The 57,671-nt window shown below is 38.0% G+C and carries 54 protein-coding genes, 4 tRNA genes and 1 riboswitch (2 of these 59 running past the window's edge); of the genes, 25 read left to right on the forward strand and 33 right to left on the reverse strand.

Features of this window, described 5'->3' with window-relative positions:
• A protein-coding gene (gene guaB, locus ACTG7X_RS06420) for an IMP dehydrogenase (protein ID WP_439257698.1) crosses the window boundary here: on the reverse strand, positions 1 to 109 show its beginning. It extends 1,355 nt beyond the left edge of the window; the window shows 109 of its 1,464 coding nt (coding positions 1-109); its start codon is at positions 107 to 109; its stop codon lies off the left edge, out of view.
• A 130-nt stretch (positions 110 to 239) separates the two neighbouring features.
• Between guaB and birA the strand changes: the two genes are divergently transcribed.
• Entirely contained in the window at positions 240 to 1,175 is a 936-nt protein-coding gene (birA, locus tag ACTG7X_RS06425; RefSeq protein WP_439257699.1) for a bifunctional biotin--[acetyl-CoA-carboxylase] ligase/biotin operon repressor BirA, read from the forward strand.
• 15 nt (positions 1,176 to 1,190) lie between these two features.
• Here birA and ACTG7X_RS06430 read toward each other — a convergent pair.
• The 14 genes from ACTG7X_RS06430 to ACTG7X_RS06495 all read right to left on the reverse strand — a co-directional run bounded on the left by ACTG7X_RS06430 (position 1,191) and on the right by ACTG7X_RS06495 (position 11,218).
• Positions 1,191 to 1,265 (reverse strand) — tRNA-Gln (locus tag ACTG7X_RS06430).
• A gap of 45 nt (positions 1,266 to 1,310) precedes the next feature.
• Positions 1,311 to 1,385: transfer RNA gene (locus tag ACTG7X_RS06435), tRNA-Gln, on the reverse strand.
• Between the two features lie 27 nt (positions 1,386 to 1,412).
• Positions 1,413 to 1,495 (reverse strand) — tRNA-Leu (locus ACTG7X_RS06440).
• A gap of 21 nt (positions 1,496 to 1,516) precedes the next feature.
• Positions 1,517 to 1,593: transfer RNA gene (locus ACTG7X_RS06445), tRNA-Met, on the reverse strand.
• A 139-nt stretch (positions 1,594 to 1,732) separates the two neighbouring features.
• The gene (locus ACTG7X_RS06450; protein ID WP_439257700.1) at positions 1,733 to 2,953 is read right to left on the reverse strand and encodes an ROK family protein; all 1,221 of its coding nucleotides are present in this window, start codon (positions 2,951 to 2,953) and stop codon (positions 1,733 to 1,735) included.
• Between the two features lie 72 nt (positions 2,954 to 3,025).
• The gene (recC, locus tag ACTG7X_RS06455; protein ID WP_439257701.1) at positions 3,026 to 6,421 is read right to left on the reverse strand and encodes an exodeoxyribonuclease V subunit gamma; all 3,396 of its coding nucleotides are present in this window, start codon (positions 6,419 to 6,421) and stop codon (positions 3,026 to 3,028) included.
• 33 nt (positions 6,422 to 6,454) lie between these two features.
• Positions 6,455 to 6,751: a DUF5374 domain-containing protein gene (locus tag ACTG7X_RS06460; protein ID WP_439257702.1), complete on the reverse strand. Its 297-nt coding sequence runs from the start codon at positions 6,749 to 6,751 to the stop codon at positions 6,455 to 6,457.
• Complete coding sequence (locus ACTG7X_RS06465) at positions 6,735 to 7,421, reverse strand: DUF2572 family protein (protein ID WP_439257703.1); 687 nt, start codon at positions 7,419 to 7,421, stop codon at positions 6,735 to 6,737. The genes ACTG7X_RS06460 and ACTG7X_RS06465 overlap by 17 nt, the downstream gene beginning before the upstream one ends.
• 6 nt (positions 7,422 to 7,427) lie before the next feature.
• On the reverse strand, positions 7,428 to 8,159 hold the full coding sequence (locus tag ACTG7X_RS06470; protein ID WP_439257704.1) for a hypothetical protein: 732 nt from the start codon (positions 8,157 to 8,159) through the stop codon (positions 7,428 to 7,430).
• Positions 8,156 to 8,680 carry a prepilin-type N-terminal cleavage/methylation domain-containing protein gene (locus ACTG7X_RS06475; RefSeq protein ID WP_439257705.1) on the reverse strand — a complete coding sequence of 175 codons (525 nt, stop codon included), beginning with the start codon at positions 8,678 to 8,680 and terminating at the stop codon, positions 8,156 to 8,158. The genes ACTG7X_RS06470 and ACTG7X_RS06475 overlap by 4 nt, the downstream gene beginning before the upstream one ends.
• A 373-nt stretch (positions 8,681 to 9,053) precedes the next feature.
• Positions 9,054 to 9,350, reverse strand: a complete 297-nt coding sequence (locus ACTG7X_RS06480; protein WP_439257706.1) for a HigA family addiction module antitoxin — start codon at positions 9,348 to 9,350, stop codon at positions 9,054 to 9,056.
• Between the two features lie 9 nt (positions 9,351 to 9,359).
• Complete coding sequence (locus ACTG7X_RS06485; RefSeq protein WP_439257707.1) at positions 9,360 to 9,638, reverse strand: type II toxin-antitoxin system RelE/ParE family toxin; 279 nt, start codon at positions 9,636 to 9,638, stop codon at positions 9,360 to 9,362.
• A 66-nt stretch (positions 9,639 to 9,704) separates the two neighbouring features.
• Positions 9,705 to 10,505 carry an SEL1-like repeat protein gene (locus ACTG7X_RS06490; RefSeq protein WP_439257708.1) on the reverse strand — a complete coding sequence of 267 codons (801 nt, stop codon included), beginning with the start codon at positions 10,503 to 10,505 and terminating at the stop codon, positions 9,705 to 9,707.
• A 104-nt stretch (positions 10,506 to 10,609) separates the two neighbouring features.
• Positions 10,610 to 11,218, reverse strand: a complete 609-nt coding sequence (locus tag ACTG7X_RS06495) for a hypothetical protein (RefSeq protein WP_439257709.1) — start codon at positions 11,216 to 11,218, stop codon at positions 10,610 to 10,612.
• Positions 11,219 to 11,468: 250 nt separating this feature from the next.
• A riboswitch (PreQ1 riboswitch) is annotated at positions 11,469 to 11,512 on the forward strand.
• A gap of 3 nt (positions 11,513 to 11,515) precedes the next feature.
• Here ACTG7X_RS06495 and queC point away from each other — a divergent pair.
• Genes queC through ACTG7X_RS06510 form a run of 3 tightly spaced genes read left to right on the forward strand, consistent with a single transcriptional unit; the run spans position 11,516 to position 13,255 of the window.
• Positions 11,516 to 12,205, forward strand: coding sequence for a 7-cyano-7-deazaguanine synthase QueC (queC, locus tag ACTG7X_RS06500; RefSeq protein ID WP_439257710.1), 690 nt, complete (start codon positions 11,516 to 11,518; stop codon positions 12,203 to 12,205).
• A complete protein-coding gene (gene queD / locus ACTG7X_RS06505) occupies positions 12,198 to 12,617 on the forward strand; it encodes a 6-carboxytetrahydropterin synthase QueD (RefSeq protein WP_439257711.1) in 420 nt (139 codons plus the stop codon). Before queC ends, queD begins: the two co-directional genes overlap by 8 nt.
• A 5-nt stretch (positions 12,618 to 12,622) precedes the next feature.
• Positions 12,623 to 13,255: a 7-carboxy-7-deazaguanine synthase QueE gene (locus tag ACTG7X_RS06510; RefSeq protein WP_439257712.1), complete on the forward strand. Its 633-nt coding sequence runs from the start codon at positions 12,623 to 12,625 to the stop codon at positions 13,253 to 13,255.
• Between the two features lie 42 nt (positions 13,256 to 13,297).
• On the opposite strand, the gene ACTG7X_RS06515 is transcribed toward ACTG7X_RS06510, so the two are convergent.
• The 6 genes from ACTG7X_RS06515 to pdxA form a co-directional block, all read right to left on the reverse strand.
• Positions 13,298 to 14,578, reverse strand: a complete 1,281-nt coding sequence (locus ACTG7X_RS06515) for a TRAP transporter large permease (RefSeq protein WP_439257713.1) — start codon at positions 14,576 to 14,578, stop codon at positions 13,298 to 13,300.
• Positions 14,575 to 15,120: a TRAP transporter small permease gene (locus ACTG7X_RS06520; RefSeq protein WP_439257714.1), complete on the reverse strand. Its 546-nt coding sequence runs from the start codon at positions 15,118 to 15,120 to the stop codon at positions 14,575 to 14,577. The genes ACTG7X_RS06515 and ACTG7X_RS06520 overlap by 4 nt, the downstream gene beginning before the upstream one ends.
• Positions 15,121 to 15,140: 20 nt before the next feature.
• Positions 15,141 to 16,139 (reverse strand): TRAP transporter substrate-binding protein, encoded by a 999-nt coding sequence (locus ACTG7X_RS06525; protein ID WP_439257715.1) that lies wholly within the window; start codon positions 16,137 to 16,139, stop codon positions 15,141 to 15,143.
• A 207-nt stretch (positions 16,140 to 16,346) separates the two neighbouring features.
• Positions 16,347 to 17,372: a 2-keto-3-deoxygluconate permease gene (locus ACTG7X_RS06530; protein WP_439257716.1), complete on the reverse strand. Its 1,026-nt coding sequence runs from the start codon at positions 17,370 to 17,372 to the stop codon at positions 16,347 to 16,349.
• Between the two features lie 84 nt (positions 17,373 to 17,456).
• On the reverse strand, positions 17,457 to 18,806 hold the full coding sequence (locus ACTG7X_RS06535; RefSeq protein ID WP_439257717.1) for a four-carbon acid sugar kinase family protein: 1,350 nt from the start codon (positions 18,804 to 18,806) through the stop codon (positions 17,457 to 17,459).
• A gap of 17 nt (positions 18,807 to 18,823) precedes the next feature.
• The gene (gene pdxA, locus ACTG7X_RS06540; protein WP_439257718.1) at positions 18,824 to 19,846 is read right to left on the reverse strand and encodes a 4-hydroxythreonine-4-phosphate dehydrogenase PdxA; all 1,023 of its coding nucleotides are present in this window, start codon (positions 19,844 to 19,846) and stop codon (positions 18,824 to 18,826) included.
• 243 nt (positions 19,847 to 20,089) lie between these two features.
• On the opposite strand from pdxA, the gene ACTG7X_RS06545 reads away from it, so the two are divergent.
• The 14 genes from ACTG7X_RS06545 to ACTG7X_RS06610 all read left to right on the forward strand — a co-directional run bounded on the left by ACTG7X_RS06545 (position 20,090) and on the right by ACTG7X_RS06610 (position 33,877).
• Positions 20,090 to 20,848: a DeoR/GlpR family DNA-binding transcription regulator gene (locus ACTG7X_RS06545; protein ID WP_439257719.1), complete on the forward strand. Its 759-nt coding sequence runs from the start codon at positions 20,090 to 20,092 to the stop codon at positions 20,846 to 20,848.
• Positions 20,849 to 21,106: 258 nt separating this feature from the next.
• The gene (locus ACTG7X_RS06550) at positions 21,107 to 22,123 is read left to right on the forward strand and encodes a 4-hydroxythreonine-4-phosphate dehydrogenase PdxA (protein ID WP_439257720.1); all 1,017 of its coding nucleotides are present in this window, start codon (positions 21,107 to 21,109) and stop codon (positions 22,121 to 22,123) included.
• A 16-nt stretch (positions 22,124 to 22,139) separates the two neighbouring features.
• Positions 22,140 to 23,144: a dihydroxyacetone kinase subunit DhaK gene (locus tag ACTG7X_RS06555; RefSeq protein WP_439257721.1), complete on the forward strand. Its 1,005-nt coding sequence runs from the start codon at positions 22,140 to 22,142 to the stop codon at positions 23,142 to 23,144.
• A 1-nt stretch (position 23,145) separates the two neighbouring features.
• Positions 23,146 to 23,772 carry a dihydroxyacetone kinase subunit DhaL gene (gene dhaL, locus ACTG7X_RS06560; RefSeq protein ID WP_439257722.1) on the forward strand — a complete coding sequence of 209 codons (627 nt, stop codon included), beginning with the start codon at positions 23,146 to 23,148 and terminating at the stop codon, positions 23,770 to 23,772.
• 67 nt (positions 23,773 to 23,839) lie between these two features.
• Positions 23,840 to 25,108, forward strand: a complete 1,269-nt coding sequence (locus ACTG7X_RS06565; protein ID WP_439257723.1) for an MFS transporter — start codon at positions 23,840 to 23,842, stop codon at positions 25,106 to 25,108.
• A 10-nt stretch (positions 25,109 to 25,118) separates the two neighbouring features.
• Complete coding sequence (locus ACTG7X_RS06570) at positions 25,119 to 26,039, forward strand: amidohydrolase family protein (RefSeq protein ID WP_439257724.1); 921 nt, start codon at positions 25,119 to 25,121, stop codon at positions 26,037 to 26,039.
• A 12-nt stretch (positions 26,040 to 26,051) separates the two neighbouring features.
• Positions 26,052 to 26,891 (forward strand): sugar phosphate isomerase/epimerase family protein, encoded by an 840-nt coding sequence (locus ACTG7X_RS06575; RefSeq protein ID WP_439257725.1) that lies wholly within the window; start codon positions 26,052 to 26,054, stop codon positions 26,889 to 26,891.
• 18 nt (positions 26,892 to 26,909) lie between these two features.
• Entirely contained in the window at positions 26,910 to 28,202 is a 1,293-nt protein-coding gene (locus tag ACTG7X_RS06580; protein ID WP_439257726.1) for an MFS transporter, read from the forward strand.
• A 9-nt stretch (positions 28,203 to 28,211) separates the two neighbouring features.
• Positions 28,212 to 29,117 carry a sugar phosphate isomerase/epimerase family protein gene (locus tag ACTG7X_RS06585; RefSeq protein WP_439257727.1) on the forward strand — a complete coding sequence of 302 codons (906 nt, stop codon included), beginning with the start codon at positions 28,212 to 28,214 and terminating at the stop codon, positions 29,115 to 29,117.
• 11 nt (positions 29,118 to 29,128) lie between these two features.
• Positions 29,129 to 30,073, forward strand: coding sequence for a 2-hydroxyacid dehydrogenase (locus ACTG7X_RS06590; protein ID WP_439257728.1), 945 nt, complete (start codon positions 29,129 to 29,131; stop codon positions 30,071 to 30,073).
• 70 nt (positions 30,074 to 30,143) lie between these two features.
• Positions 30,144 to 31,127, forward strand: a complete 984-nt coding sequence (locus ACTG7X_RS06595; RefSeq protein ID WP_439257729.1) for a TRAP transporter substrate-binding protein — start codon at positions 30,144 to 30,146, stop codon at positions 31,125 to 31,127.
• A gap of 38 nt (positions 31,128 to 31,165) precedes the next feature.
• The gene (locus tag ACTG7X_RS06600) at positions 31,166 to 31,642 is read left to right on the forward strand and encodes a TRAP transporter small permease (RefSeq protein WP_439257730.1); all 477 of its coding nucleotides are present in this window, start codon (positions 31,166 to 31,168) and stop codon (positions 31,640 to 31,642) included.
• On the forward strand, positions 31,642 to 32,934 hold the full coding sequence (locus ACTG7X_RS06605; protein ID WP_439257731.1) for a TRAP transporter large permease: 1,293 nt from the start codon (positions 31,642 to 31,644) through the stop codon (positions 32,932 to 32,934). The genes ACTG7X_RS06600 and ACTG7X_RS06605 overlap by 1 nt, the downstream gene beginning before the upstream one ends.
• A 10-nt stretch (positions 32,935 to 32,944) precedes the next feature.
• Entirely contained in the window at positions 32,945 to 33,877 is a 933-nt protein-coding gene (locus tag ACTG7X_RS06610; protein WP_439257732.1) for a cyclase family protein, read from the forward strand.
• A gap of 58 nt (positions 33,878 to 33,935) precedes the next feature.
• On the opposite strand, the gene ACTG7X_RS06615 is transcribed toward ACTG7X_RS06610, so the two are convergent.
• From ACTG7X_RS06615 to ung, 9 genes are all read right to left on the reverse strand, one after another.
• A complete protein-coding gene (locus ACTG7X_RS06615; protein ID WP_439257733.1) occupies positions 33,936 to 34,943 on the reverse strand; it encodes a nucleotidyl transferase AbiEii/AbiGii toxin family protein in 1,008 nt (335 codons plus the stop codon).
• 14 nt (positions 34,944 to 34,957) lie between these two features.
• On the reverse strand, positions 34,958 to 35,557 hold the full coding sequence (locus ACTG7X_RS06620; RefSeq protein WP_439257734.1) for a DUF6088 family protein: 600 nt from the start codon (positions 35,555 to 35,557) through the stop codon (positions 34,958 to 34,960).
• 133 nt (positions 35,558 to 35,690) lie between these two features.
• A complete protein-coding gene (tpiA, locus tag ACTG7X_RS06625) occupies positions 35,691 to 36,491 on the reverse strand; it encodes a triose-phosphate isomerase (protein WP_439257735.1) in 801 nt (266 codons plus the stop codon).
• 37 nt (positions 36,492 to 36,528) lie between these two features.
• On the reverse strand, positions 36,529 to 36,981 hold the full coding sequence (gene rpiB, locus ACTG7X_RS06630) for a ribose 5-phosphate isomerase B (protein ID WP_439257736.1): 453 nt from the start codon (positions 36,979 to 36,981) through the stop codon (positions 36,529 to 36,531).
• A gap of 42 nt (positions 36,982 to 37,023) precedes the next feature.
• Positions 37,024 to 37,971 (reverse strand): sugar-binding transcriptional regulator, encoded by a 948-nt coding sequence (locus ACTG7X_RS06635; protein WP_439257737.1) that lies wholly within the window; start codon positions 37,969 to 37,971, stop codon positions 37,024 to 37,026.
• A gap of 310 nt (positions 37,972 to 38,281) precedes the next feature.
• Positions 38,282 to 39,247, reverse strand: coding sequence for a 6-phosphofructokinase (pfkA, locus tag ACTG7X_RS06640; protein ID WP_439257738.1), 966 nt, complete (start codon positions 39,245 to 39,247; stop codon positions 38,282 to 38,284).
• A gap of 128 nt (positions 39,248 to 39,375) precedes the next feature.
• Complete coding sequence (locus tag ACTG7X_RS06645; RefSeq protein ID WP_439257739.1) at positions 39,376 to 40,062, reverse strand: 6-phosphofructokinase; 687 nt, start codon at positions 40,060 to 40,062, stop codon at positions 39,376 to 39,378.
• A gap of 4 nt (positions 40,063 to 40,066) precedes the next feature.
• Positions 40,067 to 40,843 (reverse strand): peroxide stress protein YaaA, encoded by a 777-nt coding sequence (yaaA, locus tag ACTG7X_RS06650; RefSeq protein WP_439257740.1) that lies wholly within the window; start codon positions 40,841 to 40,843, stop codon positions 40,067 to 40,069.
• Positions 40,844 to 40,851: 8 nt separating this feature from the next.
• Positions 40,852 to 41,520: a uracil-DNA glycosylase gene (gene ung, locus ACTG7X_RS06655; RefSeq protein WP_439257741.1), complete on the reverse strand. Its 669-nt coding sequence runs from the start codon at positions 41,518 to 41,520 to the stop codon at positions 40,852 to 40,854.
• A 138-nt stretch (positions 41,521 to 41,658) separates the two neighbouring features.
• Here ung and ACTG7X_RS06660 point away from each other — a divergent pair, with 138 nt between their 5' ends.
• The 4 genes from ACTG7X_RS06660 to ACTG7X_RS06675 all read left to right on the forward strand — a co-directional run bounded on the left by ACTG7X_RS06660 (position 41,659) and on the right by ACTG7X_RS06675 (position 45,320).
• Complete coding sequence (locus ACTG7X_RS06660; RefSeq protein WP_439257742.1) at positions 41,659 to 43,482, forward strand: AMP-dependent synthetase/ligase; 1,824 nt, start codon at positions 41,659 to 41,661, stop codon at positions 43,480 to 43,482.
• Between the two features lie 128 nt (positions 43,483 to 43,610).
• Positions 43,611 to 44,714 (forward strand): transglutaminase-like domain-containing protein, encoded by a 1,104-nt coding sequence (locus ACTG7X_RS06665; RefSeq protein WP_439257743.1) that lies wholly within the window; start codon positions 43,611 to 43,613, stop codon positions 44,712 to 44,714.
• Entirely contained in the window at positions 44,689 to 45,051 is a 363-nt protein-coding gene (locus ACTG7X_RS06670) for a hypothetical protein (RefSeq protein WP_439257744.1), read from the forward strand. Before ACTG7X_RS06665 ends, ACTG7X_RS06670 begins: the two co-directional genes overlap by 26 nt.
• The gene (locus ACTG7X_RS06675; RefSeq protein ID WP_439257745.1) at positions 45,048 to 45,320 is read left to right on the forward strand and encodes a heavy-metal-associated domain-containing protein; all 273 of its coding nucleotides are present in this window, start codon (positions 45,048 to 45,050) and stop codon (positions 45,318 to 45,320) included. Before ACTG7X_RS06670 ends, ACTG7X_RS06675 begins: the two co-directional genes overlap by 4 nt.
• Before the next feature lie 29 nt (positions 45,321 to 45,349).
• On the opposite strand, the gene ACTG7X_RS06680 is transcribed toward ACTG7X_RS06675, so the two are convergent.
• From ACTG7X_RS06680 to ACTG7X_RS06690, 3 genes are read right to left on the reverse strand one after another with little or no spacing between them, the layout of a single operon-like run.
• The gene (locus ACTG7X_RS06680) at positions 45,350 to 46,372 is read right to left on the reverse strand and encodes an ABC transporter substrate-binding protein (protein ID WP_439257746.1); all 1,023 of its coding nucleotides are present in this window, start codon (positions 46,370 to 46,372) and stop codon (positions 45,350 to 45,352) included.
• A gap of 11 nt (positions 46,373 to 46,383) precedes the next feature.
• On the reverse strand, positions 46,384 to 47,172 hold the full coding sequence (locus ACTG7X_RS06685) for an ABC transporter ATP-binding protein (protein WP_439257747.1): 789 nt from the start codon (positions 47,170 to 47,172) through the stop codon (positions 46,384 to 46,386).
• Between the two features lie 13 nt (positions 47,173 to 47,185).
• Positions 47,186 to 48,169 (reverse strand): FecCD family ABC transporter permease, encoded by a 984-nt coding sequence (locus tag ACTG7X_RS06690; protein ID WP_439257748.1) that lies wholly within the window; start codon positions 48,167 to 48,169, stop codon positions 47,186 to 47,188.
• 151 nt (positions 48,170 to 48,320) lie between these two features.
• Between ACTG7X_RS06690 and ACTG7X_RS06695 the strand changes: the two genes are divergently transcribed.
• The 3 genes from ACTG7X_RS06695 to leuS form a co-directional block, all read left to right on the forward strand.
• Positions 48,321 to 50,627, forward strand: a complete 2,307-nt coding sequence (locus ACTG7X_RS06695; RefSeq protein WP_439257749.1) for a FepA family TonB-dependent siderophore receptor — start codon at positions 48,321 to 48,323, stop codon at positions 50,625 to 50,627.
• Positions 50,628 to 50,984: 357 nt separating this feature from the next.
• Positions 50,985 to 55,310, forward strand: coding sequence for an autotransporter domain-containing protein (locus ACTG7X_RS06700; RefSeq protein WP_439257750.1), 4,326 nt, complete (start codon positions 50,985 to 50,987; stop codon positions 55,308 to 55,310).
• Between the two features lie 412 nt (positions 55,311 to 55,722).
• Positions 55,723 to 57,671 carry the 5' portion of a leucine--tRNA ligase gene (gene leuS, locus ACTG7X_RS06705; RefSeq protein ID WP_439257751.1) on the forward strand. 634 nt of this gene lie beyond the right edge of the window, so the window shows 1,949 of its 2,583 coding nt (coding positions 1-1,949); its start codon is at positions 55,723 to 55,725; its stop codon lies off the right edge, out of view.

Genomic DNA, 57,671 nt, shown 5'->3' on the forward strand with positions numbered 1-57,671 from the left:
TTTTGGTTAATTGGGTGGACAAATCAGCGGTGTTGGGTAACACGGTGGAATGTGCGGGGACGAGTAAAACGTCATCAAAAGTTAAGGCTTCTTGCTTAATTCGTAACATTGCAATATTCTCTCTTTTAAGTGTATGCTATAAAATATTGCGAACGCATTATACAGATTTAACCTTATTTTGTGAACGAATTTTTGTGAAAAATCTGGCTTTTTTTAACGCAGGATTAAAAAGGAAATCTATGTACGATTTATTAGAAAAACTGGCCGACGGTCAAGCCTATTCTTTTGAAAATTTAACCGCACTTTTCGGTTGTGATGACGAGGCATTATTAGCTCAAATTCAGCAATTACAACAGCAAGGGATTCATCTTGATACCACCTTTGGCGAAGTAAAATTATTGCCCCAAACCGCTTTATTAAACCCTGAAAAATTACGCCAGAATTTGCCTTATCAAGTGTTTTACCGTCCTGTTATTCATTCCACTAACCAATTTCTGTTAGAAAATATCAAACGCTTAAACAAAGGCGATATTTGCACTGCAGAATGTCAAACCGCAGGGCGAGGGCGACGGGGGCGGCAATGGATTTCGCCTTTTGCAAGCCAATTAATGTTGAGTTTTATTTGGCAAGTGGACGCCAGAAAACCCCTTGATGGCTTGAGTTCTGTGGTCGCCATGGCGATAAATCATGCGTTAATCAAATTAGGCGGTGCAGACATTATGCTGAAATGGCCCAATGATATTTTGTTAAAAGGCCGAAAATTAGCCGGCATTTTAATTGAAATTGCACATACCGAGAATGGTCAACTTAATTTGGTGGTGGGGATTGGGTTAAACGTGGATATTCCCAAAGATAACCAACAAATTGACCAACGTTGGGCGAATTTAACCGAAATTTTGCCTAAAATAGACCGCACTTCGTTGTTAATTGCGTTGATCCAACAGATTTATCAAGCACTAGACACCTTTGAGCAAACAGGCATAGATACCGAGTTTCAGCAAAAATGGCAAGAGGTTGATGCTTATTTTGGTGAAACCGTCAATATTATCACAGAGAAACAAGTAATTTCAGGCGTAGAACAAGGCATTGATGAACGTGGTTATTTAAAATTATTCACTGATAATGGTGAATTATTGACCTTTAATGGTGGAGAAGTGTCGTTGCGGAGAAAGTAAAAAACATTAGAAATATGGCTGGGGTACTAGGATTCGAACCTAGGGATGCTGAGATCAAAACCCAGTGCCTTACCGCTTGGCGATACCCCAATTAAATTATCTTAAACAGATAGTGATTTGCTTTTTTGAATAGTATGGCTGGGGTACTAGGATTCGAACCTAGGGATGCTGAGATCAAAACCCAGTGCCTTACCGCTTGGCGATACCCCACCTACTAAAAGAGTTGCAAACTGAAAATGGTGCGGAAGGAGGGACTTGAACCCACACGCACAGGCGCCAGAACCTAAATCTGGTGCGTCTACCAATTTCGCCACTTCCGCAATATATTGACCACTTTAAAATGGTGGCTACAGCGAGATTCGAACTTGCGACCCCAACATTATGAGTGTTGTGCTCTAACCGACTGAGCTATGTAGCCATATTTTGCGTCACCGTAATCAGCGTTGCGGTGCGTATTATGCTTATTTCACGCTAACTCGTCAACACTTTTTTCCTGATAATCACAAAATTGGCGTTCGTTCGAATACAGATTAAACAAATCACCCTAAAATACGGCCTTACTCCTCCAAAAGATGTTGCAATAAACGGCCGTCTAACAATGCCCGTTTTACCAACGCAAATGCGCCGATCACATCTTCATGATGTAATGCTGACACCACTAACGGCGTATTTTTCACAAAAGCGGGCAACGCATGGCTTTCAAGCGTCCGATGAATGGCGGCAAATAATGTATTTTTTGCCTGCGTAATTTCCCCCGAAATCACGATTTTTTCAGGGTTAAACATATTCACCGACATGGCCAACACTCGGCCAATTTGCACGCCCACATGTTCAATTAACTCGGTCGCCACTGCGTCATGCTTATTACTGGCTTTGCAAATCGCCTCAATATCATGGCTTTCTAATGAGAGCCATTTACTTTGATAACCATCTTCTAGCATTTGTTGCATTTTATTTTCAATGGCCTCATTGCTGACCACGGTTTCCAAACAGCCCACATTGCCACACAAACAGCGTTTTCCCAACGGATCCACCTGAATATGGCCAATTTCACCCACGTTATTGCGGTAGCCTTGAAAGACTTCGTGATTAATCACTATACCCGCTCCCACGCCACGATGAATGCGTAATAACAGGGAATCATAACAATCTTTGGTCACACCAAAATAATGTTCTGCTAAGGCCAAACTGCGCACATCTTGCCCGATATAACTCGGTAAATGAAAGCGTTCTTCGAGTCGTTGCACCAAATCCCAAGGTTCTGCAAGCGCAAAGTGCGGTAAATTTTCAATCAGATTATTTTGGCCATTCACAAATCCCGCGACCGTCACGCCAATGGCAATCAACTCACTAGATTTCGCTTGATTATCGGCAATAAATTTGTCTAATTGCTCAAATAAGAAATTTTCTAAATGACTCAAATCCGGCAGGTCAGGCAAATCAAAATGCTGATATTTCAGCAACTTGGCCGACAAATCCATGATAGCCAGTACAATTTCTTCTCGCCCCAAATGAATCAGTAACGTCCGAAAGGCTTTCTGTTCTGCCACAATCGAGGTAGCACGACGGCCCCCTGTGGATTCTTGCTGTTCCACTTCTTTAATTAATCCTCGAGCCAATAATGCCCGAGTAATTTTAGTGACGCTCGCCGGTGCCAACTGGCTTAATTCCGAAATTTTAATTCGTGAAATCGGTGCTTGTTGGTCGATTAATTTATACACCACCGCACTATTCATCTGTTTAACCAAATCCACATTCACAATTTGATTAATTCGCATCCGACATTCCTTATTTTACGCTATAAAATTTGTATTATTTTACCTGAAAAAATCGCAAAAATTAACCGCAGTTTACAGAGATTTTGTGGAATCCAACATATCCCTAAACCATTTTTCCGTATTTTCGCTGATTTTTTCCAGATACTTGTTTAAGTCTACGGTTTGTTTCAAAATACGCTGCCAATAAATATCACCAGTCTTATATTTATCACCCTTTGCCATGGTTTGAATGAATTGGCACTTCGCACTCTCTGTCTCTTTTTTTAAATAACCGCTAATGCCATCACTGACCGCCAATACCACATTCTTTTCACTGTTCAGATACTCAGCGATATAGATTTGTAACAACTCATGAGAGTCAAATTCTGGCTCGACTGAAAAAGTTTTTCCGACTAGTTTATTATTGTTATCTTTCGCATAAAAAATAGCCGGTAACACAGACTCATCTCCTGAATAAACTTGCAACATTAACCAATTCAGCCAATTCTCAATCGTATAGCTGTCCTTGTGTTTGCCCGCTCGCCATTGAATGCGTTGCAAACCGTTTTCAGTGCTAAATAACCGATCAATATAACCACTTAATTGCACCGGTTGTCCTTCAATATTAAAGGTAAAATCAATGTAACGGCTTTCCATTAATTTGCCTTGATAAGCGGCAATCACCGCACGAAATTGTTCCACATCCGAGCGTAGTTGTTGCTGATAAATCTGAGCAAATTCACCACGAGGTAACATGCCTTTTACCCTTAACTCTGCAAAATATTTTTCAATATCAAGCTGTTCGTTCATTAACAAATCTTGTTGAATGTTATAGGTGTCCAAACCGTCTAAGGTAAAATATTCCGTATCGCTAATCTGCTCATCTTTATCACGATAATACACGCCAAGCCGTTGTTCAAAGAAAAACTGTACGGGATTTTTCACAAATTTAATTAATTGCTCACAATCAATCTTGACAGGCGTCACAGCGACTTCAGTTGAAGAAGATGTGGCTTGCACAAAATCTACTGGCGATTGGTTCGCATTGGCAATATTCGCCCATTCTTTGGCAAAAGTGCGGTGATTTTCACTGAAGTTTTTTGCGCTCCAAGCGGTCATGGCGTGATATTGCACCAGCGCTTTTTCCTCGCTTTGAGGTTGGCAATCGCTATCTAGATTATCATACAAATAATCCAATAATTGATTGACTAACACAGATGGCTCCAAGGGTGAATTATCAATAATCGACTGCCCAACATAGCTAATATAGAGCTGTTGTTGTGCCGATAACAACGCTTCCAAAAACAAATAACGATCATCATCACGGCGGAAACGGTCCCCTTTTTGACGGTGATATTGCATTAAATCAAAACTGTTTGGCGTTGAGCTACGTGGATAATCACGCTCATTCATGCCCAATAAACAGATGATTTTGAAAGGAATCGCACGCATTGGCAATAAGGTGCAAAAGTTTACACTACCGGTCAGAAATTTCGCCCCAGTTTCTGACGCATTGAGTTTCTCCGTTAAGACCTCGGCAATCACTTCAGCCGTCAATGCCTGATCAACATGCAAATCTTGTAATAATTGGCTCACTTGCTCAATACTCGCCTCAATATGCTGATACATTTCCTGAGTATGCGATTCTGGCATAAAGAAATCCGTTAACAACGCGGTTAATTCCCGCTGCCAATCTCGCATAGAATGAGGTTGTGACAACACATAATGCCAATGGCTTAATTGCGCAATAAAGGCATTCAAGGCTCCCACTAAACGGCTTTTCAAGCCATAACTGTTATCAAAGCCCAGTTGGTCTTGTTGCCAAATGCCATTTTCTTCACGCATGGCAAAGCCTAACAACATGTTCTCCAAACCGGCCTGCCAAGCGTTAAAATTCGGCCCTTGTTCAGTCGATTTCTCCAACCCAAAACGAATACCGCTATCTTTTACCCAATGGCGCACGTTCTCTAGTTCATCAAGGGCTATGCCAAATCGTTGACGAATTGCAGGAATATCCAACAGGGCCAGCACTTCTTCTGCACCAAATTGGCTTTCTTTTAAACGTAATAAATACAAGAACGTCGCCAATAGCACATCACTTTCAGACAGGGTTTGATCAGAAATCGAAAACGGAATATAACGGTTATCTTCCCCCCAAAGGCCCTGTTTATCCTGACTTTTACGTTGATATTGACCAAATACCGCCTGAATATAAGGCGCGTAACGATCAATATCCGCCACCATCACCACAATATCCTTTGGTGTGAGTTGGCTATCTCGTTGAAAACACTCTAATAAATAATCGTGCAGTACTTCTACTTCACGCATTGGGCTATGGCAAGCATGAAAGGAAATAGAATTATCCTGTGGATCAATATGTAACGCTTTTGGTTCACTGGGTGCCAACTGCAAAATTTTACGTTTTACTTGGGTTAATAAATGATTATCCCCCGTTAATTCTGTATTGGCTTGAATTTCTTGGCTGTCTAATTGGCTTAACAAATAGAAAAAATCTCGGCCTAATTTACCCCAAGTGGCCAATAACGGGTGACCAATAGATAAATGTTCATCTTCAGCGGTTAATTCTTGTTTATTGGCAAAATAATCTTCCAGTTGCGTGTCGTTAAACAAGGAAATCGCTTGCCCACTCTGCTGTTTGGTTAAGGTTTTCAACGCACGTTTTTGGGCAAAGGTGGGATCTACAATATCGCCCCAATAATATTGGCTCGGGTTATTAAAGAACAGATGTACATCACAATGTTCAGCCATGGCAGCTAAGGTGTCTAAATAGGTTTTCGGCAAAGCAGAAATACCAAAGATAAACAAGCGTTTGGGTAAATTTTTATAGCTCGATAATTGCAAATATTGCTTGTGTAAATTGGCTCGATGTTGCACTGGGTGATCATCAGCGGAAATCTCGCCAATCAAGGCACGCCATAATTGCCCTTGCCATGCCACATCTTGCATAATTTGCTGTTTAAACCGTTCGTCCGCCTGTTTTTGTTGACTTAAAATTTCTTGCACAATGATCTCAGGCTGTTGCTGTTCCCAAGCAGCGATCCAGTGTGGACGGTAGACTAAATATTGGTCAAAAAGATCCGCGATTTTACGCGCTAATTGATAGAGTTTTTGTTGTTCCGAATGCACAGAATAATGTAAATAATGCAAAATCGGCTGAAAATCCGTTTGCTTAATTAAAGTCATTAAGCGCCACGTCATCACCTCTTTACTAAATTGGCTTTGTTCCGCTACATTCGGTAAATTATCCACATATTGTTGCCAAATAAAACTGGCCGGCATAGGAAATTTAAAATTGGCCGCAATACCTTGTTTCTCTGCTAACTGCAGTTGTAACCATTGCGCCATACCGGGGCTTTGCACCAAAATAGTTTCCGCTTCAAAGGGATCATCCAAGGGATCTCGCTTAATTAATTCACATAAAATATCTTTTTGCACGTCAAGATCGTTAGAATGATAAATTTTAAACATAATAGCCCCATGGGTGAGAATGAATTTCCTCCATTATAAACTAATTTCACCTAAAATATACCGCACTTTCACCTGTTTTCCCGTACAAAAAATGCTAAAAGTCAGTTGGTTTTGTTGCACTTGGTTTTCACAAGGCAAGCCGAGAAATTGCCGTTGTTGCTGATTTTCCGCAATTTGGATGGCCTGATAACGTTGATAAATTTCATTGGCGGTTTTCCGTTGGTGACTCGTCCATTGATTAATTGCCAGAAAAATGCCACTAAATAAGCTAAGCGCCACGAGTAAGGTCACTAAACTCATGCCTCGCTGAAATTTAGGGAATAAAATCATACCATGTTTTCTCCACCTGTTGCCATTGACTGAAACCTTGCACAATGTCCGTGACCACCGCTTTTTTATAGGTTAAGGTCACCGAATCCTCTTTGCTAAATGCCCCTTGTGTAATCACCGCACCCGTGATTTTCCCCTTACCCACAATATGCAACGCTCCCGTGGCAATCACCACCCCATTAATGTTGCTGCTAAGCTCCCATTCCGTATTTGCTTGATCAAACCAAAATAACGCATTACTTTTATCGCTCGGAAAATCCTTAACGCTTTGTATCGCATTGGCTTGGAATAATGTAAACGCCGAGGGATCCACAAATTCCTCAAATTGCCCCTCATTCAAATTTTTAGTTGGCGATTTCTTAAATAAGGCTTGTCGCTGACACCAGATAAATTGCTGATGTTCTTCACTATTTTCAGATGTCACCGCCACACTCGCCATATTTCCCGCTACACTTAACGCCAAGGTATCACACAAATGTCCTTGCTGTTGCTGAAATTGTTGTTGTAAACGACCATGTTGCTGAACGTAACGGTGCCGTTGCATTGCCATGGAAGAATGTAAGCGGAAATATTCATCATCAAACCATAAGGCCACCAATAACAAACTTGAAAGTAAAATAAGCAAACTCATGGTCACAAAACCGCGGTGTTTTTTAGCTAAATTTTGCATTCCACATTACTCCTTTGCCCATGGTTGATTCAACAACGGAATCACCACCGAACTTTCATACTGAATCTCTGGATATTGCTTTAATCGTCCAACCAAAGAAAGACTTAACCCCTTGTATTGCTTGCTATTATCTAACCAGTCAAGAGACAATGCCGTCACTTCATAACTGTCCTCATCCAATACTTTGGTCCAACCTAAATCCTGACAGGCTTGTTGTTGCAAATAACTCTGGCATTCGGCTTTTTTACACTTCGTATTGGCTTTATTGCCATAAGTACGGCTTTCTAAAATCAAGCCGTTTTGACGATAGCCTAATAACTCACGCCCCACTTCCGAAGTGGCATTTTGTTCATTCTTCGCACATTGTTTTGCTGTCGACCCTAAACAACCATTCGCATCCAAATCATAAAAAAATAAAACACAATTATTTTTCACCGCACTTTCGCCCGACATAGGATAAATCCCCACACTGGTTCCCATTTCATCCAGTTCAAATAAAGAAAAATTTTCCTGTGTCACTTTCGAGGACAACGCACGAAAACCCGCTCGCCGTAAATCTTTTGCCATGGTTTGCAAGGCCCGTTGTAATTCGGTTTGTAGTTGTAATCGCCTTAACATCTGTTGATTCTGCCGTTGTGAATCGGTATAAAATTGTACGATAACCCACAATAACAATGATGATAACGTCAAGCTGATCATTAACCCCAACAGAGTTTGTCCTGAATAAAATCGTCTCATTCTTCTGCACCTCCGCTGCAAGCATTCTCCGCTTGATTCATTTTAAAGCGAACTCGTCCTAGATTGGAAAAGGAAAACAAGGTTCGAGATTGCGTATTTTGCAACATAAAACAGCCCGAATCTGACGAATTTCTGGTACCATTAAAACTAATTAATTTTTGTGGATAATAGGCTTTCGCCACAATCATGGTCTGTTGTGGAATAAGCGGTGAATAAAATTGGGCGGATAAATTTTCTGGGCAAAAATGTGGCTGAAAACAATCACAAATTGTGTCTGACTTGATTTGCGCCGTCACACACCAACGTTGCTGACTGCTATCTCGATTCAGAACGAGATACCAAATTTGATTCGAATTTTCCACACGGGCTTGAATTTGACGTAAAAACAAATATAACCGCTGTTGCTCTTTCGCTAAAATCCGTTGATTATCCCCTTGCCAAGCGGGCAAACTCACCAACGCCAATATGCTAATAATCAACAACGTGATCATCATTTCCAACAAAGTAAACCCATTTTTCATCACATCTTCTCTTTTTTTTTACCGCACTTTAAAAAGAAAATAGATGGGGTGCAAGAAAAGCGATCGTTTTTTGGAATGGAGATCACAAAATGAGGGGAAATGGAGTGACTGACAGAGCATTGATTAGGGTCTGTTGACCTTTTGGTGCTTTTACTGACGAAAAAGTGATTGAATTTCTTGTTTTATAAATTTGGCTTCAAAACCTAATTACGCAACTTTTTGATTTCTTCAATAGGCAAACCGACAGATTTAGAAAAACTGCCTCATCTAGAAAATTAGGTAATTTGTTGAGTTTCATCATATTTTTCAGCTCAAACACCCATTTTTCTAGCACGCTTGTTAATTGTTCACTGGTTTTATTAAAGAAAAGCCATTACATAGCCAAAGCAAACAGACTAATACGCTCCAATTCAGGCTCAATCACTAACCGAGTTTGTTCCAAATCATAATGATTTTGCAGATTAATCCACGACTGCGGATCAACACCGAAAAACGTACCCAAACGCAACGCCGTATCGGGCGTAATAGCTCGTTTTCCTTTCACAATTTCATTAATCCGCCGAGCAGGCACGCCAATGGCTTTTGCCAAAGCATATTGACTAATCTCAAGGGGTTTTAACCAATCTTCTAATAAAATTTCACCAGGGTGAACTAGGGCGACTTCTCTCATTATTCTTCCTTAATGATAATCTACTATTTCCACACTATGAACGTGTCCATTTTGCCAAACAAAACAAATTCGCCATTGATCGTTAATCCGAATACTATATTGTCCTTGTCTATCACCTTTTAGGGCTTCTAAACGATTGGCAGGTGGAATACGCAAAAAGGCTAAATCCGTTGCCGCATTGAGTTGTTGTAATTTACGCAATGCCACACGTTCAATTTGAATAAAACGTTTTACTCGCTTACCTTCAAATAAGGCTTGCGTATCCTTGCAACGAAATTCCGTAATCATTTTATTCTCTCATTTAACCTTTTGCGTTAATAGTAACGCTATGCGTTATTAATAGCAAGTGTATTTTTAATACCCCTGCTCATTCAACATACGATAATTATCACAACCACCTTGATTACCATTATCACAAGCCTTGCCAACCCATTCTTTGGCTAGTTGTTTATTCTGTCTTACGCCTTGTCCATTATAATAATGTGCACCAAGGTTATATTGTGCATTTGCATACCCCTGATCCGCTGCCTTTTGATACCAATATACCGCTTGTTTATAATCTTGTTTAACACCATCTCCTTTTTCATACATTGAAGCAAGATTATATTGTGCTTCTACCCCCCCTTGCTCCGCTGCTTTTTGATACCAATATGCTGCTTGTTTATAATCTTGTTTAACACCTTTTCCATTATCATATATTAAAGCAAGATTATATTGTGCATTTGCATACCCTTTCTCCGCTGCCTTTTGATACCAATATGCCGCTTGTTTATAATCTTGTTTAACACCTTTTCCATTATCATATATTACAGCAAGATTATATTGTGCTATTACATCCCCTTGTTCCGCTGCCTTTTGATACCAATACACCGCTTGTTTGTAGTCTTGTTTGACACCTTTTCCATTATCATACAGTAAACCAAGATTATATTGTGCACTTGCATACCCTTGCTCCGCTACCTTTTGAAACCAATATGCCGCTTGTTTATAATCTTGTTTAACACCTTCGCCATTATAATAAGCATTACCAAGATTAAATTGTGCTTTTACATCCCCTTGTTCCGCTTTTACTGTTAAATCATCAATTTCATTGGCATAAATCAATGTAGAAAATGATACGCCAATTAATGTTGCTAATAATAGTTTCTTGAACATAGTTAATTCCTGATTAAATTATTAGAAATATTCTTCTGCTTTGTCTTTAAGAATTTTTAATGTATTGAGTTGTCAAACCAACTGCAACACCTTTTCATTGCGTCTCATTTTGTTTCTCCTATAAACCCAGCATAATTAAAGCCTAATGGTTCTATTTGTATTATTTCTAAAGATAATTTATCTTGCATTTGAGCTTGAGTATCTAAAAAATAAGCTTGTTTATCGCTTGGATTATTTAGATCATATTTAAATAACCAACTACCCACTCGGTAGGGAGTCTTATCCTGCTGAATTGAAGAGAATGTTTGCTGTTTAAATTTCTCATATTCTTGTCGCATTTTTTCATAACTTAAAAGAATACCTGTTGGATTAATCAATTTTTGTGATAATGCCTGTTGAATTTTTTCAGTAATATTAAAAAAGAGTAAAGAATTTGCTTCATTGTAAAATTGCTTTAAATTTTTAGGTGTGAGCATCTTATGGAACTGAGAAAATAAAATACCTTTCTCATTTTCTGAAATCGATTGTTCATTTACATAACTCATACATTGATCTAACCAATTTTCAATCTGTTGAATCACTTTTTGACCATATTCATATTGCAACAGCTCAACAATTGTCGCGTGACTTTGTTCAGATAAAATAGATAAGCCTTGGTTGTGACTGGTTCTGATTTTTTCAGTAATTTGTTGAATTTTATTGTCTAAATTCATTGTTTGTCCTTATCCTATAATCTAGGAATACGTTAAAATAAAATTCACCGATTAAGGTGCATTATGCTCTAAAGCACAATTTAATTTGATCGTTTTCCATTCTAACATTGTTTTTTTTTTGCACAATGTGCTACATTTTATCTTGCTAAAATCATTTGCGACCACGTTATGCTCGTGCGATTTAGTGAAGAGAAATATGGGACAAATATCCAAATCTCTGCTAAAATGCACCGCACTTTTACATTAAGAAACAATCGTGGTTCGCAAACTCCCACGCTAAAAAACTAAGGACTTACAATGCAACTTTTCAATCCGAATCACGACCGCAAGGCGGTGGTGATTTTTTCAGGTGGACAGGATTCCACCACCTGCTTACTTCAAGCGATTCAACAATATGGCAAAAATAACGTGGAAACCGTTACCTTTAAATATGGACAACGTCACGCCATTGAATTAGATAAAGCCCAATGGATTTGCCACGATCTTGGGGTGAAACAAACCCTGATCGATATGGAAAGCACCCAGATTTTCTCGGCGAATGCGATGATGAGCAACACGGAAATTAAAATGGGCGAAAACGGCGTGCCGAATACCTTGGTAGATGGTCGCAATGCGTTATTTTTACTCTATGCTGCCATTTATGCCAAAGGGCAAGGGATTACCGATATTATCACGGGTGTATGCGAAACGGATTTTAGTGGCTACCCTGATTGCCGTGATGTGTTTATTAAATCAATGAACGTCACCTTAAATTTGGCGATGGATTATCGTTTCCGTATTATCACCCCGTTGATGTACTTAACCAAAGCCCAAACTTGGCAGTTGGCAGATGAACTTGGCTGTTTAGATTATGTGCAACAACATAGCCACACGTGCTATTTAGGTGTTGATGGCGGTTGCGGAGAATGCCCAAGTTGCTTGTTACGCAATAAAGGGCTAAACGAATATTTAATGTTAAAACAACAAAGTGCGGTGAGAAATGTTTAAAGTTTCAAAAGAATTCAGTTTTGATATGGCACATATTTTGGACGGTCATGACGGTAAGTGCCAAAATTTGCATGGGCATACTTATAAATTACAGGTAGAAGTGAGCGGTGATTTAGTCGCTGACGGAGCGAAAAAAGGCATGGTGATCGACTTCACTGATGTGAAAACTGTGGTCAAACGTGCTATTTTAGATCCCATGGATCATGCCTTTATTTATGACACCACTAGCCAAAGAGAATGTAAAATTGCCAACTTACTCAATGAGTTAAATTCAAAGACTTTTGGTATTCCTGTTCGCACCACCGCAGAAGAAATGGCACGTTTTATGTTTAATCGTTTGAAAACAGAATTGCCAATCTCTGCTATTCGCTTGTGGGAAACGCCGACTTCATTTTGTGAATATCGAGAATAATCGCAGTGCATTTAATTAATGAACCCAAATTTCCCATTGTCGAAATCTTTGAAAGCCTACAAGGGGAAGGGGCCAATACAGGCATGCCGAGTATTTTTGTGCGTTTTGGCAAATGTAATCTGGCTTGCCCTTGGTGCGACACCAATTACAATGAATTTGAGCAATGGACATTAAGCCAAATCTTGCAAAAAGTGCGGTCATTTTCTGCCAAGAATATTATCATTACTGGTGGCGAACCCACAATTCAGGCGGGGATCGCACTATTATTAGACCGTCTCAAAGCAGACGGTTATTTTCTCGCCATTGAAACCAATGGCTTAAAAGAAATTCCGTCTCAAATTGACTATATTGCTACCAGTCCGAAAGCCATGTATGCGAAAAAATACCAAAATCGCTGCATTGAATTTGCTCACGAAGTACGCATTGTGGTGGATGAAAAGGACGACAATGTACAAGATTTCTGTCAGTTAATTGAAAGCAAAATCCAAGCGGATAATTATTATTTATCCCCTTGCGAAATTGATGGCAAAATGAATTTACTCGAAACCATTACGTTTTTAGGCAAGCTCAATCAACGCCCGAATAAGCCGAAATGGCAGTTGAGTATTCAGACGCATAAATTGATTGGGATTGAGTAAAAAGTGGCACAGTAAATGATATACTATGCCACCGAATTTGAATTAACCTAACCAGCTAAGCACTCCAACTGTTAAAGAAGGAATATAAGTAACCGAAAATAAAGTAATCAGCAGTACCATTATAAATAATCCATTATCCTTAGTGACACTCCAAATATCTCTTTTCGCAATAGATGAAGCCGTGATTAATACGCTAGCTACTGGGGGAGTTTGTTGACCAACTGCAATATTTAAAGTCAATATTATACCAAATTGAATAGGATCTATACCTAACTGAGAAATTAATGGCATAACAATCGGAACGACTAAAATAATTGCAGCTGCACCATGCAAAAACATACCAATGATAAATAACATAATATTTAGCATCATCAATACTACATATTTATTATCTGATACGCTTAATATCGCTGAAGCCATTTGTTGCGGAACCTGCTGTTCAGTTAGAAAAAGTCCCAGAGCAGCGGAAGTAGATACTAACAACATGACGACAGCTGTTCCATTTACACTTTCTACAATAGCTTTACGTAAAGATGACAAATTAAGTTCTTTATAGATAAAAAGCCCTATGATTAATGCCAACAATACAGCTAAACCAGCGGCTTCAGTTGCAGTTGCAAAGCCAGAAATAATACTACCTAAAATAACAACTGGTAACGTTAATGCCCAAATGGCTTGCTTAAAAGTTTTCCATATATTACGTAAACTAAAAGACTCTTCTCGTGGTAAATTATATTTCACTGCATAGTAATAGCAAAGAATAAACATCCCCAAAGAAGCTATTCCACCAGCAGCTAAACCAGCAATAAATAATTTAGAAATGGAAACATCTGCCATCGCACCATAAATAATCATCGGTAAAGATGGTGGAATAATCACTGCCAAAGATGCAGATGAAGATGTTACTGCTGCTGCAAGCGTTCCTTTATATCCTCGTTTTTTCATAGCTGGAATTAAAATTGATCCAAGTGCGGCCACATCAGCCACTGAAGATCCCGAAATTTCAGCAAAGATCATCGAAACCCCAACAGTAACCATGGATAATCCACCACGAACAAAACCAATTAAAGCATTAACAAAGTTTATTAAACGAACGGAAATACCACCACTATTCATCAATGCTCCTGCTAAAACAAACAGTGGAATTGCAAGCAAAGAAAAATTTGATGCACCATCAAAAACAGATAATGCTACATTATAAACAGAATCAAAACTACTAGTAGCCCACATACCTAACAAGGATACGACACCAATAGCCACGGCAATGGGAACATTAATCATCACTAGTAGAACTAAGCCTAATAATACTAAGAAAGATATCATGGTTTTTCCCCCGATGCTGTTTGCATATTGTTACGAATAGCTTGCTCTATTTCTTCATCATCCATGGTCTTACCTTGTAATAAGCTTTTCCAAGCATTACTCATAGAGAGTATCTCTGCCAAAATAAACAATATGCAGCCTATAGGTAATGCTGATTGAGCTACGGCTAATGGTATAAAGTCTAAACTAGTTAGAGTTTCATCCCCAAAAACACTTAATAGATAAAAACCAGCCCAAGCTAATATAGTAAAAAAGGCAATAATCAATGTTTCACTAACAATGAAAGCTAGTTTTTTCCACATCAATGGCATTTTTGCGACTAAATTACCAAATCCCATATGACTACGATTTAATGCACATAATGCAGCACCATAAAAAGTTAACCACGCTAACAAAATGGCAGAAACCTCATCATACCAATGTAACGATATCCCCATAAATCGAGAAAATATAGAGATAATAATAATTACAGTTAAAATACTCAGAATAGTCGATGCAATAATGGTCAGGATATTTTTAACTATGAGAAATAACCTTTTCATAAACAGGTTCTCCATTCATATTATGGTTTAATGGCTTGCTGTGTTTTTTCTAATAAAATCTTACCATTAGGAACATTAGAAATAAAATCATCATAAATAGGCTTGCTCGCTTCTACAAAGGCAGGGATATCTGCCACATTTACTTGCATGCCAGCCTCAATGAGCTTTGTTTCTAGTTCTTTATCTAACCTTGTTGCTTCTTGATAACTCCACTCTTGCGATTGTTTTGCCTGCTCTTCAATAATACGCTTAACTTCATCAGGTAATTTCTTATACGATTTAACGCCAACGGTCAAAAACGCAGGAGAATATACATGATTTGTAATAGTTAAATATTTTTGTACTTCTTGTAATTTTGCTGCATAAATATTTGTGAGTGGATTTTCTTGGCCATCAATGACGCCAGTTCTAAGCCCAATAAACACATCTCCAAAAGGAATTGGTGTCGGATTAGCTCCCCATTGTTTGAACATATTCAATCTCCATGAACTGCTAGGCGTTCGAATTTTCAGTCCTTTTAAATCCTCAGGTTTATAAATAGGACGAGTATTATTTGTTATACTACGAAAGCCATTTTCCCATAATCCAATAACTTTATAGCCTTTTTTCTCTATTTCAGGCTCTATTAAAGGATAAAAAACTTCAGTTTCAATACGATTAAGGTGGGATCTTTCCGTAATTAAGAAAGGTAACTCAAAAATAGCCATTTCAGGAATGTTTGTTGAGAGTGTTGAAGATAACAAGGCTATATCAATAGTTCCTATCTTCAACTTTTGTTGCGTATCTTTATCCGAACCTAATTGACCTGCACCAAAAAATTTTAATGTATAGTCTAGGTCTTTCTCTGCTAGTTTTTTATTGCCTTCATCCACAAAATGTTTTGTTGTGTCATATTGCAAGGAACCTAAACTAGCCGTCGTCGAAATAATCAGGTCTTTTGCTTTCGCAAATGAAGAAATGCCTAAAGATAAAGAAAGTGCGGTAAAAATAACCGCAGTTTTGCTTGAAAATATTTTCATATGTCAAATCTCCTTGTTATATGGAAGTGAGTAAGGTAAGAATCTTGAAGATCAAAATAACAACAGAAAAACATATGTTCAATATAATTTTTTCAAAAATGTGATCTTAGTCACATTTATTTTTATAATAAGTGTTTTTTATATATAAATAAGGGGCATCATGCCATGTATGCCCCATTTCGTGTAATGGTATGTAAATATATCTTATTAAGCAACCTGCTGACCAGCCCAACCTTCTTCAGAGTAAATTCCCAATTTTTTCTTACGCATTTGTCTATCAAAAAATGCGACAATAAATGGAACAAGGAATAATGTAATAATTGAAGCTGTTGCACATTGTGCGGTGGCTAATGGAACATAAGGACTAAAAGTCGGATCTGCATCTGCCACAGCCGCTGGAGTCATGGCAGAATTTAAAGCGGTTGTACCAACTGCAGCCCCCATTGCATTGCGTTCTTTTTTCGGTAATAAGATATTAAAAATATAGAAAAGAATCACCGCAGTTACTGTTGAAATTAATCCCAATACAATACCCGATGCACCAGCTAATAAGATCGTATCTATATTAGTGCTTGAACCAATGGCAATCGTCATAATAAAAGTGACTATCGGCGTGGCTTTTTGACAGAGCTGTCTGAACGTACTGTCTAAATTCCCCCAAATAAATCCAACTAACAATGGAATAATGGTAGCAACTAACGCCATAAATGGAATATTAGCGAGTCCGCTTGCACCTAGTGCAACAAGTGTAAAAAATGGTCCATCATTGAGCGATAGAATAGATATTGCTCCAGAATCTGTTGCATTACCAAATTGTGAAGAAAGCGAAATATATAATGAACCATTGGAATTGGTTAAAGCCGCAATTAGGACGACAGGTGTAATACCCCAAATGCCATCTGGGCCTAATAAATAGCCAACAGCCAATCCAACGCCCAATCCTAAAAAGAATTTGATTGATGTTAATACCACTCCTTTATACAAAGGCATACCAACTTGACGTACATTAATCGTTGAACCACAAAGAATCAGGAATAGCCCCATCATTGCGGGTTGACCATTCTTAAATAACCCAGTGGTGAATCCGCCAATTTCAAAAAATTCAGGAAAAAACGTTTTCACTGCAACAGCTAATAATAAAGGAATAATGACCAATCCACCGGGGATTTTCATCATTTTATTCATTAAACCAAGATCTATGTGACCTTCTTCATTTCGTTTAAACATAGGCATAATATTTACCTCATTTGTGAATTGATTGAATACAGAGAATAACTGCTATTCTCTATACATCGTTTATTTTGATCGTCATATTCATCATTCTCGGTAAGCTTCTAAAAATAATCGATCAACTATTTTACATGCTGTTTGATCATCTCCAGTTAAACCTCCTTTACCAATAATAGGTACGCCAGTATAGTTACCCACTAATCTGCCAACATCCGCTTGCGGAATAACGTAATCAATCACATCTATTGCTGCTACGCCCAATTGATTACATACATTTACCATAGTGTCACCACCCGTAGCATATATGCCAGCCACATTATCCACCCCAATTTGCTCGAAAATATCAGAAACAATCATGCCCAAACCTGCATTAATTCTCTCCGCACTTTCACCGTGAATAAAACCATGCAATTTGTCTTGTTCTTCCAAATTAAGCAAAGGACCATGTAGTGCCGTTTCCAACAAAATAGCTCTTGGACGTTCCTTGCGTTGCATAAATTTCTTCACTTGATTGACCACTCTTTTTGCCTCCTTATCGGCCATTTCACCACCTTCAATAAGTAATAGGGGATCTACGCTAATACATTCATGGCGTTTATCCTGACAAAGTACTTCCATTTGTCGTTTAGTAACAGGCGTTGCACTACCTGCAATCACAAAAGCCGTCTTTTGTTCTTGATGAGAAGAAATTTTAGGAATATTCGCTTGTTCTTTATGAATAATGCCACGGTAAAAGCCCAATGCTGCAGTAAATGGACCTGGATCAACGGCTAAAATATGATATTTATCTAATAACAGACAAGCCTGAGCAATGTTAGCAACATCTTCTAGTGTAATCGCATCCACAATAATAATTTGATTACCTGCAGAAATTTGTTCTTCAATACGCTGTTTGATTGACTCAACTCCTTGTAAAACAGAATGAAGCTCAACTAATCCCACTTGACGATGCGTTTGTGTTTTCAACAATTCTGGAATATAACTTTCTTTTACTGGGGTTCGGACATCTTGTGCTACAGGTGTTTTAGTGAGTGCAACACCATCAATCACAGAATACCCTCCCACCACGATGCGTTTAGATTGTGGCATTGCAGGGACAACAATCGCAATCGTATTAGACTCCAATTGATCCAACATGGCATCAATTTCTGTGCCAATCCCACCTCGTAATGTTGTATCAATACGCTTAGTGAAATATTGAACGCCCATCTCTTTTAATACAGATGTGGCATGTCTAACATGATAATAGGCTTCTTCTCTATATAAAGGTCGGCTACTTGTACTGATCAGCAAAGACTCAGACTGATTCTCTGCATTTAATTTTTTTGCAGCCTCCGTATTAAAGAATACGGTTGTCTTAGAGCCAGAACGAGCGAGTAACACGCCTGTCGTCGTAGCACCAGTAAGATCATCTGCAACAACACCGATAATAGGCATAAGCCACCTCCCAATACTTAATGTTTAGAACCAATATATTTTGTGGTGTACTCTGCAAGCACTTTGGTTGATTCAATCATGCTGATACCATTCGCAAGATTTTTGCCTGCAATATCAAAAGCAGTGCCATGATCCACTGAACTACGCATAAATGGTAAGCCGAAAGTAATCGTGACCGATTTCTCAAAATCAAGGGTTTTACAAGCAATATGCCCTTGGTCGTGATAAAGCGACAGAATCGCATCGTATTTTCCTGATTTACCAATATGGAATACTGAGTCAGCTGGAACTGGCCCTGTTGCATTAATTCCCATGGCTTTCGCCTCTTCCACCGCAGGAATTAAATGATCAATTTCTTCACGTCCAAATAAACCATTATCTCCACCATGTGGATTTAACGCAGCAACGGCAATTAATGGATTTTCAATGCCAATATTTCGTAACTCTTTGTCAATTTGAATCACGCAATCCAATACATTTTGTTTATTCGCATATCGGCAAGCATCTACCACTGACATATGACGACTCACAAAGAACACTCTTAACTTATGGCAATTAAACATGGTTAATCCATAATCAGAATGGGTTTCGTTTTGATAAATTTCAGTATGACCAGGTTCTTTTACACCAACCAATTTAATGGCTCTTTTGTGGATAGGTGCGGTTGATACAGCATCAATTTTCTTAGCCAAACCAAGCTCAATAGATTTCATCACCCAATCATAAGACATTTGCCCAGCTAAAGCCTGAACTTCGCCCCATTTAATTGAATCAGTGTCATAATCTCTCGTTTCCAATACATCAATCGTACCGAGTTGATATAAGGCTTCTTCGGGATCATTAATTTTTCTAAATTGGGGACTCACGCCTCTTATCTCAGCCGCTCTTTTTAAAATCGCCACACTACCAATTACAAATGGTTGGCAAATATGGTAAATCTCCTCGTTCAACATCGTATCTATCACGATTTCAGGGCCAATCCCTGCTGGATCACCTAAGGTCAATGCAATAATTGGTTTTTTAGTTTGAATCGTCATCATAAAATCCTCTTTTTACTTCATTCTCATTTTTATTTAACTTTCGTTTCGTTTCGTTTTTAACCAAACGATAATTAAATATTATCGGGAATAAACTATTCTTCAAGCATGAAATATCAAATATGCGATCTAGATCACGAAAAAAATCCATATTCGAACAAAAAACAGCCATTAATAAATAATTTCTTTGATTTTTGTACGAAAAAAATAGAAAATGACATAAACTAAATAACACGAAGGAAACATATGGATCGTAAAAATGTCATTTTGGAGCTGCTGGAACAAAAAGGTAGTCTGAATAATCAAGAACTAAGCAAACTGTTAAATTGCTCTAGCGTGACTATTCGCAATATTGTTCGAGAATTAGAAAAACAAGGCTTACTTGTCAGAACACATGGCGAGATCCATAAAGTTAAAAACACGATTTCGATTGCAATTCCTGCAGGGAATATTCTCAAAGATCAAGAAAGTAAACTAAAAATAGCCGAGCAAGCCTACCAATATATTGAAGAAAGAGATACGATTATATTAGATGACTCTTCAAATAGTTATTATCTAGCCAAAGTGCTCAAACAGCATAATCATAAATATTTAATTGTTATTACTAATTCCCTTGTCATCGCCGCTGAGCTATCTGAATGTCCTTCTATTGATGTGTTTATGATGGGGGGAATAATCACCAATAATCCCCCAGCTTGTACGGATAATTTTGCCTGCCAGATGTTAAAAAGTTTTAAAGCCACCAAAGCCTTTATTGGTGTACATGGGATCGACCCAAATATGGGCGTTACCTCTATCGGCAATGCCCAAATGCAATTCAAAAAGTTGATTTTTGAATCTTCATCACAGGTTTATGTCTTAGCTTGTGGCAATAAATTCGGCACAGGATACGTTTTAGTGTCAGCAAAAATTGAAGAAATAAACCGAATTATCACAGATCGTAGCATAAATCCTGAATACCTTACCCAGTTAGAAAATCGAGTATTGATCGATATCGTTGATTAAGTTTTCTATCTAAATTAATTCACCCTTAACGTATATTTAATATACAAGGGTGAACAAAAGCACTCCACTTTTTACTCCAAATAAACCAATTTCTAGCATTTTTTTATCTTTTTTTTCATATTTGTGACGTAGATCACAGTATAACTTAATCTTTTTTTGTAGAATACAAACATCAAAAGTTCACATATTGTTCTTTTGTTATATATTTAAATAATATTATCACTTTCGTTTATTGAAACAATTCATGAGGATGTAATTATGCAAAAACCAACCGTTGCGATGGTATTAGGCGATCCAGCAGGCGTAGGGCCTGAACTGGTTGCTAAATTGCTCACCCAAACAGCACAAAGAGAAAAAGCCAATATTTTATTAATCGCTGATAGAGATGAATTACAAAAAGGTTTGAGCATTGCTCAAGTGAGTTTTGACTATGATGAAATTTCAGAACAAGAATTGCCTTCTTATTCATTTAAACTCGGTAAACCTGCATTGATTCATCATAAATGCTCTCACCCAGCCCCTTTTGAGTATGGTAAAGCAACCGAACAAAGTGGTGTGTATATTTTAGAAACACTTAAAAAAGCCGTTACTTTTGCACAAGCTGGTTATGTGCAATCCATCTGCTTTGCACCACTGAATAAGCAAGCCATGCATTTAGGCGGATTAAAATACCGAGATGAATTACATTGGTTCGCTGACCAAACAAATTTTCATGATTTCGTTTGTGAACTCAATGTCGTGGATGGAATTTGGGCAAGCCGTGTGACTTCGCATATTCCATTTAAAGATATTGTGCCAAATCTTTCTGTTGAAAGCGTTGTTGATTGTATTTGTTTATTACATAAATCACTCACACAAGCAGGCGTGGAAAATCCTAAAATTGCCGTACAAGCATTAAATCCACATGGTGGTGAAGGTGGTGTATTTGGCGATGAAGAAATTAAAATTATCAAACCAGCTGTCGAAAAAGCACGTCAAGAGTATGGTTTTGATCTCTATGGTCCATTCCCTGGGGATACAACCATGCGAGAAGTCCAACGTTTAAAAATTGATGGTGTGGTATCAATGTATCATGATCAATTTTCAACCGCATTAAAATTATTAGGGTTTGAACGAGGCGTAACGGTTCAAGGGGGAATCCCAATTCCAATTACCACAGCAAACCATGGAACAGCTTATGATTTATACGGTAAAAATGTGGCTATTCCAAGTGCATTTGAAGAAGCATTTAATATTGCCGTTCGCATGGGAACTGGTGTGTTAAATACGAAGTAAAAAAGAGAGGTAGATGATGAGTAGAACACCTAAAAAATTATTGAATAATCCAAATGATGTGCCAGCTGAACAACTTGAAGGGCTATTATATGCTTGCCATGGAAACTTAATTAAAGTTGAAGGATACAGTGGCGTTTATCGTAAGGATATTGGTGAAAATCAGGTAGTTGTCATAACGGGTGGTGGCAGTGGTCACGAACCGATGTTTGCAGGTTATGTGGGTAAAGGACTCGCTGATGCTGCTGCTCTCGGCGAAGTTTTTGCCTCACCTTCACCTGATATTATTATTGAAACGACTAAAGCATCACATAAAAATCAAGGCGTATTGTTTGTTTACGGAAATTATGCTGGCGACAATATGAACTTTGATATTGCTGCAGAACTTCTTGAAGAAGAAGGTATTCACGTAAAAACAGTACGAGTCACTGACGATATTTCAGCTGCTCCACTCTCAAAAATGAGTGATCGTCGAGGCGTAGCTGGCGATATGTATGTACTTAAAATTGCAGGGGCGGCAGTTGAGTCAGGCTATGACTTAGATGCCGTACATACAGTCACTGCAAAAGCCAATTTTAATACTCGTACTATGGGTGTCGCATTAGGTGCTTGCTCTATTCCTCAAACAGGTAAATTCAATTTTGAACTCGCTGATGATGAGTTAGAACTTGGCATGGGTATTCATGGCGAACCTGGGGTTAGACGCCAAAAAATGTCAAGTGCGGATGAAATTAACGAAGAAATTGTTAATCGACTCTGTGAAGATATTGAATTAAAAGCTGGCGATCGGGTTTGTGTCACTATCAATAACTTAGGGGCATCAACCTACACCGAACTTTTAATTGCCAACCGAAAAGTACATCAAGAACTCGCCAAACGTAATATTCAAATTTACGACACATTAATCGGCAGTTATTGCACCTCGCAGGAAATGGCTGGCTATTCCGTCACTATTTTCCGTTTAGATGATGAATTGCAAAAACTCTACGATATGAATTGTGATAGCTTTGTATGGAGAAAATAAAATGAATGTAACAGAAACAAAAGCATTATTGTTATATACCGCAGAAAAAATGGTTGATAGCGAGCCTATGTTGACCGAATTAGATCTAAAAATCGGTGACGGTGATCATGGATTAGGGATGCAACGGGGGTTTGCTGCAGTACGAGATTTACTGAAAGGTGAAACTTATCAACCAAAAGACGTAGGTGAATTGTTCTTAACCGCTGGGACAAAAATGATGTCTAGCATGGGCGGTGCATCTGGTGCCATCTTTGGTACATTGTTCCGTGCTGGAGGTAAAGCCATCGCAGGACAAGACACATTCAATGCAGCTGTGTTATCACAATTTTTAGTCGCTGGATCTGCTGGCGTATTTGCTCGTGGCGGTGCAAAACCTGGTGATAAAACAATGATGGATGCCTTAGTCGCCGCAGAAAAACAATCGCTATTAGTACAAAATGAGAGTTTGGAAAATGCCTTATTAAGCATTACCAAAGCTGCTGAAGAAGGAGCAGAAAGTACTCGTAACCAAGTTGCTGTATTTGGTCGGGCAAAAAGTTTAGGCGAACGTTCTTTGGGTTATGTTGATCCAGGTGCGGTATCCATGTCCTTAATCCTTAAATATATGGCTGAATTTGTCACTCATTAGTTCTGTATAACAGAAAGGCATAAGGCTGATACACATCAACTTATGCCTTTCAACAAAAGGAGACGTTATGACTCAACAAAAAGCATCAAATATCCGTTGGTTTGTATTCGGTATTATTTTTCTACTGGGTGTTGTCAACTTAATTGATCGAATTTCTCTTTCCATTGCAATGCCAACCATTGCACAAGAATTTGATCTATCGCCTGAATTACAAGGTGTTATTTTGAGTAGTTTTTTCTGGGCATACGCACTCTTGCAAATTCCCGGTGGATTACTCATTGATAAATATGGCCCTCGTAAAATGATTACGGGCTCAACTGTGTTATGGGGAATTTTCCAAGCTGTCGCCGCACTTTCTACTGGCGGTCTATCCTTGCTTTTAACTCGTTTTATGCTTGGAGCCTCTGAAGCACCATTATTCCCATCAGGTGCAAAATTAAATGCAACTTGGTTATCACCACAAGAACGTGGGCGTGGTGCAGTTATTATGGATTGTGGTGGCCCACTAGGTGCAGCATTAGGTGGCATTATTATTGCTTACATGATTGCAAGCATTGGTTCATGGCGAATTGTATTTGCTATCGCAGGCATCGCTACTATTTTACTCGGTTTCGTTTCATGGAAATTTCTGCGAGATACACCGCATGAACATCAATCTGTTAATGCCGAAGAACTTAAATTAATTGATGCTACACATTCTAAAGATCAAATTTCTTTAGATGTTTCATCCAGTTCAACAAAAATTGGATTTGATTATTTTTCTCTTATTTCTATTCTCTTTGGTCGTGCAGCTTGGGCAATGATGTTCTTTGGTTTGCTTACTTGGGGACCAAGTTATTTAGCACAAGCTCGTGGATTTGATATTAAAGGCATTGGCAATGCTACATTTATTATCTTTTTATGTGGAACATTAGGCTCATTATGTGGCGGTTTTATTTCAGATAATCTAGTGAAAAAAGGAATCTCTCAACGTTTCGCATTAAAAAGTGTTTTGACAATTTCAGGAATCAGTACACTCATTGCATTTTCATTATTACCAAGTATGAATGATCCTATTGTCGCTATTGCAACCCTTTCTGTTGCAGCCTTTTTCCTGATGTGGGGAAGTTTATATTGGAGTTTCCCAGCATTGTTAGCCCCGAAAGACAAGGTAGGGACTGTTGGCGGAATTATGAACATGGCAGGAAGTATCGGAGGAATTGTTGTACCTATTTTAGTCGGTGTGATCTTAGGGCAATCTCAAAATTACGATAACGTATTGCTATTTTTCTCAGGATGCTCTGTCATTTATATTCTAGGCACATTAAGTATAAAACTCAGTAAACAAGATAAATAAGGTAAATATTATGGAAACTAAATTATATGATGGTCCAATGATCGATGCTCATCAACATTTTTGGCAACCACAAATTAACCTGCATCCATGGTTAGAACCAGATGTATTAATCCCTTTTCGATACGGAGATTATACGGCGATTAAAAAAGAATATTTACCACCTGATTATTTAAAAGATGCAACATCGAAGCATAATGTCGTCGCCACTGTTTATATTGATGCAGAATGGGATCCTAAAGATCCTTTAGGTGAAACGAGCTATATCCATACGATTGCAGATAAATTTAATATGCCCAATGCAGTGGTTGCTCAGGCGTGGTTACATCATGATGATATTGAAGATGTATTAAAGGCTCAATCCCAATATCCTTTAGTGAGAAGTGTCAGACATAAACCTGCAGGAGCTTTAACGCCACAAGAAGCATTATCTGGTGTGAAAACGTTAATGAGTGACGATAAATGGCGGCAAGGTTATGAATTATTGTCCAAATTTAATCTCAATTTTGATTTACAAACACCTTGGTGGAATTTACACGAAGCAAAGGAATTGGCTATTGATTTCCCTGATACGCTTATCATTCTAAACCACACAGGTTTGCCATCTGATCGTTCAAAAGAAGGATTACAATCTTGGCATAAAGCGATGTCACTTTTGGCTGATATTCCAAATATTGTCGTGAAAATTTCAGGTATTGGATTACCGAATAAACCTTGGAATATTGAAGATAATCATTGGATTATTCAAGAAACCATCAATATCTTTGGTGTAGAACGAACTATGTTTGCCAGTAATTTCCCTGTTGATAGTTTATGTGGTGATTTAGACACTATTTTTACTGGATTCAAGGAAACGGTAAAGCATTATAGTGATGATCAACAATATCAACTATTTTTTGCTAATGCGAAAAAATATTACAAGATTAATCTCTGAAAAGGAATATATATGAGCTCTCTTAAATTATCTGTAAATACCTCCATATATGATGGATATGACATAGAAACAACCCTTTCCTCAATTAAGAAGTGCGGTTTTAATTTCTTTGAATTAGCATATAATCAAGGCTATGTTGGTAATTTAACCCAACAACTTTTTTCTCAACAACATGCCGATGAAATTAATCAATTAAAAAATAAATATCAACTAGATACTTATGCTTTAGGCTGTACAATGGATTTAAGTGTAGAAAATTTCTATGAAATTTTTTCACCACGAATTTATTTTGCACACGCTATCGGTGCAAAATTTCTGAACGTTTGTACTTGTAAGGCAGAAAATAAAGCTGAATTGATTAAAAATCTAAAATCTATTCAACCAATATTGTCTGAAACAGGATGTATTTTGTGCCTAGAAAATGGCGGAGATAAAAACTTTAATGCTTTTATCACCCTTGAGGATGGTCTAGACATTTTACAGCAATTAGATGATGAACATTATTCTATTAATTTTGATGCTGGTAATATGGTTACTTATGATAAAAGTCTTGACGTAATAACACAATCTATATCCGCAATAGAACACTCAAAACATTTCCATTTAAAAGATGTAAAGGTAATCAATGATCAATTTCATTTTCCGGCTATTACTGGAGAAGGATTAATTAGTTATGACAAAATTATACCTCAATTAATCAAACAAGATATTCCATGTGGTATTGAGATCCCATTAAGAATGTACAGAAAAGCCGATGCTACTCCAATTAGACAAGAGGAACCTATAGACCTAAATATAATTGAAAACACTTTATTATCATCTAGACAATATATTCAACAACATTTGATTTAATTTTGACGAGGTGTCACTATGAAAAGCACAAGTTATCAACAAAAACCAACAGCATTTAGATGGGTTATTTTTACAGTAATGTTTTTCTTATTAGCTGTAAATTTAATGGATAGAATCACATTATCTATTGGTATGCCTTATATTAAAGAAGAATTTAATTTATCTCCTACTATGCAAGGTTTAATTTTAAGTAGTTTCTTTTGGTCTTATGCATTACTACAAGTTCCGGGTGGTTGGTTATTAGATAAATATGGGCCAAGAAAAGTTATTACAGGGGCATTACTTGGTTGGGGATTCTTCCAAGCTATTATAGGATTTGCTAGCAGTGGCATGCATATGATCTTAGCTAGAATAGGTTTAGGAGCTGCTGAGAGTCCCGTTTCTCCAAGTGGCGCAAAACTTAGCTCAACATGGTTAACTTCCCAAGAAAGAGGACGGGGAGCCGTAATTATGGATTCTGGTAGTCCACTAGGTGTTGCAGTAGGAGGCGTTCTTGTTGCCAATTTAATTCTTTGGTTTGATTCTTGGAGACTCGCTTTCATCATTGTCGGTATATTTACAATGTCTCTTGGTTTTCTCGCTTGGCTCATTTTACGTGATAAACCATCACAACATAGTAGAGTTAATCAAGCAGAATGTGATTATATTGAACAAGGTAATAGCGTTTCTTTGAATGATACACCTGAAAGCAAAACTCAAGGATTAGGGATATCTTGGTTCATGATGTGGGCTATTATGATTGGTAGAGCATCTTGGGGAATGGTATATTGGGGCTTACTTACATGGGGACCAAATTATTTAGCTCAAGCACAAGGATTAGATTTAAAAGCTATTGGTAATTCTACTTTCCTTATTTTTATTCTAGGAACTGCTGGTTGCTTATTTAGTGGATTCTTTGTTGACTTCTTGGTTAAAAAAGGGATTAGCCATAATATTGCATTAAAAAGTTTATTATCGCTTTCTGGTATTGTAGGTTTATGTGTATTTATGATGTTGCCATCAATTACTGATCCAGATTCTGCAGTTTGGCTATTAGGAATTGCGGCATTCTTTATGATGTTTGGCAGCTTGTATTGGAGTTTCCCTGCTATATTAGCACCAAAAGATAGAGTGGGATTAGTCGGTGGATTTATGAATATGGCTAATAGTTGTGCTGGTATTCTAGTGCCAATTCTAGTCGGAGTAATTCTAGAATATACAGGCAGTTTTTCTGGTGTGCTAACTTATTTCGGTATTTGTGCAGGTTTTTATATTTTAGGTACATTGTGTATTAATTTTAATAAAGCACCTATATTATCTCCGACAAAATAAGGAACTTATATGACTAATAAAATTATCCCATCTCTTTTAATACCTGAAATATTCTTCCCTATGATGGGAAATGAAAAGAATATCTTAGATATTGTACATAAAATTTCAGATATTGGATTCTATCAATGTATTGAATTGGGGATCTTATTTGATAAAGATATTATAAATAAAGTAAGAAATATTGCTGAAAATAATCATCTTAAAATTACCCAATGGATGACATTTGAATTATTAAAGCATAACTTAAATTTAGCGAGTTTAGATAAAGAGCAAAGAAAAAAATCTGTCTCCAGAGCCAAAGAATTAGTTCATATTGCAGGAACACAAGGCACTACTAAACTTTCTTTGGTCAGTGGACCTAAACCAGAAAGTCATCTACAAAATGAAGCAAAGAAATACTTGTCTGAGTCTTTGATTGAGCTAAGTCAAGAATTGACACAATACAATGGACTTATTTTACAAATTGAACCCTTGGATTGCTTTGCACACAAAAAACAACTCATTGGATTAACCAACGATACTGTGGATTGGATTACATCTTTCCGCAAGGAATGTCCTAATCTATATATCGCATGGGATAGTGCTCACGTTTGTTTAAATCAAGAAGATTTAACACAATCGTTGATAACTGCAGCACCACTAATTTCTCAATTACATCTTTCCAATGCAGTATTAGATCCTAATTCTCCTAAATATGGCGATTTTCACATGAAAATAGGAAAACCTGGTTTCTTAGATCATAAATCAGCTATATCTATTTTAAAAACGGCAAGAGAATTGAATATACCAAATAGATTTGATGAATTGTCCGTTGCTGTAGAAGTTAGGGGAAATGAAAATGATGACCTATGGAAAAATGAATTGGAATGTAGAAAATTTTTGAAAAACATATTTATAGAACTTGAAGTATTGTAAATGAGGTTATTATGAAAAAATCTATTTTAAGAGTAGAAAAAGTACCTGATATGGTTGTTGAAATGCTAGTTCATGATTATAACATATATTCTTATACAGACATAAGTGAACTAGAGTTCAATAAAATTTCAAATGAAATAGAAATTATTTTGGCAAGTGGTGAATCTAAGGTTACGGCTTCACTCATGGAAAAGCTCCCAAATTTAAAACTCATATCAGTATTTGGGGTTGGTTATGATGGTGTTGATATTGAAACAGCTAAACAAAAAAATATAAACGTCAGTCATACCCCCAATGTATTAACTGATGATGTGGCAGATTTAGGCATGGCTCTGTTATTAGCTACATCAAGAAAAATCATTGGTGCTCAACGTTTTATTGAGCAAGGATATTGGGGAAAAACTAGCTATCCTTTAACAACCAAAGTTTCTGGAGGGAAACTTGGCATAGCAGGATTTGGTCGAGTAGGTCAAGCTGTCGCTAAAAGAGCTGAGGCTTTTAATATGCAAATTTCCTATTTTGATCGTAGCCCCATATCCAATATTTCTTTCAAATACTATTCTGATCTCGCTGAACTAGCAAAAGATAATGAATTCCTTATAGTCTGTTTAACTGGCGGAAAGAGTACTAATCATTTAATTAATAGACAAATCTTACACGCACTAGGAAAGCAAGGTATTTTGATTAATATTGCTAGGGGGGGTGTTGTCAATGAAAAAGATTTAGTTAATGCGATTAATAATAATGAAATTGCTGGAGCTGGTCTAGATGTCTTTGAAAATGAACCTGATATTCCTAAAGATTTACTCTATAAGGATAATGTTGTTCTTAGTCCACATTTAGGAAGCGCTACTTATGCTACTCGAAAAGAAATGAGTACCCTAGTAGTAAAAAATATTAATTCTTTCTTGTCTGGAAAAGGACTAATAACACCTATTCCAGAATTAGCAATATAAATCATATACATAATTTAAGTAATAAAATGTGTAAAAATTTATTAAAAATCAACTATAAAGAGGTGATCTTATGAAAAAACTAAATACCATTTCTGCAACTATCTTATTTACAACCACAGTATTTTCAGCTTCAGTATTTGCTGCTGGACAACATACCCTTGCACTTAGTCATTATGGTTCACCTAGTGATACCATCACTAAGGCAACGGAATTAATGGCCAAAAGAGCCAATGAATTATCTAATGGACGAATTACAATCAAATTACACCCGAATAGTGAATTAGGCAGTTCAGATACACAAATTGATGGCACGAGAATGGGAACGATTGATATTGTTGTCGTTGGAAACCCATACTATACAACATTTAATGAGGAACTCAATTTACTTGATCTGCCATTTTTATTTAGAGATGAAGAACATGTAGAAAAAGTATTAAGTGGTGAAATTGGAAGTGAACTATTGAAATCACTAGAAAAATCTAATTTGAAAGGACTCGCTTTTTATGAAATTGGCTTTAGAGACATCACAAATAGCAAAAAAGCCATAAAATCTGTATCGGATTTATCTCATTTAAAATTAAGAACTACACCAAATCCAGCACACATTGCAGCATTTAAAGAATGGGGAGCGAATCCTACACCGATGCCATTTAATGAAGTTTACTTTTCTTTAAAAACCGGTGTAATTGATGGACAAGAAAATCCAGTTCACCATATTTATAATAATAATTTACAAGAGGTTCAAAAATATCTGTCTTTAACACACCATGCTTATACTGCTGCACCAATGTCTATGAATTTAGATAGTTTCAATGCATTAGATAAAGAAGATCAAGATATTTTATTGCAAGCTGCAAAAGAAGGGGCAGATTTAGAGAAAAAACTTAACCTAGAAGAAAATCAAGTTTATTTAAATAAACTAAAAGAACAGGGTATGGAAGTAGAAGAATCTCCAGATACTGCATCATTCCAAGCAGGGGCTAAACTCACTTGGGATGATTACGCAAAAAAATTCGGTAATCAATACATTCAAAAAATCATTGATACCAAATAAAAAATTAAGTAATGATGTTCATTAAGGAGGCAAACAAAATGGTTGAAAAATATGATGAGTTTATAAAAAAGACATTTCTATCATTAGGATGCCTCTTTTTTATCATTATTGTCGTCATGACATTTATACAAGTTATAACAAGATATGTGATAAACATATCTTTTCCATGGGCAGAGGAATTTTTACGTTTTTGTTATACATGGATGATATTATTTGGAATATTAACAACGGCTCAAATACAGGTTCCATTATTAAGAATTATGATTTTTGAAAGATTCAAATACGGCTGGTTATTATCATCATTGCTATATATTGTTATGTTAATTTCTTTATTTTTATTAATAAAGGGCGGAATAAAAGTTTATTCAATGAATTTAAATAGCTATTATTCAGCATTTAAGATTTCAAAATCTTGGGTTTATGTGCCATTCATTCTGTGTTTATCGTTAGAGATTGTCAGAATTATACTTGATTTTGTCCATTTAGCTAAAACTCGTCAAGTGAGGGAATTATAATGTCATTTATCGTACTACTTGGAATAATGTTTATTCTCACCGTTTTTGGATTACCGCTATTTTATAGTATTATCTTTGCATCAATTGTGACATTATTTTGTTTTCTACCTAATATTCCTGTCACAATTGTCGCCCAACAAGTTATGCAAGGATTAGATACAAATGCCCTGCAAGCATTAGCCTTTTTCTTCCTAGCTGGAGAATTAATGAGCGTTGGTGGCATAACAACAAGGATCATTCGATTTGTTAGCTCATTAATAGGACGCTGGAAAGGGTCTCTTGCTTATATTAATATTTTTTCTAGTTTATTTTTTGGTTCAATTAGTGGCTCTGCCGTCGCTTCAACAGCAGCAATTGGTAGCTCACTCATACCAGAAATGAAAAAGCAAGGCTATCCTGCACCCTTTGCAGGTGCATTAACACAATCTGCCTCTATTATTGGCCCGATTATTCCACCGAGTGTCCCCATGATTGTGTTTGCTGCATTAGCTGGATCTGGAGTGTCTGTGGGTAAAATGTTCATGTCAGGCATCATTCCGGGTGTCATGATTGCATTAGTATTAATTTTGACAACATTCGTTCTCAGTAAACTTTATAAATACGGCAATAAATCTACGCCTTTCAATTGGACGGAAGTGAAAGAAAGTGCAAAAGATGCACTTTGGGCGATATTTTGTCCTGTTATCATATTGTACGGTATTATTTCTGGTATTTTTACCGCTACTGAGGCGGGAGCCGTATCCGTTGTCTATGCGTATTTAGTCGGCACATTTGTTTATAAAGAACTCAGTTTCGAATTATTGAAAAAGTCACTTATTTCATCTCTAAAAGGCACAATTACAGTGATGTTAATTGTTGGGGCTTCTTCAATCTTTGCTTGGCTAATTGCACGTTTACAAATTAGCCATCAAGTAGCTGATTGGGTATCATCTATTTGTAATAGTCCTTTACAAGCACTTATTCTGATTAACATTATCGTATTGTTTATCGGAATGGTAATGGATCCAACTGCTGCACTTACAATATTAGTGCCTGTATTTATGCCTATCGTTGCACAATTTAATATAGATCCAATACATTTTGGTTTAGTCATTATTTTAAACTTAATGATTGGATTAGTGACACCACCTGTGGGATATTTGATATTTCTATCCGCTAATATCGCTGAATGTGAACCGATGAAAGTACTAAAAAGCAGTTTACCATTTTTATGTGCATTATTTGCCTTGTTAGCATTGCTGATATCTGTACCTGAATTTAGTACATTCTTACCAAATTTATTATTTAAATAAGGAGTCGAAAATGAATAAATGGATCGATCTTTCAATGCCTATTTCTCGTAATCATATACGTTGGAATCCTACAATAGAAAAAAAAGGTAACTTTGATGATGGTGATTTATTTGAAGCTACACAGTTACAAGTATCTTGCCACGCTTTCACCCATATGGATGCCTTAAGTCACATCAAAAAAGATGCATATAATATTTTAGATATTCCTATTGAAACTTATATGGGGGAATTTTATGTCTTAGACTTATCAGAAGTAATTGGAGATAATTTTGCTATTACCCCTGAAGTGCTTTCCTCTATTTGGCCTGAAAGCAAAGAAGTAGAAAAAATAATTTTCAAAACTTGCTGGGATCTTCATTATAGTTACAATTCAAAAGAATTTTGGGGAAATGCTCCGTATATTACGTTTGAGGGAGCTGAATACTTAGCCAATAAAAATCTCAAAATTATAGCTTTTGATTTTCCGCAAGATTACCCTATCCGAGGTTGGCTAACTGGAACAATGGAAAAACCATTAACAAAACATGTGACACATCATCATTTACTCATGAAAGGCGTAACATTAGTAGAATATATATGTAATACAAAAAATATTACATCCCCTACAGTTGATGCATTAATGATTCCAATAGCCATTGAAAATACTGATGGTTCACCTTGCCGAGTATTAATTAAAAATCACATTCAACATGATGAATTTCAGAGCATAGCAGAAGAACTTATCAAAAATTTAGGGGGACAAGAAAATATTAGTGCATTAACGCATTGTGCAACTCGTATTCGAGTTGTATTAAAAAATGATAGATTAATGAATAAAAAATCAATTGAAAAAATTAATAAAGTGAAGGGGCTATTTTCTATTACGGATCAATATCAGATTATTTTTGGAACAACTGTTGTAGATAAGGTTTATAATAAAATCAAAGAACTCTCTCTTATTTAATTATTATAATGCTAGCCGAAAAACTCTTTCTAGGCTAGCATTATATATTCTCATATTATTAACTCTTGAATGAGTTAATTTCAGACTCTATTTCTTTTATCCTTTCCATCATAGAATGGAAATCATATTTTTTATCATCATAAATCATACCTGAATTGCACATTTCATTATAGTCTTTTTCTAATTCAATAAAATGGTTATCATTAGGTGCTAATACGAATTTACAATCTAAACAATCATCATAATGTGCATAACTAGAATTAAAAAAGATTGACTTAAGATTTACAACATCTAGTAATAATTCTTGATTAAATAATGCTTGCTTTCCAATCCCTTTATCATATAGTTTTACCAAATCATACCAATGACGAGATAATCGTTCTGCATTTTGTTTTACTCCTCGATGACATGCAACATGGATCAATGTCGCTTTTTCCCAGAAAGTGCGTTGCGGAGACAATACTATAACATTAGCCTCAGGTAATGAAATGTTAAGCCCATCTTCCATAATATACGGTTTAACAATATGTTTCTCATTTGGATCAATAATATTTCTTCCACCTAATTCAATTAAAACAGATTCTTTAATATACTGATTTGACACACCAATAATAGATGGATAATTTATCCAAATTTTCTCTCCTGATTCATCTACTTTTATATCTACTGGTATCGAATATTCTTGTAGTTTATATTTTAATTCTGGAATAATAATATTATCACGATATGACTTCACTTCATTTTTCAATTTGTCACTAAAGTATTTTATTTTAGTTTTGCTCATATCAGGGCTAAAAGAACTAGAAATATCAAAATAACGATAATCTAATGTAATATCAATATCTTCCGAAAAACGATCGATTATACCAAAAATCTTGGATAAAGATGTTCCACCTTTAAACGCCATAGGATGCTTATTCGGAATATTAAAAATGATATCTAATATTAAACAAAGCCATATATCTTTTTCTAAAACATAATCTCTCATAGCTAGCTTACTACTATAATGTTGAATTATTTCAAACTGCTCTTCATTATTTAATGAGAAATAAGATTCAAATTGCATAAGTTTCCCTTTAACTAAACTAATAACTCAGCTGAACTAATAGTTTTATGTATCCATGATGCCAAATTTGCATTTTTCAGCATAATATACTCTTCTTCGCTAAGATAATTTTGGATTATCTTAATCATATTTGGCGTAACTATCTCTTTTCCTAAATACCATAAAGCTGAAATAACTAATCCCACTTGTGTACCTGCATACTGTAATTTTCTCTGGTTTGATGTATGTACCAGTTTTACTTGTTGATTAGCAATAATTATATTCCTTGTTGCTCCATTCGTGTAAAAGATGGTTTGCACCGGCATTTGTGTACTCAACTTTAATCGTCTAGCTGCCTCAGCACCATGAACCTGAAGAGTCTCTCCATTTTGTTGCGAAATGAGGTTAAGTACACTTTCAATATCAATAGGAACGTTACCTACAAATCTATTCTTCTTTGGACGAAAAAAAATGCCACGTGCAGCCCTGTTTATTTCATTATTTTTTACCATTCTTGATAAAGCTTTATCAACCACAGATCTTTCTCCAAACTCTAAAAAATCTTTTGATGAAAAAAGAACACCTAATTCAGTTTTGCCTATTTTTTCTCTAATATGTTGATTTATTGATAACATATACAACCTTAAGTCATAAAAACACTAATATTTTCTGACATTGTATCACTAAGAAGAAAAAGAACAACAAAAAAATAGCATCGACTTTAGGCGATGCTATTCAATATGTTAGCCCAAAGTTTCTATTATCTAGTTATACTGCTTCCTGTTTAGCTCTTAGCGCCTGAGAAATTAATCTAACAAAATTATCAGCCTGCCATGCACTACGACCAGTAAACAGTCCATCAATGTTGGGTTGTAGAATCAGATCATTTGCATTGTCAGGATTGACACTTCCACCATATAATGTAGGGATTTTTGAACTATCTTCACCAAATAATTCAAACAAACATTGTTTAATGACTTGGTGTTTCTCATTCGCATATTGGCTACTTGCTGGAATACCATTAACACCTATAGCCCACACTGGTTCATAAGCAATCCATAAATGAGATAATTGCTGTTTTTCAACATTATGTAGACCTATTTTTAGCTGTGTTCTCAATACTTCATCAGAAATACCATAATTTTTTTGTTCCAACGTTTCGCCAATACAGAGCAAGGTAGTAAAACCATGTTTTAGAGCAGACAAGACTTTTTGATTTTCTTCTGAATCTGTTTCTCTAAAAACATGACGTCGTTCTGAATGCCCAATCATCACAAGTTTTACGCCAAGTTCTTTCAACATCAAAGGTGAAATATCACCTGTGAATTGTCCATTGTCATGAGAATTCATATTTTGAGCACCAATTCGAATAACAAGTGGTTTGTTATCTTGCTCAATAACATTCACAGCATCTTTCAAGCTTGTATAAGAAGGAATAACAAATAATTCTACATCAAAAGGTGACTCAATTTGGTTTGCTAAACGAGATAATTCAGCTAAATAATTTACAGTCTCCCCATTTCCTTTATACATTTTCAAATTTGTACCAAAATAGACTTTTTTCTTCATAGCACTTCCCTACCGGACTTATTTAGTGGAATTCTCACTAATGTTTACTATATTTTGCGTCAATTTCTTTCATTTTTTCCAATTTAGGCGTTGAACCACCGCCAGCAAAATCACACGCAATCCATGTCTTAAGTAAACTTTTAGCTAGTTCTACACCAATGACTCGCTCACCAAAGCAAATAATTTGGGCGTCATTGCTTTTTCTAGAACGTTCAGCTGAAAAAACATCATGACAAACAGCCGCTCTAACGCCTGGTATTTTATTAGCGGTAATACACATGCCTATCCCCGTACCGCAAGTTAAAATAGCTCTGTCATATTTTCCCTCGGCAACAGCTAAAGCAACTTTCTCCGCAACATTGGGATAAAGCGTTTTATCTCCAGCTCCTGCACCAAAATCATCACATTCAATACCTAGTTCTTGTAAGTATTTAATTAACTCTACTTTTAAGTTATAAGCAGCGTCATCACAACCAATTGCAAATTTCATAATTCACCTCTTAGATAAAATAGTCTGACTAGACTATATAATTTATAATTTTGCTAAATTAAGTACCGTATTGATATTTGTTGCACTAGTGGCAATAATATCAATAATGCCTGATCTTAAGGCACCTAAAATAGCCATAGTTTTACTGTTCTCTGCAGCAATCCCAATAACGCAAGGGATCGCTTTTAAATCCTCTAAACTTAACCCTATAACTCGATTACTCATCGTTGTTTCAACAATTTCCCCCTGTATATTGAAAAAACCATAACCAGCAATATCTCCGATTACTCCTTGATTAATTCTCGCATTAGTTACTTCTAAAGGAGTAAACCAGCCTAACTGCACCATATAACTATTTTCAGACATGTCGCCCAATCCAACTAAAGCAATATCGGCTTTACGAGCTCTATCTAATGTTTCCTTGATCACGCCATTACGCATAAAAATATCACATATTTCTTTACTTTCTAGATAAGCAGGAGAATAAAGCGTCTCATTTGTTCCACTAAATTTATTTGCTAAAGTACGGCAAATATAATCAGCATCGACTGGTTCTCCCGTACGTTGCACACCACCAATACCACAAATAAATTTACAATTTTTATCGGGGTAAACACCAATATGTTCACCCACTGCTGCCACATTACGTCCTTGCCCGACAGCGACCGTCATACCATCTTTAAGGGTACTTACCAAATAATTACTAACTAAGGAAGCTACTTGCTTACGTTGCTTTTGTTCATTAGGTTCATCAACTGCTATCAATGCACGTTTAATGCCAAATTGTTCAATTAATCTTCTTTCTAATTGTGAAGTAAAAACAGGATGATACTTAACGGTTATCTCCACTATTCCTTCTTGTCTAGCTTTCTTCAATAAGCGACCAACTTTAATTCTTGAAATATTAAACCGGCTTGCTATTTCTTCTTGGGTTAAATTATGTTCATAATAGGCTATAGATATTTCAGTAAGTAAATCATTTTCTTCCATACAAAGGATACTCTCTAATTTTAAATAGTTTATATATCAAGACTTATTTAAAAAATAACATTACATATGTTCATTATAGTAACTTTTGTTAAACAATCAATAAAATTAACGAAAAAATGTGATAAAAATCAAAAAATATAAAAAATAATTAAATTGTATGATAAGAAAACTATCAACATCATGTAGATATCAATAAAGACAGGGGCAGTGATTATAAAAAAGTGATTGATCAAGTTAACAATCAATCACTTATGAAAATGGAATTCTATTTTCCTATTTTTTGTAGAAATAAAACATCAATAACATTTAATTAGAATAACTTCTTAGACATATCCAACAATTCTGCTTTAAATGGGCGACGCATATTATCAATCGCATCAATAATATCATGATGCACTAATTTTTCATTTTGAATTCCTACACAACGACCTTTTTCTCCTTTTAACAAGAGTTCAACTGCATACACTCCCATACGAGATGCCAAGACTCTGTCAAAGGCCGAAGGCGTTCCGCCACGTTGAATATGACCTAATACAGTAGCTCGCGTTTCGTTCCCCACACGAGCTTCAATATCTTTGGCTAATTGATGTACATCTGTGACTAATTCGGTAATCACGATCAAAGCGTGGTTTTTACCATTAGCAAAACTGTTTTCAATTTGCTGAATTAATTCTTCTTTGTTAAAACCAATTTCTGCTGCAATGGCATATTCACAACCGCCAGCAATGGCTGCCGATAAGGTTAAATCACTACAATGACGCCCCATGATTTCCACAATAGAAATACGATGATGTGAGCTTGATGTATCACGCAAACGGTCAATACAAACCACTGCAGTTTCTAATGCGGTTTGATAACCAATGGTGTAATCGGTACCCGGAATATCATTATCAATGGTACCCGGTAAACCGATACAAGGGAAACCATGTTCTTCGGTTAATAATTTCGCACCGGTATATGAACCGTCCCCGCCAATCACCACTAAAGCATCAATACCATGTGAACGTAAAATCTCCGCACACTCGGCACGTACGGCTGGATCTTTAAATTCTGGGAAACGTGCAGAACCTAAAAAAGTACCGCCTTTATTAATAATATCTGATACGCTATAACGATTTAATTGTTTTATTTTATTTTGGTGTAAACCACGATATCCATCATAAATACCATAAACATCTAAACCTTCAGTTAATGCTGAACGCACCACCGCACGAATGGCGGCATTCATACCTGGTGCATCACCACCACTGGTTAATACTGCAATTTTTTTAATCATGTCTGTTACCTTTTATTAAATATAAAAATCCGATAAATTTTTGCGTGCTAAGATTACACTATTCCCTTATTTGGCTCTAGTAAAATTTCATCATTTTCACACAAAATTTGATCTAGTTAAAATTCTGTTTACTTTTGAACGGAGGATATTTGTGGTAATTCACAATGCCAATGCCATGTTAATTGATGTAACCTTGCTAACTCTTTATCTATCGCATATTTTTTCAAATAGCCCACCAACTTTTCTTTTCCCATATTGGCCAATTTACGTGACTGCGGTACTTTTAAAGAATATTGATATTGCACGAAACCACAGCCCGCCACATCCGATGCACGAGCCACTTCTAATTGCCAATTAGGCTGCTGTTCATTTGGAGCATAGATCACAAAGGCGTACATTGTGCCGTTTTCCACCGTAAAATTAAAATGCTCTACCCCATTGGTTTTATACACGTTTTCTCGCAACTGAATCCGTTCTTGTAAAGATACATTTTGTACATTACGATCATGTAATAATTCAATCGCAGTTTTCCAATTTTTACCGTTTTCTTTCTTCATAAAATACACATAATGCGCCATACTTCCTAGATCTTGACTGGATTTCAACGCATAGTTTTTATGATGATAGGTAATATTTTGCGGTACATTTAATTGAACTTGTGGCGTAGGTTCCGTCGGTTGCTGAGTGACACAGCCAGATAGCCACAAAACAGCCAAAAGTGCGGTGACAACATTCCGATAGGCATTTTGAACGCCACTTGTGGCGTGGGCAAAGCCCCGAACCATCCTTTCAAGGATGGTAAGTAATTTTTTCATTATTTTACTCACTTAAATCTCGTTTAAACACCCATTCTTGCTCACTGGATGTGGTTTCATCAAACCAATAACCGCCTAAATCAAAGGCTTTTAATTGCTCGGCTTGGGTTAAGCGATTTTGAATCATATAGCGACACATTAAGCCACGTGCTTTTTTCGCATAGAAACTAATGACTTTATATTTGCCATTTTTTAAATCTAAAAAGACAGGTTTAATGATGTTTGCTTGAAGTAAATCCGTTTTCACTGATTTAAAATATTCATCTGATGCCAAATTAATCAACACATTATCACCTTGTTGCTCCAGAGATTGCTGTAATGCCTCGGTAATCACATTTCCCCAGAATTGATACAAATCCTTGCCTTGTGGATTTTGCAACTTGGTACCCATTTCTAATCGGTAAGGTTGCATTAAATCTAACGGCCGCAACAAGCCATAAAGCCCTGACAACATACGCAAATGTTGTTGAGCAAATTGAATATCATCTTTACTTAAACTTTCTACTGCCAAGCCAGTATAAACATCCCCTTTAAAGGCATAAATGGCAGCTCGAGCATTTTGTTCATTATGTGCCACTTGCCATTCGGCAAAACGTGCGGCATTTAATCCAGCCAATTTATCACTAATTGACATTAACGAACCGATTTGAGCCGGCGTAAGTTGACGGCAAAGTTGAATTAATTGTTCACTATATTGGGTTAACTGCGGTTGAGAAAATTCAAATTTTTCCACCGCACTTTCATAATCTAATGTTTTCGCTGGCGAGATAATGGCTAGCATGTTATTCCTTAAATATTGTCTAAACGCCAATCAATTTCAGCGATCTGATGTTGGCGTAAATAATCATTGGCTTGGCGAAAATGCCCACAGCCGAAAAAGCCACGATACACCGATAACGGCGACGGATGGGGAGCGGTTAATACACAATGTTTGTGGCGATCAATAAACCGTCCTTTTTTCTTCGCATGACTGCCCCACAACAAAAACACCACATGCTCACGATGTTGATTTAAGGCGGAAATCACCCGATCAGTAAAGGTTTCCCAACCAAAATTCGCATGAGAATGCGGAAGTCCTTGCTCGACAGTTAACACGGTGTTTAATAATAACACACCTTGCGTCGCCCATGCTAGCAATGAGCCATGATTTGGCATGTGAAAATCGAGATATTCTTGTTGCAATTCTTTGTAAATATTGACTAAAGACGGCGGCGGAGCAACCGGTGGCTTCACCGAAAAAGCTAAACCATGGGCTTGATTCGGCCCATGATAAGGATCTTGCCCTAAAATCACCACTTTCACTTGTTCAAATTCAGTCAATTTAAAGGCATTAAAAATCTCGCTTTGGGGCGGATAAATGATTTTCCCCACCTGTCTTGCTTGATGAACTTGTTGCAAAATATGCTGAAAATAAGGGGCTTGTTTCTCTTCTCCGATCACATCATGCCATGTTTTCATGATTTTCTTCCTATAATCCTTCTCATTTCGCCACAAGTATAGCGATTTTCTAACATTTTCACTAGATTTTATTCTCACAAATCGTTATATTAGCGAACACTTGTACGCTAAACAAAACGATATCACAGGATTTTAATCATGAGCTTGGATTTTCACTTTATCAACCGTATTCGCCACCAAGCAAAAACGCTCGCCAAACAGACTGCACTGCGTTATAAACAACAAGAGCAATGGGTCGATATGAATTGGGCGGATTTCCAATCTCACATTGATGAACTGAGTCTCGCTTTATTGGCCAATGGCGTACAGGTGCAAGATAAGATCGGCATTTTCGCTCACAATATGCCAAACTGGACCATCACCGATATTGCGTCCTTGCAAATTCGTGCGGTTACTGTACCGATTTATGCCACCAACACCGCTAATCAAGCGGCGTTTATTATCAATAACGCCGACATGAAAATCCTGTTTGTTGGTGGACAAGAACAATATGACCAGCTTCTTGACGTATTAGATCAATGCCCACAATTAGAAAAAATTGTGGCCATGACACCCGATATTGCCTTGCATTACTGCGAAAAGGCCTATCATTGGTCTGATTTTGTGCAACTCGGTTCAGAACAATACCAGCCTGAATTGGATCAACGCCTTGCAGACAAATCTCTTGATGATCTCTTTACCCTAATTTACACTTCTGGTACCACCGGCGAACCAAAAGGCGTAATGTTAGATTATGCGAACTTAGCCCATCAATTACAAGCTCACGACAAATTACTCAACGTGACCGAACAAGATGTATCGCTGTCTTTCTTGCCGTTCTCGCATATTTTTGAACGTGCTTGGGTCGCCTATATTCTCCATTGTGGTGCGGTCAATGCTTATTTGGAAGACACCAACCAAGTTCGCCAAGCCTTAAGCGAAGTTCGCCCAACGATTATGTGTGCCGTGCCACGTTTTTATGAGAAAATTTACACCGCAGTTTGGGACAAAGTACAGCAAGCCCCCTTTTATCGCCGAGCCTTATTTAACTGGGCCTTGAAAGTGGGAGAACGTTATTTTCATGCGAAAGGATCAGACCACAAACCGTCTTTTTTATTGCAAAAACAATATGCGTTAGCGGATAAAATCGTGTTCAGCAAACTCCGCCAACTTCTCGGCGGACGCATTCGCATGATGCCTTGTGGTGGAGCCAAATTGGAACCGAGTATCGGTTTATTTTTCCACAGTATCGGCTTAAACGTCAAACTCGGCTATGGTATGACTGAAACCACCGCCACCGTTTCCTGTTGGGATGATGTGAAATTCAACCCCCATTCTATCGGCACTTTAATGCCTGATGCGGAAGTCAAAATCGGGGAAGATAACGAAATTTTGGTGCGTGGTGGCATGGTCATGCGTGGCTATTACAAAAAGCCCGAAGAAACTGCCCAAGCCTTTACTGCAGACGGTTTCTTAAAAACCGGTGACGCCGGTGAATTTGATGCGGACGGCAATTTATACATTACCGACCGTATTAAAGAACTGATGAAAACCTCCAACGGCAAATATATTGCCCCGCAAATGATCGAAGGAAAAATCGGCAAAGACAAATTTGTGGAACAAATTGCGATCATTGCGGACGCTAAAAAATACGTTTCCGCCTTAATCGTGCCATGTTTTGAAAGTTTAGAAGACTACGCCAAACAGCTCAATATTAAATACCAAGATCGCTTAGAATTAGTCAAAAATTCTGAAATTATTCAAATGTTTGAAAAACGCATTAACGATCTACAAAAAGAATTGGCTCATTTCGAGCAGATCAAAAAATTCACCTTATTACCGCAAGCATTCACCACCAAAATGGAAGAAATCACCCCAACGCTCAAACTGCGTCGTAAAATTATTTTACAACGCTATCGTGAACAGATTGAGTCCATGTATAAGGGAAAAGCGGAGAAATCGGAGAAAAGCGACAAAGAATAATCAAAAGTGCGGTGTAAATTTTTATTTTTTTCTTGCTCTATTTCAGGTATGCTTACAGCCAGTTCATTCTGCTTGCAGCCCTGAACTTAAACGTGACAAGTTTTGTTTGTTTATCTAACAGGAAATCTATGAAAAAATTACTTTTAACCACCGCACTTTTAAGCAGTGCATTCTTCGCTCAAGCACAAAGCGTACCCAATCCTAACACTACCACACATACCTATGAAATGACCCAAACCTATCAGGTGAATGTACCGCAAGGTTCTAAAGGCGAAACCAATTTGTGGGTGCCGTTGCCGTTTAATTCTGATTATCAAAACGTACTATCGATTGAGTTTGAAGGTAATTTCAAGCAAGCCTATATTACCGAAAATAACCAATATGGTGCCAAAACCCTGTATGCGAATTGGGACGAAAAGGCAGAAAAACGAGATTTAACCGTTAAATTATTGGTGCAGACGCAAGATCGTGAACCCATGGTTCAAGGCTTATTAAAAGACTATCAAGCCCCTGAAAAAATTGAATATTCGGTGGATGTGCAACAATATTTAAAACCGACGCAACATATTAAAATTGATGGTGTGGTGAAAGCATTTGCCGATAAAATTGTCGGTCAAGAAACCAATCCATTAAAACAAGCAAAATTAATTCATGATTGGATTGTGAATAATATGGAACGTGATAATTCGGTACTCGGTTGCGGTGACGGCGATGTAGAAAAAATGCTCACTACTGGCGTGTTAAAAGGCAAATGTACCGATATTAATTCGGTATTTGTGGCATTAGCTCGTGCTACCGGTATTCCTGCGCGTGAAATTTTTGGTATTCGTTTAGGTCAAGCGGTGAAAATGGGCGAATATTCCAAATCGGCTTTTGGCGGTGCGAAAGACAAAGTGGCGAATGAAAATGGCGGTCAACATTGCCGTGCGGAATTTTATTTAGCCGGTTTCGGTTGGGTGCCAGTGGATTCTGCGGATGTAGCAAAATACCGTTTAACCGAGAAAAAAGCCGTGGATGATAAAAACACCCAAGCCGTGGCAAACTACTTATTCGGTAACTGGGAAGCCAACTGGATCGGCTTTAATCATGCTCGTGATTTCAACCTTTATCCAACGCCAGAACTCGCCCCAATTAATAACTTCGGCTATCCTTACGCAGAAGTGGGTGGCGATCCGTTAAATTCTTATGATGCCAAAGCCTTCGGTTATGAGTTTATCTCAAAAGAACTATAATCCGTCCTTTTGGACAGCCTGTGTCACGGCACTGATCGCTGCCGTGACCTCTAGCCTATGTTGCATTGCCCCCTTGATTTATTTGATTTTCGGGGTGTCATCTACTTGGCTAATTGGCTTAAATCAACTGGACTGGTTACGCATACCCATGCTGATTTTATCCTTGGGGGCATTCGGTTATGGATTTTGGTTATTAGTCTTTTCCAAAAAGATCATTTGCACGAAATACTTATCTCGGAAAGCGTTATTATGGGGTTACTGGATTTTATTTATGTTCATTATTTTCTTGTTAAGCTACCCTACGCTATTGCCGTTAATCTTGGAGTATGTTGAATGAAAAAATGGGTCATATTGTTGCTCGGTTATTTGTTTTCAGCGTTGAGTTTCGCTGCGGAAAAACATGTCACCTTGCATATTGAAGAAATGAACTGCCAGCTTTGTGTGTATTTAGTCAACAAAGAATTGCGAGCTATTGACGGCGTGATTTCCACCAAAGGCAATTTTAATGATCGGTTGGTGAAGATTGTGGCAGAAGAAAAAGTGACAAACGAACAACTCATTCAGGCGATTGACAAGTTGCATTATCATGCCATTGTGAAAAATTAGGGGCGATATATTCGCCCCCCTAAGTCACATTATTGAACAGGATTTGCCCCTTTCAAAATCTGCTCCGCATTTTCCTTACTCAAATCATAATCGTAGTATTTTTTATAGAATTGTTGGGTTCTTGCCACCATATCAATATCTTCAAATAAGGTGGGATGTAATAACTTCGCTACCCATAAAATTTGCAAGGCCTCCTCGGCGCTGTAACGATCCCAAGGGAATGTGCCGGTTGGATTTACAAAAACGTGATTATTTTTCACCGCACTGACGCTTGCCCACAACGGATCTTGCTTAATTTGTTCCACCGCTTTATCTGCATTTTGACTGCCCACAATCACCACATCAGGATTGGCTTTTAGCACATCTTCTACACTCACTTCGACCATATTACTTTGATCTTCAAAAGCATTTCGACCACCGCCAAGTTTTACCCATTCACCAATAATGGATCGACCGCCGTCAATTTTATATAAATTTGAGCCGTTGGAAATGTGGATCACCGTAGGACGTTTTTCCTGTGGCACGTCTTTTAAACGCTCATTCACCAACGCAATATTCGCCTCTAATTCTTTGATGTAATCTTCCGCAATAGTTGGAGCCTTATCACCCAACACATCAGCGGTAATACGTACGGTGTTTTTTAGGCCATCAAAATTCTGAAAACCAATTAACAACGCCTTTAAACCGGCCTTTTCTACTTCTTCTTGAGCCGGTTTATTGGACACCAACACCACATCAGGTTTTGCCACGATAAGTTCTTCTAGTTGCGTGCTGTTTTGGCTGTTAATGGCTGGCACGTTTTTAATATTTGGATAGACCAAATTAAACCATGGATTTGATTTAATAATGTTCGTCGTGCCGACTAATTTATCCGCACCGCCAAGCAACAACACCACTTGATTGTTGGCATGCCATAAATCCACCACACGCTCCACTTGATCGGGGATTTCTACGCTTTTCCCTTTGACGTCCGTAATGGTTTTCGCCAAAGCAAAGTTCGCCGTTAAGCTAAGAGAAAGTGCGGTGGCAAGTAGCCATTTTTTTAATTTCATGTTTATTCCTTTTAGATTGATTTAATTGCACAAATTTTTCTATTTAACTCCGCCACATCCACCATTCGTAGATCCGTTTGGTAAAGTGCAGTGAGATTTTTTTCCGTAATAATATCAAGGGTTTTTCCTACTTGTAACTTGCCTTGAGCAGTTAAAATGGCCACTAAGCTGTCGGGTAGTTTGCTTTGTAATAACATTGGATGATCGGGGTTGTGAGTGGTCATAATGATGGAAAAGCCTTGTTCCGCCAGTTCTTTAATCAGCGTTAAGGTTTTAAACACATTGCCGTAATCCAAAGCAGAAGTGGGTTCATCAAATAAAATCAGTTGCGGTTGTTGTACCAGAATTTTGGCGATATTGACTAACTGTTTCTGACCGCCACTCAACTGCATATAGATTTTGTCGCTTAAATGCGAAATCCCTAATTTTGCTAAGGCGTCATCCACCAAAGCAAAATCTTGTTCGCTCGGTTGATCGAATAAACTCAAATGCACCGCTCGCCCGAGTACCACATAATCTCGCACTACATATTGATAAGTTTCGGGGGGCTGTTGCGAGACATAAGCAATGTGTTTAGCAATTTCCTTGTGGCTTAATTCGGCAAGATTCCGATTATTCAATAAAATTTCACCGCACTTGGGTTGCAGCAATCCGGCAATACAGTTCAATAAGGTGGATTTTCCTGTGCCGTTCGCCCCAAGAATGGTGAGCAATTCCCCTTGCTTTACCTGCAAATTGATATTTTCTAACAAGCTCGCTTGTTTGGCATGATGAAAGGATAAGTTTTTAATTTTTAACATTTTTACACCGCACTTATTTCACCATTCGCTGTTTCACCAGCACCCACGCAAAGAAAGGGGCCCCGATAAAGCCGGTTAAAATCCCGAGTGGAATTTCTTCCGTATAAAGATTTCTCGCCAAGGTATCGATCAATAACAGAAAGATTGCCCCAATTAAGGCGGCTAACGGCAAGGTTTTAATATTATCATCACCGATTAACAGCCGTGCTAAATGGGGAATAACTAAGCCAATCCAACCAATCGTACCACTTAAACACACGGCTGAAGCGGTGAGCAAGGTGGAACATAAGATCATTAAATTGCGTTCCATTTTGATATTCACACCAATCAGTTTGGCTTGTTGTTCGCCCAAAGAAAGCAAATTAATTCGCCAACGGAGCAATAATAACACCAAGGCAGTGATGATCATCACTGGCGAAAAGGCGGTGAGATTTTTGAAATTGGATTTGGTTAAGCTCCCCATTGACCAATAGACAATATCCGCCAACTGGGTTTCAGGGTCAGCTAAATATTTGATTAACCCAAGGCTTGCCCCCATAAAACCGCCGACGATAATGCCTGATAGCACTAAAATAATCATGCTATCTCGCCGCATTAACAGTGGGACAAGCATGGTGAGCGACACCGCAACAACACCACCGATAAAAGCCAAAATTTGGATAGAAAACGATCCTAAGCCGAATAAAATGGCGACAGATGCCCCGATACAAGCTCCCCCTGATACACCTAAAATATCCGGCGATACCAATGGATTTTTAAACACGCCTTGGTAGGTCACACCCGCAATGGCCAACCCTGCACCGACTAAAAGTGCGGTTAAAATTCGCGGTAATCTTAAGATTAAGATCACGTTATTTTCCACTGCATTGGGATTATTGCCAAGCAAAGTATTCATCACATTTTCCAGTGGAATGTGCATTCGCCCCAGAGAAAGGGAAATTAATACGCCGAGCAACATCAGGCAAAGTAAGAAAAAAAGCGAGAAACGGTATTTCATTTAGTGAATGTCATTAGGTTACATAATAAAAACAGTTTAACCGATTTAGCCATAAGAATAAACAAACTTTATATATTGATTTACATAAAGAAAAATTGGCGTAAAATACGCTATTTACTCTATTATATAACCTAACTAATAAGGATACCTTATGTCTAAATTAGCACTATCAGCTATCAGCCTAGCATTGTTTTCCGCTTACGCAACAGCAGAAACACAACAACTTGATGTAATTTCTGTTGTCGCCCAAGATCCAGTTCATTCGGCCACAGCATCACAAGCACAGCAATCCCTCGGCAAAACCACGGTTTCATCACAAGCCATTGAAAAGCAACCTGCCGTGAATGATATTGCTGATATTCTTCGTCACCAACCTGGCGTGACCTATAATTCAGGCAGTGCCACTGGGCAATATGGCAATAAACGCCAAATTGATTTGCGTGGTATGGGCACAGAAAACACCCTGATTTTGATTGATGGCAAACCGGCCACATCACGCCAATCGGCACGTTATGGACGAAATAATGGTCGTAATACACTTGGCGACAGTAAATGGGTGCCGATTGAAGAAATTGAATCCGTTGAAGTAATTCGTGGTACCGAGGCCGCTCGCTATGGTAATGGTGCCATGGGCGGTGTGGTAAATATTAAAACTAAACCTGTGACGGATAAATTAAAAGGTAGCATCACTTATAATTTAAATGTCCCTGAGAATAGCCAATACGGCACGAGCAATCGTGCGACCTTTAATTTAAGTGGCCCGATTATTCAAGATGTATTGGGTTTCCGTTTGTATGGGAGTTGGAACAAAACTCGTGCTGACGCGATTGATACGAATAATGTCACGGTAACAACAGGAATAAACAGAAGAACCCGTGAACCTGTCGTCACGACAACACATTATCCTGCACGTGAAGGGGTACGAAATAAAGATATTGCAGGGCGTTTAAGTTGGAAAATTACGCCAGAGCAAGTTTTAACTCTAGATGCGAGTTACAGCCGTCAAGGCAATATTTATGCAGGCGGAGATATTGAAAGTGATTCTATTAGCACTGACGCTGCTGATATCACCACCGAATTACCTTACCAAGGTGCCGAAACCAACCGTGTTTATCGTCAGGTTTATGCGTTGACCCACGAAGGCAAATGGTCTTGGGGTGAAAATAAAACTTACGTTCAATTTGATAAAACCGTGAATAGTCGTTTTCCTGTTTATTTAGGCTTTGGTACAGAAGGAACTTGGGAAAATCAAAACTTTGTAGACAGCAAATTAACCAATTATCGTTTTAATCACGAAATGATTATTCCATTTAGCTGGTATGGTGATCATAAATTTACCGTGGGTGTTGATGCCAACCATAGCAAACTCAACGACCCTGACTCCACCAGTTATAGCTTTAGTCGGGACGGAACAAATGGGATGAATTTAGGTTACATTAGCTGGCTAGCAGATGGTGACCGTTCAGGCACAAACAGCGTCAATGAATATGGCTTATTTATTGAAGATGTGATTGATTTTAAACAAGGAACAATCGTGACACCAATGGTTCGCTTTGACTATCATTCAGTGTCAAAATCAAATTGGAGTCCAAGTTTAAATATTAGCCATGATCTCAATCCGTATTTGACCATTAAAGGCGGTTTAGCTCGTGCTTATAAAGCCCCGAATTTATATCAATCCAATCCAAACTATGTGTTAGCTAACCGTCAAAATAACTGCCCTGTGAATGGTCGTTCATTGGATGAAGTGGGTTCTTGCTACACCGTGGGGAACAAAGACTTAAAACCAGAAACCAGTTTTAACAAAGAAATCGGGTTTGAACTACATAATCAAGATGGCCATAAACTCGGTTTAACCTATTATCACAATGCGTACCGCAATAAAATTGAAGCCGATACTAATGTGTTAGCCACAACCACTAACGAAAGTGGTAGAGCATTCATGCTTGATGGTAGAACACCTATTACATCAACGGATATTTACAAATGGGATAATATTCCTCGTGCCACCGTTGAAGGTTTAGAGGGGTATTTAAATTTACCATTAGTAGCAGATAAATTAGATCTTGCAACGAATTTCACCTATATTCGTAAAAGCATTAACAAAAGTACAGGCAATCCATTGAGCTTAATGCCGAAATATACCATTAGCTCAACCTTGACTTATCAAGCTACGGATAACCTCGATTTTGCTACCACTTACACTCGTTACGGCAAACAGCTTTCTCGTCCTAACGCCGTACGCTATATGCACTATACAATAAACCCTGTTGTACAAGAACGCTTGGGTAGCTACGGTGTTTGGGGAGCCAGTGTCGGTTATAAATGGGGTGACTTTAGCGTGCGTGCTGGGGTGAGCAATATTCTGAATAAACGAATTTATGTGACCAATAGTGCGGCAAGTAAGTCGAATGAGATTGGTCGGGCGTATTATACGACGCTTAAATATTCATTTTAGTCTTTTACTTTCTTTGCTTGTGCAAAGAAAGTAACAAAGAAACACACCCCGACTTCACCGCTTATCTTGGCTTAGTTGAAATTTTTTTAACGGTAAAATCGCAACTCGCTACGCTCAAACAAGGCGATTTTACCTAAAAATTTCAAGTCGCCAAGGCGGTTCAGACGGGGACCCTGTTTGGTTAGATAAGAGTGCGGTGAAAAATCAGAAACTTTTGATTTTTTTACCGCACTTTTTTATTCTTTTTTTCATTCTTCTATTGACAATACCCCCCCCTAATAAGCAATAATCATTATCACTTTCATTTTACATTCTTTTTACATCCACATTTTTGTTAATTACATTAAGGAAAATACAATGAACATTTATGCGTCACCGAAGAAGAAAAATCTTTCTAAATTTACCCTCTCTAGCATTTCCATTATCGTGGGATTAACCTTGCCACATTTTGCATTAAGTTATACACAAGGGGATACTGAGATCGCAACTGTCAACGCTGGAGATAGCGTTGTTAAAATTGATACACTCTCTGAAGAAGAAAATTCATCTGTTATTACTGGGAAGTTAAACCGTAGCGGAAATCCTGTACGCATTATTTGGTATGGTCATCCAGCAGATGACAAAGGCCCTGCGGATGATGATGGTGAAATACCACAAACAGGGGCTGAAAATAATGGCTTTATTCAAGGTGGAATTAAAGCTGAAGGGATAATTTCTGCACAAGGTCAAGGCAATGCCATTGATGCGTTTGGGTGGACACCTCAAACAAATAAAAATGATGTGGTCATCATACAGGACAAGATTAATAATCAGGGAACAGCTATCGGCGGAGCCAATCTTGTTTCCAAAGAAACCAATAATGATGCTCATATTTATGCTTTTTCCGATGCCAATGGTGCTTCCGTAACCGCCATTGCTAAATATGGCGTGGATGCCTTTAGTGGGGCAACGGATACTTCTATCGCTCTGGATAGTACCGTTGACACCAGCAGTAAAGAGAAAGCGGGTTATGACGAACCAAAAACCGTACAGGTTAGTCTGACAAATTTAAATAATACAGGCATCCTTTCGGGTTCTCTCACCACATCTAGCCCAACCCAAATAGAACCTGAAAAAACTATTAAGGATTATCATCATAATGTTTCTGCTTCAGGTAATGGCGTATCTCTAGCCACCGTCTTAGGTAGTAGTGATCAGTCTATTACTCCTGATGATAAAACTAATCAAGTTAGCCTAGAGAATGTCAATAATAGTGGTACTTTATTTGGGGCTGTCACATTGCAAACCAGCGATTTTGCAACCAATACCAGCACCTTTTCAAGAGGTTCTGGTAATGGACTTTCTTTATATGCACTCAGTGGTGAATCCGTTAAACATCCTACTTCAACCGCATTGAATAATCTAACCAACAACGGAAAAATCAGCGGTTATTTACAGCAGACTTCGGGCGATAATATTGGGAAAGTGGATAAGGATTATGTCGGTAGCCTAAGTTATTCCGATAAAGATAAGGTGTCTTCGTCCGCGATGAGTTTTGGTAGTGGTAACGGTGTGAGTGTGTTTACCGAAACCAGAAATACAAATGTGACAAGCAATAAAAGTAGCTTGAACAAAGTGGATAATGCTGGGCGTATTACGGGCTATGCGGATATTCAATCGGGTGACGGTTATCTTGGTGACATGCGACTCTATGCTATGGGGGTGGGTAATGGGATTGTATCTTACGCCAACCGATACAGAAACAATCAAGGGCTGATTAGTTTTTATCAAGGTGAAGCCTCATTAGGCGATGTTCACAATCAGGGAATTATTTCGGGAGAATTGCATACTAAAACGGGACGATATACTTTAGGTGGTGAAAATGATCCTGCCGAAGAAGAAGTCAAATTAGCACTTGCCTCATCTCTTTCTGTGGGTTCTGGTATTCTTGCATCAACTTATCTGATTGTTGGCGATCATTTACCAACCGCTTCAAATAATACAACAAAATACAGTTATAATTATAGAAGCACAAAATCCGATACTCAAATTTACGCCAGTGGTAGTGGCATTGCCGTTTTTGAAAATGGCACTAATACTACAAAAGCAGGTTCAACATTGGGTAATATTGATAACCGTGGTGTAATCAGTGGCTATGCCTCTATGTATCATGGTTTCGCAGCCAATAATAATGCCAACTCAAGTTATAAAGCCGTTGATTTTTTAGGTGCTGGTGTAGGGGTTTTCACTGATTCTCATATTAGTTCAACGATCAAAAATACGGGGATTATTTCTGGTAACCATGCTGCGATTTTGGGTAAAGGAAAAACATCAAATTCATCTGACACAGAGTTAAACTCAGGTTATACAGGATCAGTACAAAACTATGGTTTAATGGCGGGTACGGCGATTGTTGGAAACTTTGTACCGAATCCCGCAAGTAAAAACTACTCACAAAAAGCACAAAGTTATTTGTATTTTGAAAAAGAGCAAGATCCTGTATTCACTAATTTAGGAACATTAGTTTATCTCAAAGAAGGGAGTACGTTAGAAATTACACCAACACCAAGATACCCTTTTATATCACGCTCAGAAACAACCCGCCATGCCGACAACGAAACCATTGATCACATTGTCATTGGACAAGGCGGCAACTACACCGATAGCGAAACAGGTAAAACCTATGAAATTATCAACGGTGCATTAAGTCAAGATGAAAAAGACAGTGCATATACCGCTACAGAAAGCGAACTCAACAACAAAATCATCAACGGTGTTGGCTTAGCAGATGGCGCGTTAATTGCGAAGTCGGATTTAACCTTAACAGACAGTGTCGTCAATGGTTTTGCAAACGGCGTAAAAGTGAAAAATGAAAGCACGTTTACTGCCAATAACAGCACAATCAATACCAATGGTTTTGATATTAAACTTGATGCCGACAATAACCACTATGCCCCGCTCGCCATTGTGGGGGATGACGCCAATAATAAGGTGAATTTAAGCGGTAGCACGATAATTAATGGTGATATTGATCTCAACGCAGGTGATGACAGTTTAACCATTGCTTCTTCGGCTTTGCAAATGAATGGATTAACGATTGATATGAATGAAGGTCATGATTCCGTTATCTTTGGTGAATCCGCCTCCACCGATAACGCGCCTATTCGAGTCAATTATGACATTCTCAATACGGAAATTTTAGTCGTCAATGCGTTAACCGAATTTTCCCCAGACATGGCTATCACGGGTGTCGATACCATTGATTTAAACAGTAAATTAGTTTATCAGGTGAATAAACTCAATGATGGGCATTATCAACATGCCTTGGCTCACAATGGCAAAAATATCACTATCAATGGTTCAGAAGACAATGCGTTTTATATTGATGTGAATGAGGCGGAGCATTATATTGATTTTGGCGAAAACCAAATTCAAGACAATGGTAAAGTAAACTACAAATCAAGCAATGTGATGCAAGCGGCGGAATTCAAAGACGGTCAATTGCATGTTTTTGTCAAACCGACCACACCAGAAACAGATGATTCTGATTCAGATACACCGCTAGATAATGATTCAGACCAAACCGCAGGTGCAGCTGCAAGCAACAATGCTGATCAGAATGCGAATACGCCAAGTGCAGGAACAACATCTAGCTTTACAACGCCTTATACTGCTGCCTATAACAGTTTAGTGGAAAGTTGGAATACGTCGGGAGTCAATCCACTGAAAAACTCTGCTTCTATTTTGGATAAAACAGAACAAGAAGCCACCGCTGAAATTAACAGCTACCTCAATGAGGTAGTAAATCATAATATTTACGGAGCTGTACCTGTTGCCATGTTGGATAGTTTAAGAGCCTATCGAAACACCACATTACAAAATGGTAATTTACTCAAACAAGGTGAAGTATTTGCTGGATTAACTGGCACGGCTGAACAACACACTTATGACAGCGTTGCAGACAAAGGCAACACTAGCAATGCGGTGGTGAATGTGAAATACGGGGTAACCGATAATCTTACTGCTGGCATGGCTTTTGGTGCGGGTCACGAGAAATTATCGGGTCAATCTGGCAGTGCGTTAAAAGGTAATTCTACTTATGTGGCAGGTCAATTAACCTATGGTGTGGATAACTTGACAATGAATACGGGTGTGGCTTATAGTCAATCCAACCTAAAAGGACAACGTCATATTCACAACCACTACGACAGCCATACCTTTGATGTAAAAGTCAAACCAACGGCATGGACGGTGTATACACAAGCGAAATATGCTATTCCACTCGGTGAAAATGTGAAAATTGAGCCGAAAGTGGGCATTGCTTACAATCAAGTCACCATTGATGAAATCAATGAACAAGGTGTAGGTGCATTAACTGTGAAAAAACAACGTCATAACAACCTTGATTTAATGGCGGGACAAGATTTCACGGTGAACCATACCTTACTTTCAGGCGATAAATTGTCCGCTGTGTTCAGTGTAGATTATTTACATAGCACCAAACAACCGACTACACAAGCCAGCTTTGATGGCATAAATTACTTTGATGTAAGCAGTGAAAAAGATGCAGATGCCGTACGTTTAGGATTATCTGCACAATACAAATTGCTTAACGGTCTTGGGTTTAATGTCGGGTTTGGTAATAGTATGCGTTCTTCTGGGAATGTGTGGAATGCGAATGTGGGGGTGAATTATACGTTCTAATTTGGTTTCCTTACTTTTCTTTGCTTGCGCAAAGAAAAGTAACAAAGACAAATGCTTGCATTTGAATGTTGCCAAAGGCAACAGCCCGCAAGGGCGAGCGTAGCGAGTAAACACACCCCCGATTTTGCCTTGTTTCCTGAAAACGATTTAATTTGCTTAACGGAAAATGGCTGAACTCGCTACGCTCAGACAGACGCCATTTTCCTACAAATTAAATCATTTTCAGGTGGCAAAGACGGGGACCCCGTTTGGTTACAATAGCGTGCGGTGAAAAATCAGAAAGGTTTGATTTTTTTACCGCACTTTTTTTCTGTTCATTTTCCCCGTTTTCCGCTATTCTATTAGGCATTTTCCAAATTAACAGAAACCGCTAAAACGGCGGTGATTTTTTCAGAAATTTTAAGGTAAAACTATGCAAGAACAATATCGTCCCGATTTAATTGAAAGCGAAGTGCAGAAATATTGGGAAACTCACAAAACCTTTAAAGCCGTTAAAGACGAAAGCAAGCCGAAATATTATTGTTTATCCATGTTCCCGTACCCGTCAGGTCGCCTGCATATGGGTCACGTTCGGAATTATACCATTGGTGATGTAGTGTCCCGTTATCAACGCATGAACGGCAAAAATGTATTGCAGCCAATGGGTTGGGACGCATTCGGGTTGCCTGCGGAAGGGGCAGCGGTGAAAAATAAAACTGCCCCAGCCAAATGGACCTATGAAAACATTGCCTATATGAAAAATCAGCTCAAAAATTTGGGCTTTGGGTTTGACTGGGATCGGGAAGTCACCACTTGCCGTCCTGAATATTACAAATGGGAACAATGGTTCTTTACTGAATTGTATAAAAAAGGCTTAGTGTATAAAAAAACCTCCACCGTGAACTGGTGTCCAAATGATAAAACCGTGTTGGCGAATGAGCAAGTTCACGAGGGTTGTTGCTGGCGTTGTGATACCCCTGTGGAACAAAAAGAAATTCCGCAATGGTTTATTAAAATTACCGATTATGCCGAGCAGTTATTAGGCGGATTAGAAACATTGCCACAATGGCCTGATATGGTGAAAACCATGCAACGCAACTGGATCGGGCGTTCAGAGGGGGTGGAAATCACCTTTAAGATCGAAAATTCTGATGAAACAGTCGCTGTTTATACTACTCGTCCTGATACGTTCTATGGCGTGTCTTATATGGCGGTTGCCGCTGGACATCCGTTGGCGGAACGTGCAGCACAAGGTAATCCTGAATTGGCGGCGTTTATTCAAGAATGTAAAAACGCCAAAGTCGCCGAAGCCGAGCTGGCAACGATGGAGAAAAAAGGCATGGCAACGGGGCTGAACGCCATTCACCCGATTACAGGAAAACCTGTGCCAATTTGGGTCGCCAACTTTGTGTTAATGCACTACGGGACAGGAGCGGTGATGGCAGTGCCAGCTCACGATCAACGTGACTTTGAATTTGCCACCAAATACGGTTTGGCAATTCAACAAGTGATTGAACCAGCTAACGGCGAAGACATTGATTTAAGCAAAGCGGCATTCACCGAACACGGAAAACTTGTTAATTCTGATGAGTTTAATGGGTTGGATTTTGAAGCGGCATTTAACGGCATTGCGGATAAACTCGAAAAATTGGGCGTGGGTAAACGTCAAGTGAATTACCGTTTGCGTGACTGGGGCGTTTCTCGTCAACGTTATTGGGGGGCGCCAATTCCAATGTTGACCTTGGGAAATGGTGATGTGGTGCCTGCTCCATTACAAGATTTGCCGATTGTGTTGCCAGAAGATGTGGTGATGGACGGTGTGAAAAGCCCGATTAAAGCCGATCCAAACTGGGCGAAAACTACGTTTAACGGTGAGCCAGCGTTAAAAGAAACCGATACTTTCGACACCTTTATGGAGTCTTCTTGGTATTATGCACGCTACACCAGTCCACAAAGTCATTCCGCCATGTTGGATTCGGACGAGGCCAATTATTGGTTGCCTGTGGATCAATATATCGGCGGGATTGAACACGCCACCATGCACTTGTTGTATTTCCGTTTCTTCCATAAATTATTGCGTGATGCAGGCTTGGTGAGTTCCGATGAGCCTGCACAAAAATTGCTTTGTCAAGGCATGGTATTAGCAGACGCATTCTATTATACCAGCCCGACCAATGAACGAATTTGGGTTAGTCCGACGAAAGTCACTCTTGAACGTGACGAAAAAGGGCGTATTGTCAAAGCTATTGATGACGAGGGTCACGAGTTGGTGCATAGCGGGATGACTAAAATGTCCAAATCCAAAAACAACGGTATCGACCCACAAGAAATGGTGGACAAATACGGTGCAGACACCGTTCGCCTATTTATGATGTTCGCCTC

Source organism: Lonepinella sp. BR2271 (genome assembly GCF_051851515.1).
Taxonomy (GTDB): Bacteria; Pseudomonadota; Gammaproteobacteria; order Enterobacterales; family Pasteurellaceae; genus Lonepinella.

Bases quoted from the DNA above. Each gene is read 5' to 3' on its own strand.
- birA (WP_439257699.1), top strand. From the start codon at position 240: ATGTACGATTTATTAGAAAAACTGGCCGACGGTCAAGCCTATTCTTTT.
- ACTG7X_RS06450 (WP_439257700.1), bottom strand. From the start codon at position 2,953: ATGCGAATTAATCAAATTGTGAATGTGGATTTGGTTAAACAGATGAAT.
- recC (WP_439257701.1), bottom strand. From the start codon at position 6,421: ATGTTTAAAATTTATCATTCTAACGATCTTGACGTGCAAAAAGATATT.
- ACTG7X_RS06460 (WP_439257702.1), bottom strand. From the start codon at position 6,751: ATGATTTTATTCCCTAAATTTCAGCGAGGCATGAGTTTAGTGACCTTA.
- ACTG7X_RS06465 (WP_439257703.1), bottom strand. From the start codon at position 7,421: ATGCAAAATTTAGCTAAAAAACACCGCGGTTTTGTGACCATGAGTTTG.
- ACTG7X_RS06470 (WP_439257704.1), bottom strand. From the start codon at position 8,159: ATGAGACGATTTTATTCAGGACAAACTCTGTTGGGGTTAATGATCAGC.
- ACTG7X_RS06475 (WP_439257705.1), bottom strand. From the start codon at position 8,680: ATGAAAAATGGGTTTACTTTGTTGGAAATGATGATCACGTTGTTGATT.
- ACTG7X_RS06480 (WP_439257706.1), bottom strand. From the start codon at position 9,350: ATGAGAGAAGTCGCCCTAGTTCACCCTGGTGAAATTTTATTAGAAGAT.
- ACTG7X_RS06485 (WP_439257707.1), bottom strand. From the start codon at position 9,638: ATGATTACGGAATTTCGTTGCAAGGATACGCAAGCCTTATTTGAAGGT.
- ACTG7X_RS06490 (WP_439257708.1), bottom strand. From the start codon at position 10,505: ATGTTCAAGAAACTATTATTAGCAACATTAATTGGCGTATCATTTTCT.
- ACTG7X_RS06495 (WP_439257709.1), bottom strand. From the start codon at position 11,218: ATGAATTTAGACAATAAAATTCAACAAATTACTGAAAAAATCAGAACC.
- queC (WP_439257710.1), top strand. From the start codon at position 11,516: ATGCAACTTTTCAATCCGAATCACGACCGCAAGGCGGTGGTGATTTTT.
- queD (WP_439257711.1), top strand. From the start codon at position 12,198: ATGTTTAAAGTTTCAAAAGAATTCAGTTTTGATATGGCACATATTTTG.
- ACTG7X_RS06515 (WP_439257713.1), bottom strand. From the start codon at position 14,578: ATGATATCTTTCTTAGTATTATTAGGCTTAGTTCTACTAGTGATGATT.
- ACTG7X_RS06520 (WP_439257714.1), bottom strand. From the start codon at position 15,120: ATGAAAAGGTTATTTCTCATAGTTAAAAATATCCTGACCATTATTGCA.
- ACTG7X_RS06525 (WP_439257715.1), bottom strand. From the start codon at position 16,139: ATGAAAATATTTTCAAGCAAAACTGCGGTTATTTTTACCGCACTTTCT.
- ACTG7X_RS06530 (WP_439257716.1), bottom strand. From the start codon at position 17,372: ATGCCTATGTTTAAACGAAATGAAGAAGGTCACATAGATCTTGGTTTA.
- ACTG7X_RS06535 (WP_439257717.1), bottom strand. From the start codon at position 18,806: ATGCCTATTATCGGTGTTGTTGCAGATGATCTTACTGGTGCTACGACG.
- pdxA (WP_439257718.1), bottom strand. From the start codon at position 19,846: ATGATGACGATTCAAACTAAAAAACCAATTATTGCATTGACCTTAGGT.
- ACTG7X_RS06545 (WP_439257719.1), top strand. From the start codon at position 20,090: ATGGATCGTAAAAATGTCATTTTGGAGCTGCTGGAACAAAAAGGTAGT.
- ACTG7X_RS06550 (WP_439257720.1), top strand. From the start codon at position 21,107: ATGCAAAAACCAACCGTTGCGATGGTATTAGGCGATCCAGCAGGCGTA.
- ACTG7X_RS06555 (WP_439257721.1), top strand. From the start codon at position 22,140: ATGAGTAGAACACCTAAAAAATTATTGAATAATCCAAATGATGTGCCA.
- dhaL (WP_439257722.1), top strand. From the start codon at position 23,146: ATGAATGTAACAGAAACAAAAGCATTATTGTTATATACCGCAGAAAAA.
- ACTG7X_RS06565 (WP_439257723.1), top strand. From the start codon at position 23,840: ATGACTCAACAAAAAGCATCAAATATCCGTTGGTTTGTATTCGGTATT.
- ACTG7X_RS06570 (WP_439257724.1), top strand. From the start codon at position 25,119: ATGGAAACTAAATTATATGATGGTCCAATGATCGATGCTCATCAACAT.
- ACTG7X_RS06575 (WP_439257725.1), top strand. From the start codon at position 26,052: ATGAGCTCTCTTAAATTATCTGTAAATACCTCCATATATGATGGATAT.
- ACTG7X_RS06580 (WP_439257726.1), top strand. From the start codon at position 26,910: ATGAAAAGCACAAGTTATCAACAAAAACCAACAGCATTTAGATGGGTT.
- ACTG7X_RS06585 (WP_439257727.1), top strand. From the start codon at position 28,212: ATGACTAATAAAATTATCCCATCTCTTTTAATACCTGAAATATTCTTC.
- ACTG7X_RS06590 (WP_439257728.1), top strand. From the start codon at position 29,129: ATGAAAAAATCTATTTTAAGAGTAGAAAAAGTACCTGATATGGTTGTT.
- ACTG7X_RS06595 (WP_439257729.1), top strand. From the start codon at position 30,144: ATGAAAAAACTAAATACCATTTCTGCAACTATCTTATTTACAACCACA.
- ACTG7X_RS06600 (WP_439257730.1), top strand. From the start codon at position 31,166: ATGGTTGAAAAATATGATGAGTTTATAAAAAAGACATTTCTATCATTA.
- ACTG7X_RS06605 (WP_439257731.1), top strand. From the start codon at position 31,642: ATGTCATTTATCGTACTACTTGGAATAATGTTTATTCTCACCGTTTTT.
- ACTG7X_RS06610 (WP_439257732.1), top strand. From the start codon at position 32,945: ATGAATAAATGGATCGATCTTTCAATGCCTATTTCTCGTAATCATATA.
- ACTG7X_RS06615 (WP_439257733.1), bottom strand. From the start codon at position 34,943: ATGCAATTTGAATCTTATTTCTCATTAAATAATGAAGAGCAGTTTGAA.
- ACTG7X_RS06620 (WP_439257734.1), bottom strand. From the start codon at position 35,557: ATGTTATCAATAAATCAACATATTAGAGAAAAAATAGGCAAAACTGAA.
- tpiA (WP_439257735.1), bottom strand. From the start codon at position 36,491: ATGAAGAAAAAAGTCTATTTTGGTACAAATTTGAAAATGTATAAAGGA.
- rpiB (WP_439257736.1), bottom strand. From the start codon at position 36,981: ATGAAATTTGCAATTGGTTGTGATGACGCTGCTTATAACTTAAAAGTA.
- ACTG7X_RS06635 (WP_439257737.1), bottom strand. From the start codon at position 37,971: ATGGAAGAAAATGATTTACTTACTGAAATATCTATAGCCTATTATGAA.
- pfkA (WP_439257738.1), bottom strand. From the start codon at position 39,247: ATGATTAAAAAAATTGCAGTATTAACCAGTGGTGGTGATGCACCAGGT.
- ACTG7X_RS06645 (WP_439257739.1), bottom strand. From the start codon at position 40,062: ATGAAAAAATTACTTACCATCCTTGAAAGGATGGTTCGGGGCTTTGCC.
- yaaA (WP_439257740.1), bottom strand. From the start codon at position 40,843: ATGCTAGCCATTATCTCGCCAGCGAAAACATTAGATTATGAAAGTGCG.
- ung (WP_439257741.1), bottom strand. From the start codon at position 41,520: ATGAAAACATGGCATGATGTGATCGGAGAAGAGAAACAAGCCCCTTAT.
- ACTG7X_RS06660 (WP_439257742.1), top strand. From the start codon at position 41,659: ATGAGCTTGGATTTTCACTTTATCAACCGTATTCGCCACCAAGCAAAA.
- ACTG7X_RS06665 (WP_439257743.1), top strand. From the start codon at position 43,611: ATGAAAAAATTACTTTTAACCACCGCACTTTTAAGCAGTGCATTCTTC.
- ACTG7X_RS06670 (WP_439257744.1), top strand. From the start codon at position 44,689: ATGAGTTTATCTCAAAAGAACTATAATCCGTCCTTTTGGACAGCCTGT.
- ACTG7X_RS06675 (WP_439257745.1), top strand. From the start codon at position 45,048: ATGAAAAAATGGGTCATATTGTTGCTCGGTTATTTGTTTTCAGCGTTG.
- ACTG7X_RS06680 (WP_439257746.1), bottom strand. From the start codon at position 46,372: ATGAAATTAAAAAAATGGCTACTTGCCACCGCACTTTCTCTTAGCTTA.
- ACTG7X_RS06685 (WP_439257747.1), bottom strand. From the start codon at position 47,172: ATGTTAAAAATTAAAAACTTATCCTTTCATCATGCCAAACAAGCGAGC.
- ACTG7X_RS06690 (WP_439257748.1), bottom strand. From the start codon at position 48,169: ATGAAATACCGTTTCTCGCTTTTTTTCTTACTTTGCCTGATGTTGCTC.
- ACTG7X_RS06695 (WP_439257749.1), top strand. From the start codon at position 48,321: ATGTCTAAATTAGCACTATCAGCTATCAGCCTAGCATTGTTTTCCGCT.
- ACTG7X_RS06700 (WP_439257750.1), top strand. From the start codon at position 50,985: ATGAACATTTATGCGTCACCGAAGAAGAAAAATCTTTCTAAATTTACC.